Annotated in this window: 45 protein-coding genes, 1 tRNA gene and 11 pseudogenes; 31 read left to right on the forward strand and 26 right to left on the reverse strand. The window is 61.5% G+C overall.

Annotation, left to right across the window (positions count from 1 at the left end; all coding sequences use genetic code 11):
- Window position 1 precedes the first annotated feature (1 nt).
- Both GWG65_RS28265 and GWG65_RS28270 read right to left on the reverse strand, forming a co-directional pair.
- Window positions 2-835, reverse strand: coding sequence for an RMD1 family protein (locus GWG65_RS28265; RefSeq protein ID WP_275198853.1), 834 nt, complete (start codon window positions 833-835; stop codon window positions 2-4).
- Window positions 836-1,065: 230 nt separating this feature from the next.
- The gene (locus tag GWG65_RS28270) at window positions 1,066-1,350 is read right to left on the reverse strand and encodes a hypothetical protein (RefSeq protein ID WP_275198816.1); all 285 of its coding nucleotides are present in this window, start codon (window positions 1,348-1,350) and stop codon (window positions 1,066-1,068) included.
- A 229-nt stretch (window positions 1,351-1,579) separates the two neighbouring features.
- Here GWG65_RS28270 and GWG65_RS28275 point away from each other — a divergent pair, with 229 nt between their 5' ends.
- The 4 genes and pseudogenes from GWG65_RS28275 to GWG65_RS28290 form a co-directional block, all read left to right on the forward strand.
- On the forward strand, window positions 1,580-2,323 hold the full coding sequence (locus tag GWG65_RS28275; protein WP_275198817.1) for an energy-coupling factor ABC transporter permease: 744 nt from the start codon (window positions 1,580-1,582) through the stop codon (window positions 2,321-2,323).
- 71 nt (window positions 2,324-2,394) lie between these two features.
- Complete coding sequence (locus GWG65_RS28280) at window positions 2,395-2,793, forward strand: hypothetical protein (RefSeq protein WP_275198818.1); 399 nt, start codon at window positions 2,395-2,397, stop codon at window positions 2,791-2,793.
- Entirely contained in the window at window positions 2,781-3,302 is a 522-nt protein-coding gene (locus GWG65_RS28285) for a thermonuclease family protein (protein ID WP_275198819.1), read from the forward strand. Before GWG65_RS28280 ends, GWG65_RS28285 begins: the two co-directional genes overlap by 13 nt.
- Window positions 3,303-4,868: 1,566 nt before the next feature.
- Window positions 4,869-5,150 (forward strand): annotated as a pseudogene (locus GWG65_RS28290) (inorganic phosphate transporter); the annotation flags it as partial.
- Window positions 5,151-5,174: 24 nt separating this feature from the next.
- Here GWG65_RS28290 and sugE read toward each other — a convergent pair.
- Both sugE and GWG65_RS28300 read right to left on the reverse strand, forming a co-directional pair.
- The gene (sugE, locus tag GWG65_RS28295) at window positions 5,175-5,489 is read right to left on the reverse strand and encodes a quaternary ammonium compound efflux SMR transporter SugE (protein WP_275198820.1); all 315 of its coding nucleotides are present in this window, start codon (window positions 5,487-5,489) and stop codon (window positions 5,175-5,177) included.
- Window positions 5,490-5,609: 120 nt separating this feature from the next.
- Entirely contained in the window at window positions 5,610-6,473 is an 864-nt protein-coding gene (locus GWG65_RS28300) for a radical SAM/SPASM domain-containing protein (RefSeq protein ID WP_275198821.1), read from the reverse strand.
- A 2,180-nt stretch (window positions 6,474-8,653) separates the two neighbouring features.
- Here GWG65_RS28300 and GWG65_RS28305 point away from each other — a divergent pair.
- Window positions 8,654-10,114: a pitrilysin family protein gene (locus GWG65_RS28305; RefSeq protein WP_342760675.1), complete on the forward strand. Its 1,461-nt coding sequence runs from the start codon at window positions 8,654-8,656 to the stop codon at window positions 10,112-10,114.
- 50 nt (window positions 10,115-10,164) lie between these two features.
- The gene (locus GWG65_RS28310) at window positions 10,165-11,487 is read left to right on the forward strand and encodes a pitrilysin family protein (protein ID WP_235940423.1); all 1,323 of its coding nucleotides are present in this window, start codon (window positions 10,165-10,167) and stop codon (window positions 11,485-11,487) included.
- Window positions 11,488-11,549: 62 nt separating this feature from the next.
- Here the strand turns inward: GWG65_RS28310 and GWG65_RS28315 are convergent.
- Together GWG65_RS28315 and GWG65_RS28320 are read right to left on the reverse strand one after the other, a co-directional pair.
- Window positions 11,550-13,212 (reverse strand): annotated as a pseudogene (locus tag GWG65_RS28315) (DUF4158 domain-containing protein); the annotation flags it as partial.
- Entirely contained in the window at window positions 13,209-13,802 is a 594-nt protein-coding gene (locus tag GWG65_RS28320) for a recombinase family protein (RefSeq protein WP_275198822.1), read from the reverse strand. The gene GWG65_RS28320 and the pseudogene GWG65_RS28315, both read right to left, overlap by 4 nt.
- A 273-nt stretch (window positions 13,803-14,075) precedes the next feature.
- Between GWG65_RS28320 and GWG65_RS28325 the strand changes: the two genes are divergently transcribed.
- The 10 genes and pseudogenes from GWG65_RS28325 to GWG65_RS28365 form a co-directional block, all read left to right on the forward strand.
- Window positions 14,076-15,278, forward strand: coding sequence for a cytochrome P450 (locus GWG65_RS28325; RefSeq protein WP_275198823.1), 1,203 nt, complete (start codon window positions 14,076-14,078; stop codon window positions 15,276-15,278).
- A 92-nt stretch (window positions 15,279-15,370) separates the two neighbouring features.
- A complete protein-coding gene (locus tag GWG65_RS28330; protein ID WP_275198824.1) occupies window positions 15,371-16,657 on the forward strand; it encodes a cytochrome P450 in 1,287 nt (428 codons plus the stop codon).
- A 1-nt stretch (window position 16,658) separates the two neighbouring features.
- Window positions 16,659-16,784 (forward strand): annotated as a pseudogene (locus GWG65_RS40490) (ferredoxin); the annotation flags it as partial.
- A gap of 168 nt (window positions 16,785-16,952) precedes the next feature.
- Window positions 16,953-17,798, forward strand: coding sequence for an SDR family oxidoreductase (locus GWG65_RS28335; protein ID WP_342760676.1), 846 nt, complete (start codon window positions 16,953-16,955; stop codon window positions 17,796-17,798).
- Window positions 17,798-19,141 carry a cytochrome P450 gene (locus GWG65_RS28340; protein WP_275198826.1) on the forward strand — a complete coding sequence of 448 codons (1,344 nt, stop codon included), beginning with the start codon at window positions 17,798-17,800 and terminating at the stop codon, window positions 19,139-19,141. Before GWG65_RS28335 ends, GWG65_RS28340 begins: the two co-directional genes overlap by 1 nt.
- A gap of 145 nt (window positions 19,142-19,286) precedes the next feature.
- Window positions 19,287-20,294 (forward strand): polyprenyl synthetase family protein, encoded by a 1,008-nt coding sequence (locus GWG65_RS28345; RefSeq protein WP_275198827.1) that lies wholly within the window; start codon window positions 19,287-19,289, stop codon window positions 20,292-20,294.
- A 308-nt stretch (window positions 20,295-20,602) separates the two neighbouring features.
- Window positions 20,603-22,153, forward strand: coding sequence for a hypothetical protein (locus GWG65_RS28350; protein ID WP_275198828.1), 1,551 nt, complete (start codon window positions 20,603-20,605; stop codon window positions 22,151-22,153).
- Window positions 22,150-23,051, forward strand: a pseudogene (locus GWG65_RS28355) (hypothetical protein). The gene GWG65_RS28350 and the pseudogene GWG65_RS28355 overlap by 4 nt, the downstream one beginning before the upstream one ends.
- Before the next feature lie 81 nt (window positions 23,052-23,132).
- The gene (gene fni, locus GWG65_RS28360) at window positions 23,133-24,182 is read left to right on the forward strand and encodes a type 2 isopentenyl-diphosphate Delta-isomerase (protein WP_148744164.1); all 1,050 of its coding nucleotides are present in this window, start codon (window positions 23,133-23,135) and stop codon (window positions 24,180-24,182) included.
- Between the two features lie 97 nt (window positions 24,183-24,279).
- Window positions 24,280-24,654: pseudogene (locus tag GWG65_RS28365) on the forward strand (transposase); the annotation flags it as partial.
- A gap of 1,352 nt (window positions 24,655-26,006) precedes the next feature.
- Here the strand turns inward: GWG65_RS28365 and GWG65_RS28375 are convergent.
- The 3 genes and pseudogenes from GWG65_RS28375 to GWG65_RS28385 all read right to left on the reverse strand — a co-directional run.
- Complete coding sequence (locus tag GWG65_RS28375) at window positions 26,007-26,378, reverse strand: hypothetical protein (RefSeq protein ID WP_275198829.1); 372 nt, start codon at window positions 26,376-26,378, stop codon at window positions 26,007-26,009.
- An 8-nt stretch (window positions 26,379-26,386) separates the two neighbouring features.
- The gene (locus GWG65_RS28380; RefSeq protein ID WP_275198830.1) at window positions 26,387-26,560 is read right to left on the reverse strand and encodes a hypothetical protein; all 174 of its coding nucleotides are present in this window, start codon (window positions 26,558-26,560) and stop codon (window positions 26,387-26,389) included.
- Between the two features lie 225 nt (window positions 26,561-26,785).
- Window positions 26,786-27,044: pseudogene (locus GWG65_RS28385) on the reverse strand (SOS response-associated peptidase); the annotation flags it as partial.
- A gap of 34 nt (window positions 27,045-27,078) precedes the next feature.
- On the opposite strand from GWG65_RS28385, the pseudogene GWG65_RS28390 reads away from it, so the two are divergent.
- Together GWG65_RS28390 and GWG65_RS28395 are read left to right on the forward strand one after the other, a co-directional pair.
- Window positions 27,079-27,174 (forward strand): annotated as a pseudogene (locus GWG65_RS28390) (SOS response-associated peptidase); the annotation flags it as partial.
- Window positions 27,175-28,915: 1,741 nt separating this feature from the next.
- Window positions 28,916-29,131, forward strand: coding sequence for a hypothetical protein (locus GWG65_RS28395; RefSeq protein WP_148744166.1), 216 nt, complete (start codon window positions 28,916-28,918; stop codon window positions 29,129-29,131).
- A 1,060-nt stretch (window positions 29,132-30,191) separates the two neighbouring features.
- Here GWG65_RS28395 and GWG65_RS28400 read toward each other — a convergent pair.
- Window positions 30,192-31,280: pseudogene (locus GWG65_RS28400) on the reverse strand (IS5 family transposase).
- Between the two features lie 747 nt (window positions 31,281-32,027).
- On the opposite strand from GWG65_RS28400, the gene GWG65_RS28405 reads away from it, so the two are divergent.
- A complete protein-coding gene (locus tag GWG65_RS28405) occupies window positions 32,028-32,630 on the forward strand; it encodes a reverse transcriptase domain-containing protein (protein WP_275198831.1) in 603 nt (200 codons plus the stop codon).
- A complete protein-coding gene (locus GWG65_RS28410; protein ID WP_275198832.1) occupies window positions 32,525-32,875 on the forward strand; it encodes a group II intron maturase-specific domain-containing protein in 351 nt (116 codons plus the stop codon). Before GWG65_RS28405 ends, GWG65_RS28410 begins: the two co-directional genes overlap by 106 nt.
- Window positions 32,876-32,968: 93 nt before the next feature.
- Here the strand turns inward: GWG65_RS28410 and GWG65_RS28415 are convergent.
- The 5 genes and pseudogenes from GWG65_RS28415 to GWG65_RS28435 all read right to left on the reverse strand — a co-directional run.
- Window positions 32,969-33,118 (reverse strand): annotated as a pseudogene (locus tag GWG65_RS28415) (DNA-binding protein); the annotation flags it as partial.
- Window positions 33,119-33,697: 579 nt separating this feature from the next.
- Window positions 33,698-34,300: a plasmid pRiA4b ORF-3 family protein gene (locus tag GWG65_RS28420; RefSeq protein ID WP_275198833.1), complete on the reverse strand. Its 603-nt coding sequence runs from the start codon at window positions 34,298-34,300 to the stop codon at window positions 33,698-33,700.
- Window positions 34,297-35,862, reverse strand: coding sequence for an IS66 family transposase (locus GWG65_RS28425; RefSeq protein ID WP_275198834.1), 1,566 nt, complete (start codon window positions 35,860-35,862; stop codon window positions 34,297-34,299). Before GWG65_RS28425 ends, GWG65_RS28420 begins: the two co-directional genes overlap by 4 nt.
- A 51-nt stretch (window positions 35,863-35,913) precedes the next feature.
- Window positions 35,914-36,267, reverse strand: coding sequence for an IS66 family insertion sequence element accessory protein TnpB (tnpB, locus tag GWG65_RS28430; protein ID WP_275198835.1), 354 nt, complete (start codon window positions 36,265-36,267; stop codon window positions 35,914-35,916).
- A complete protein-coding gene (locus tag GWG65_RS28435) occupies window positions 36,261-36,680 on the reverse strand; it encodes a transposase (RefSeq protein WP_275198836.1) in 420 nt (139 codons plus the stop codon). Before GWG65_RS28435 ends, tnpB begins: the two co-directional genes overlap by 7 nt.
- 141 nt (window positions 36,681-36,821) lie before the next feature.
- Here GWG65_RS28435 and GWG65_RS28440 point away from each other — a divergent pair, with 141 nt between their 5' ends.
- The 4 genes from GWG65_RS28440 to GWG65_RS28455 all read left to right on the forward strand — a co-directional run bounded on the left by GWG65_RS28440 (window position 36,822) and on the right by GWG65_RS28455 (window position 38,769).
- Window positions 36,822-37,244 (forward strand): hypothetical protein, encoded by a 423-nt coding sequence (locus tag GWG65_RS28440; RefSeq protein ID WP_275198837.1) that lies wholly within the window; start codon window positions 36,822-36,824, stop codon window positions 37,242-37,244.
- Window positions 37,245-37,361: 117 nt separating this feature from the next.
- Window positions 37,362-37,676: a helix-turn-helix domain-containing protein gene (locus GWG65_RS28445; RefSeq protein WP_275198838.1), complete on the forward strand. Its 315-nt coding sequence runs from the start codon at window positions 37,362-37,364 to the stop codon at window positions 37,674-37,676.
- A 189-nt stretch (window positions 37,677-37,865) separates the two neighbouring features.
- A complete protein-coding gene (locus GWG65_RS28450; protein WP_148736724.1) occupies window positions 37,866-38,387 on the forward strand; it encodes a hypothetical protein in 522 nt (173 codons plus the stop codon).
- Window positions 38,350-38,769 (forward strand): transposase, encoded by a 420-nt coding sequence (locus GWG65_RS28455; RefSeq protein ID WP_342760673.1) that lies wholly within the window; start codon window positions 38,350-38,352, stop codon window positions 38,767-38,769. Before GWG65_RS28450 ends, GWG65_RS28455 begins: the two co-directional genes overlap by 38 nt.
- A 500-nt stretch (window positions 38,770-39,269) precedes the next feature.
- Here the strand turns inward: GWG65_RS28455 and groL are convergent, their stop codons facing one another.
- The 6 genes and pseudogenes from groL to GWG65_RS28485 form a co-directional block, all read right to left on the reverse strand.
- Complete coding sequence (groL, locus tag GWG65_RS28460) at window positions 39,270-40,910, reverse strand: chaperonin GroEL (protein ID WP_275198839.1); 1,641 nt, start codon at window positions 40,908-40,910, stop codon at window positions 39,270-39,272.
- 85 nt (window positions 40,911-40,995) lie between these two features.
- Entirely contained in the window at window positions 40,996-41,310 is a 315-nt protein-coding gene (gene groES / locus GWG65_RS28465) for a co-chaperone GroES (protein WP_148736721.1), read from the reverse strand.
- A gap of 169 nt (window positions 41,311-41,479) precedes the next feature.
- On the reverse strand, window positions 41,480-42,595 hold the full coding sequence (locus GWG65_RS28470) for a hypothetical protein (protein ID WP_275198840.1): 1,116 nt from the start codon (window positions 42,593-42,595) through the stop codon (window positions 41,480-41,482).
- 171 nt (window positions 42,596-42,766) lie between these two features.
- Window positions 42,767-43,343: pseudogene (locus GWG65_RS28475) on the reverse strand (recombinase family protein); the annotation flags it as partial.
- Window positions 43,344-43,494: 151 nt separating this feature from the next.
- Window positions 43,495-44,163: an RES family NAD+ phosphorylase gene (locus tag GWG65_RS28480; protein WP_148736716.1), complete on the reverse strand. Its 669-nt coding sequence runs from the start codon at window positions 44,161-44,163 to the stop codon at window positions 43,495-43,497.
- Window positions 44,160-44,687, reverse strand: a complete 528-nt coding sequence (locus GWG65_RS28485) for an MbcA/ParS/Xre antitoxin family protein (RefSeq protein ID WP_275198841.1) — start codon at window positions 44,685-44,687, stop codon at window positions 44,160-44,162. Before GWG65_RS28485 ends, GWG65_RS28480 begins: the two co-directional genes overlap by 4 nt.
- Before the next feature lie 192 nt (window positions 44,688-44,879).
- Here GWG65_RS28485 and GWG65_RS28490 point away from each other — a divergent pair, with 192 nt between their 5' ends.
- From GWG65_RS28490 to GWG65_RS28510, 5 genes and pseudogenes are all read left to right on the forward strand, one after another.
- Window positions 44,880-45,254 (forward strand): DUF2235 domain-containing protein, encoded by a 375-nt coding sequence (locus tag GWG65_RS28490; RefSeq protein ID WP_275198854.1) that lies wholly within the window; start codon window positions 44,880-44,882, stop codon window positions 45,252-45,254.
- A gap of 236 nt (window positions 45,255-45,490) precedes the next feature.
- Window positions 45,491-46,561, forward strand: coding sequence for an MBL fold metallo-hydrolase (locus tag GWG65_RS28495; protein WP_275198842.1), 1,071 nt, complete (start codon window positions 45,491-45,493; stop codon window positions 46,559-46,561).
- Between the two features lie 138 nt (window positions 46,562-46,699).
- The gene (locus GWG65_RS28500; protein WP_148736706.1) at window positions 46,700-47,341 is read left to right on the forward strand and encodes a hypothetical protein; all 642 of its coding nucleotides are present in this window, start codon (window positions 46,700-46,702) and stop codon (window positions 47,339-47,341) included.
- A 254-nt stretch (window positions 47,342-47,595) separates the two neighbouring features.
- Window positions 47,596-47,808, forward strand: coding sequence for a hypothetical protein (locus GWG65_RS28505; protein ID WP_235939265.1), 213 nt, complete (start codon window positions 47,596-47,598; stop codon window positions 47,806-47,808).
- Window positions 47,809-48,548: 740 nt separating this feature from the next.
- Window positions 48,549-48,847 (forward strand): annotated as a pseudogene (locus GWG65_RS28510) (transposase); the annotation flags it as partial.
- Window positions 48,848-48,866: 19 nt separating this feature from the next.
- On the opposite strand, the gene GWG65_RS28515 reads toward GWG65_RS28510, so the two are convergent.
- The 4 genes from GWG65_RS28515 to GWG65_RS28530 all read right to left on the reverse strand — a co-directional run bounded on the left by GWG65_RS28515 (window position 48,867) and on the right by GWG65_RS28530 (window position 52,532).
- Complete coding sequence (locus tag GWG65_RS28515; RefSeq protein WP_148736702.1) at window positions 48,867-49,259, reverse strand: avidin/streptavidin family protein; 393 nt, start codon at window positions 49,257-49,259, stop codon at window positions 48,867-48,869.
- Between the two features lie 1,018 nt (window positions 49,260-50,277).
- A tRNA-Val gene (locus GWG65_RS28520) sits at window positions 50,278-50,352 on the reverse strand.
- Between the two features lie 156 nt (window positions 50,353-50,508).
- Window positions 50,509-51,807 (reverse strand): hypothetical protein, encoded by a 1,299-nt coding sequence (locus GWG65_RS28525; protein WP_275198843.1) that lies wholly within the window; start codon window positions 51,805-51,807, stop codon window positions 50,509-50,511.
- Between the two features lie 119 nt (window positions 51,808-51,926).
- Window positions 51,927-52,532: a DUF1134 domain-containing protein gene (locus GWG65_RS28530; RefSeq protein WP_275198844.1), complete on the reverse strand. Its 606-nt coding sequence runs from the start codon at window positions 52,530-52,532 to the stop codon at window positions 51,927-51,929.
- 141 nt (window positions 52,533-52,673) lie between these two features.
- Between GWG65_RS28530 and GWG65_RS28535 the strand changes: the two genes are divergently transcribed.
- Complete coding sequence (locus GWG65_RS28535) at window positions 52,674-53,159, forward strand: YHS domain-containing (seleno)protein (RefSeq protein ID WP_275198845.1); 486 nt, start codon at window positions 52,674-52,676, stop codon at window positions 53,157-53,159.
- A 30-nt stretch (window positions 53,160-53,189) separates the two neighbouring features.
- On the opposite strand, the gene GWG65_RS28540 is transcribed toward GWG65_RS28535, so the two are convergent.
- Window positions 53,190-53,975 carry a 3'(2'),5'-bisphosphate nucleotidase CysQ gene (locus tag GWG65_RS28540; protein WP_275198855.1) on the reverse strand — a complete coding sequence of 262 codons (786 nt, stop codon included), beginning with the start codon at window positions 53,973-53,975 and terminating at the stop codon, window positions 53,190-53,192.
- A gap of 243 nt (window positions 53,976-54,218) precedes the next feature.
- Between GWG65_RS28540 and GWG65_RS28545 the strand changes: the two genes are divergently transcribed.
- Complete coding sequence (locus GWG65_RS28545) at window positions 54,219-54,872, forward strand: histidine phosphotransferase family protein (protein ID WP_148736692.1); 654 nt, start codon at window positions 54,219-54,221, stop codon at window positions 54,870-54,872.
- Window positions 54,873-55,193: the final 321 nt, after the last annotated feature.

A 55,193-nucleotide genomic window follows, 5' to 3' on the forward strand; every position in this document is an offset into this window, starting at 1 on the left:
TTCAATGAGCTGCTGTTATAATCTGAAAGCATCCGATCGCAACTTCCATCGCGATCAGCAGGACTATAACCCACTCAAGACGCAGCGAGCGCCGTGTGTCCATGATGTCCGTCAGCGCGTTGGCCGTTCCGGAGATGGCCGACAGCTTGCGCTCGAGCATCTCAAGACGCTCCTTTAGTTCGTAATCGTCTTTCAGACGCGAATAGAGCCGCTCGAGCTCCGGCTTGTCCCAGAGTGCGTCGGGCTTTTCGGCAATGGCGACGCGGCCCGCTACGCGCTGCTGGACCAGGAGCGCATTGCCGATCAATTGGAGAATGCTCTTGCGGCCCCGCGGCGTCCGGCCGCGCTCGGCGAGTTCGCGTGCAAACGGTTCGATTACGTCGAACACCGCGGCGACACGGCGCTCGTCTCGCTCCAGCGCCGTGCTCTTGGCGAGCGTATCGGCGATCAGCAGCAGCCGGTCGTTGGTAAACTTGCTGAGACAAATCCGCCCGCCCGGCAGAATGATGTCGGCACCCTGGTCGTTGCAGAGCTGCGCTTGCGCGCTCTCCTCCTCGTAGGAGTTGAATTCACCGATGACCCGAGATTTCAAGGTTTCGATCAGAGCGGTTTCCTCCGAGGGCGACAACCCGATGAGCACCACAACGCCATAGCGGAAGATCACGACAAGGCCCTCATGAATGCGGAAAGCGACCGGCGTCGAGGACACCAGCGTTCCGATTTCGAGAGCCGGCGGGTTGATACGATCGCCTAGCATGACTGCGCGAATGCGCAGCATCGAGCCGGCCGCCGTCTTTCCGGACACGGCAGGCTTACCGGGCGTAAGTTGATCCATGTTCACTTTAGCATCCGGTTTGGCGCCACTCAGACGCGAGAGGCGTTCTCGCGGGACCATCAAACACGTCCAGAACTTCGTCGCAGACGGTTCAGCGGAATTTGCCCGGCACGTCGCTGAGAGATGATGCTGTAATCCGGCAAATGCCGGCTCCACAGTTCGGATGGGTCGTCGCCATTTCCATGCTCGTGCGTGCTTGGCCGCAAGGTCAATTGAACAACCCCGCAAGCTCATGAAGAGAACGAGAGGTTTTCCAATTCGACGATCCCGTCGCCAAACATTTGGCTGCGCGGCATGCGCCGTCCTCGAACAAGGTCGAGCAAGATTGATGCCGAACCGGTGTCTTTCGCGCCAGCGGCCTCAGGATTTCCGATTGAATGGGGGGCGAGAATGATTGTTCGAAACGGCACAGGTTGAGCAAAGACGGCGGCGCCATGTGTGTTCGATTTCATCCCGAGCATGTCAGCTACAGAACACGGCGAATGTTGCGCGCCGCGGAATTTTTCAAAGCGCAATCAGAGCCTTAATCGCGGTAGCGGCGCTGGCATAGCTGTTGCTATCGAAATGTCGCAAAGGCCGAGCGGAGGTGCTGAGTACACACCCAGCCCGAATGGCGAAAACAGGACGGTGATCGGTGGACCGACGGTGGTGAAGGTGAAGGGCCGTTTCCAACTGTTAGCCACAAGACGGCCCGGCATTCTTGAGCTAAGACCCCGAGTAGAACGACAGGCAGGACTTGCGGCCATGCATATTGAACCGGGAACAGTAGCAGGCGCCAAGCTCGTATTGAGCTACGCGACAGGCCTTGCGGCGGGCTGCGTCGCCGCCAACCTTGTGGTCGAGACCATGCGCGAGCGGGGCGTCCTGTCATTCGCCATGCAAGCCATCGCCGCGACTGCGCTTGTGTTCACGTTCCTCGAGATCCTGCCGCACTTTGCGGTCGGGGTCTCCGAGGTGCGCTTCGTCCCCGGCTCCACGCTGTTCCTGTTGTTCGGGCCGGGGCCAGCTGCCTTTGCTCTTGCGGTCGGCCTCTTGCTGCCAAGCATCCTCTTTGTTTCGGCCGACCTGCCGCAATATGGTATGAATGTCACGACGCTTCTGGTGCCGCTGTTTGCGATCCAGGCGCTCGCCAAGCGGCTCATTCCATCCAACACCGCCTATCGCAATCTGCAGTACAGCAAGGCGCTTGCCCTCTCGACTGCGTATCAGTCTGGTATCGTTGCCTGCGTCGCGTTTTGGGCGCTCTATGGTGCGGGCTTCGGCGCCGCCAACCTCTATCACATCGGATGGTTCGCCGTTTCCTACGCACTTGTGGCCCTGGTCCAACTGGAGGGTGATCTGGCTGTGCTGGCGCTCGCGAAACAAATTGGGCGGCGTGATTGCGGGCGGAGTTGTCGCCAACCGCATGTAGAAGGCATGTTGCCGTTGATAACAACGATGGCCGTCGGGCCTCCCGTTTTGCTCAAGCGATGCATACGCTTTCCCTGATAGCAACCGGCTGCAGCGATCCCGGGCGGCGCGCGCGCGCTGCTATCGGTGGCAGCAAGGCGACCGAGCTTATGCTTCTTCCGCACAAGGCGACCAGGAAATCATATCTCGCCGACTTGCGGCCGGCCGTCTGCTCCGGCTTGCTCGCTAAACAGTGGACGCGCACTACGGAGTTCGACCTGCTGGTGCGCGATGCAGCCGAGGCGGACTGCCGCAATGATGTGGCGCAATGGCCGGATGCGGTCAGCGCAGCAGCCTGGTCGCAGAGCATCGCGGGCGAGGTGGGACGCGAGCGGCGTCTTGCGCTGCTGATCCAGGGGGATTCATCCGTCGAACGAGCTTACCATTGGAACATTAGAACCCTCCTAAGCACAGCTGCGATGGAGCGCTGTTCGGCGGTTTCCCATGCTCTGCTGCACTTGGCCGGAATGTTCGCAGTTCGACAAAGAAGATCGCCATGCCTGGATTGATCGTGATGTTGACCATGCTCGCACTGTGCAGCATCGTGCTGGCCGGCGAGTTGACAGGGCGAGCACAGGTCATCAACACCGACACCCTTGAAGTTCACGGGACTCGCGTTCGGCTCTGGGGCATCGAGGCGCCGGACAACAGTCAAATGTGCCGAGATATCAAGAGCAATCTATATCGATGTGGCCTCAATGCCGCGAGCGATCTTGAAGGCTTCATTGCAGAGCGCGAGGTCAGGTGCCTGTCAGTGCTGCAGGATGAGTGTGGACGGACGGTGGCGACCTGTTCAGCCGATGGCATAGATCTCGGAGAGTGGTTGGTGCGCAACGGTCTCGCGCTCGATTGGACGCAATCTTCCACGGGACCATACCACGCGGCGCAACGCGCGGCCGATCGTGCCGGACTGGGCTTATGGGCGGGCAGCTTTGCCGTACCTTGGTTGTATCGAGCGTGCATTCGGCTAGGCGGTCAACCAGCAAGCTGTTCGGACGACGCGAATGCACATCCTTGACGGGTGTTGCCCACAGCAGAACATGCGGTAATCGGCTCCGCGTGAGGTGACAGTCACGGGCGAGCTGGCGTCGATCGGAGTGAGGCAAGCTTACCACTGCCGCGGATCTTGAACTCTCGTAAGCGCGAACGTCGCAAGAACAGAGAATCGCGAGCTCCGCAGAGCCCGATCATTCTTGGCGCGGTTTTTTGGAAACCATGGACTCGCGGTCCTGCCAAGGCGCCGCCTGTTGAGTTCGAGAGAGGCCGCATTCGCCTCAGAAGAATGACGGGCTCTGCGAGGCCTAAGCAAGACGAGGGCGTGGCACTGAACAACAATCAGATTCCGCCGGGTAGAGGTTGAGCGAAAAGAAAGAAGGCCAGTGACGTTCAAGGCACCGCAGGGCAAGGTAGGCAACACCAATGCGGGTTGGGATGCAGCTCACCTCCACTCCATGCGACGCTAGCTTTCAGGTTTTGACATGCCAGAGCTCGCAGCTTGATTCCCAGATGCCGTCCTGCCAAAACTCATATACTCGCACTCAAATCCGACGGACCAAGCAGGTGTGAGCGCTTGCTCAACGACGGCTGCGAGGCTCCCATCGAAACGACGGTAGTCGAATTGCGGCCTTTGCCGCGGGAAGGCCGCATAAGCTCCTTCCCGGACTTCGCTGCTATTGGCGATATCGGCCGCGATTGCCTTTCAAGCCACGGCTGCTCCGACATAGGCCAGCGTTTGGCCGGGCGGGTAAGAAGCCTAACACCACACGTGCGGTTTCGGTGACCAAGACGTGTGGACCTGCCTTGCAGGCGCCGATCACAACAATGCCACAGAAGGCAATGCAGCTGTTCGTGCGGTTGCTCGCTGACCACTGGCTCGAGATCCGCCGAATAAGCAACACCGCACACGCGATGAGCGCAACTGCTGCGGCGGACCGAACAAGCGAACAAGAACGTCAATCGCATATTACCTCCCGAACACCACGTGCGCGGCTTCCACAATGAATCGTGATCTGCTGAAGTCGCAGCGTCGCTCCCACGCTCTCGTGGTGTGCGGACTCTGTGCCGACGAGCGCGACGCAAGCTCCCGGCGTGTTTCGATGGCCGGTGTCCTCTATGCGACAAGAGCGGTGATCGTTCAAACAAGCCGCGGGTCTGAGGTCGAACACGAATGTCATGATGCGCCGACACGGCTGGTTGATCACTTCTGTGAACTCCTGCGAAAGAGATTTGGTGCTCCAGCTTCTTTACAACCACACAAACAAGTTCGCACCGGGAACTCGAGGCGCGGAGCTGAGTCAGAGACCGCAAGATCACCTGACTGATCCGAGTCCAAAGAGTTGAACTGGTCGGCAGTCCCTGATCGTGCCGACGCGGGATAGCCGGAAGCAGTGCGGCGCAAACGAACACGATCTGCCGATCATATCGCTCTGTTATGCATCTTCTCCCCTGCTGCTCCGGAGATCAGGCATCGTATGACTCCGGCAAGCGACCTTCCTTGCCCGCTGCCCAGAGCACCAGCGGCATAGCTGACGTCCATTACTGTTCTATTCGCATTGGCGAACTCGGCAGAGAATTGCTCGCGTCGTTCTGGGTGGTGCTATCGTGCCAGACACGATCGCCGTGGGAACGCCGATGGGCGGCGGGCGTATCGCCCGCAGCATGGGCTTTCGCATTGCGACACTGAGGGTCGCGGCCAACAGCTCACGGCCTAGAGGGCCTGCATTGGAGGCGACTTTCCTCGGCCACACTATCACGATTGTCGACGCCGCGCCCGTCGGCGGCGCGCTGGAACGCGGCCAGCTCAATTGTCTATGGCTGGACAATCACGGCGCCGGTCTCGGCGATCGTTGCGGCGCTGACCTGGTGGGGGTCAACGCCTTGGATGTTTTCGTCAGGACACGAGCTTCAGCCCGACAATGCCGGCGAGGATCAGTCCGATACTGGCAAAGCGAAACGCTGCGGCCGGCTCTCCGAACAGGATGATGCCGAGTGCTGCGGTGCCGACCGCACCGATGCCGGTCCAGACCGCATAGGCAGTTCCAATGGGCAGCGTCTTCAGAGCAAGGCCGAGCAGGATCACGCTGCCGGCCATGGCCGCGAGCGTGAGCACGGACGGAACGAGCTTGGTAAAGCCCTCGGTGTATTTGAGGCCGATTGCCCAGGCGACTTCCAGGAGGCCGGCGACCAACAAAATGCTCCAGGCCATGGCGACCCTCCGTTCATGGCAGGGTCGTCCCCGCGGCTGATGTGATGATGAGCTGCAAGGCCGTCCTCGCCGGGGCTCGCGATTCGCTTCGATCAGTCAATGGTCAACTGCTCCCAAACATCAGCATTCCGACATCAGTGGTTCGGCGAATTCACACGATCGACAAAGCAGAAAGCCGTCCGCTCCGTTCATGCGACTGGCAATCTTGCAAAAAGTCGCCCCTTCGAAGAGATCCTTGTACCTGTCGCGGAGAAGGTTGCCCAAAACATGTCGTCGCTCAAAATCCATGCAGCAGAAAGTAACATCGCCGTTTGGGAGAAGAACATTGCGATATTGCCGTTCGTCAGGACATGTCAGTGCTCCAACGATTGGCTGTCGCGCTTCAACCATCTTAAGCTCGCCGCTGCCAGCCCTGCTGCGCGGCGGACGCGAGCGGACCAGCGCTTCCTCAGGAATTATGTCGACAAGTTCGGGATGAACGTCACCCATGACTATGAAGAGCAGTGATGAAATGTCGGCATCGACGAGCTGGCGCATCAAATCGACATAGTTGCGCCTGACGAGACCACTATCCATGTGCGTGCCGTCATCAAAAACGTGCACCAGGAAAACGCGGAACTGCAACGCACGCAAGCGTCTTAGATCCTGCCCGTTCATTCCTACGAGGGTTGTGAAAATCCGGATTCCATGGCCACACGCGTAGGCATGCTCAACCATTTCTGTGCAAGCCGGATTGAGGCAAGGCTCCGAGTACCCCGAAAAGCTGATGTCGACAGCTGCGGGTACGCGCGCCAGACATCGCTTAAAGTCTTGGAGAGAAAGATGCTTCACGTCGGATATCGCGCTTTGCCGTTTGGCAAACTTGTCCTGCGGGCAATAAGAACATCCGACGACACAGCCCGTTGTCGTAGTTATCTCCAAGACGCTGCCGCCAGTGATTGCAGAGCGCAGCTCCCGTAGAGTCATCGATTTTATATTATCCACTTCCGCGCTCCGCGTTTCGAAGAAAGAGCTCTTGAGGGGGACCGTCGATTTGCATCCCTCATGCCAGTCCGCTCTTGCATCATTCTCGATCCATCCATCAGCGCGACACGGCACGCTCGCAAGCGCGGCCGCGACAGATGAAGAAAGCACCACGGCTCTTGCCTTTAGCGCCCAATCCAGCAGAAACGGGCAGCTGCCGAGTGGACATGCATCGATGAGGTTGGTCTGACGTCTCGTTTATTCCAACAAGCATCACTCATGCCAATCGCGGTACTGTCCATAAGTCGGCACGCCGGCGATAAAATGTTGTCGTAATTGCGCAGCCGAGGCGCAACTCTACGCAATCGAAAGCGTACAATATGACGCTGCGTACGATTCAAGCTCTCTCGAAAATGAGTTCAATGGCAGCTTTCTTATGAAACGTGGCGGCGTTGCCGCCGTCCGAAGCGCCATGTCACCATGATCGACGTGTGTCGGCATCGGTCCCGAAGTTCCGATTGCGAGCGCCGTTGACCGCAGTCGAGAATGCAAATCTTCATCGCGCCTTCATGCAGCAGATCGTGAATTCAACAGCTGAAAACGCTATTCGGTGACGAACTCCTGAAGGTGGATTCGATTGACGAGATCGCCAAAGTCTATGCTCGGGCTATTGTTTCCGTGCTGCCGGAAATGGCTTGTACGCTCGCCGGATGGTCTTTTGGCGGTGTGCTCGTTCACGCCGTTGCTGGGATACTGATCTCTGCAAACGTGAGGATCGATTAGTGGCAATGATCGATAGTGCCCATCCGTCGGAGCTAGGGACGCTTCCACCTTGCACCAGGAATCGGCTAAATTCCTTGCATTCCTTGTCGACGAGGGAGGGTTGTTGCCTGAACACGGTGCAACCACGGAAATTCAGCTGGGAGACTTCGCTACGCTCGCGAGCGCTGCTTTCAGTGCATGGAAGATCGCTGTACCGGCGCTTCAGAAAATCTTCCAAGTGTTCATTCGCCATATTCACGCTGGCAAACTATACGTACCTAATAGGGGTTTCGGCGCTCTGCGTCCATTACACTCGGGAATCCACTAGCGAACCAAGTTCATGGCGCGCTGCTTTCGAGAGCGTCGTTGAAGGGCCTCCTTTTCCCGGCAGGGCTATCGCACATGATAGTTCGAGGTCGCCGGATGAGCTCCGCCTGCATGGTTCGAGGCGCGCTCTATGATTCAAAGGCGCCGTCGCCCACCTCGAGGGCTATGCCGCCGGTGGGTCGCGGGCACTGCGTGCATATAGCCAGGCCAGACGTGAATGGTTCGCATCTCGAATGAAAAATACAACTGGCGACTCCAACCGCGACTCGAAATGTCAATCGAGGAGGAGCAACGGCCGCCTCGTCAATGCTCTCCCGAGGGTTCGAGGGCCGTCTAGCATGTCCCTTCTGTTGCACTTCCAGGACGACGCCCGGATCAACACTTTGCGCTCCGGCCCACGACAGCAGTCCTTCTAACGCATGTGATCAAGAGCGATAGCAATGATCCTGGCGACCTCTGATGCGGATCGCCGTTGGACAGGGCCGCTCCCCCGTCTAAAGCACGCCCGGCTGGCGCGGCTTGGACCCGAAGAGAATTCATCGAAACCTCCGATTATTAAGCTGGTGCGCACGCTCCAATTCTCTTGTGGTGTCGCCGCCGAGCTGCTCGATGATCCCCTCAGCTAGGTCGTCAGTTTCTCGACCTGCTGGGGCTCGTGTCCTGACGCGCGAGAAAGCCATGCACGTAAAGAGGCATGGCAGTCCTTTCCTAGTAGCGTTGGTGCGGCTCCCCTCGACGAGCCGTTCCAGCCCTTCGGAAACGAAGTCGTGTAGGGGTGCTCAGAAAAGTGAGACAACCGCCCTCGATGCGGCATGTGGCTCCGCAGGATTTAGGCCAGCGCGAGGCGGCGAATTGTCGTGCGGGTTCGTGTGCAATGTCGTGTTCGCAACATGTTGGCGGACAACAAACAAGTGCGGGTCGGCTTTCGGGAGGAAAGAGACACGCCTTGCGCGTCGCTTGCGTCCAGTTGGCCGCGCAGCGGCCCGTGCGCAGAAGCGTCAGGCGATTGGCCCGACTATTGCTCCGCTGTTTGCCCAACGGCGTGCGGCTCACCTGCTTTGTCGGGATGTCCGGCGCAGAACGTGGATCTCTATGTGACCAAAGGCCATGACATGAAGAATTCCAGGTCCCTGACAATCAAGGTGCTAGGCACAGCTACTTTTGCCCTGGCCTTGATGACGCGTACCGCGGCGGTCGAATACAAAACGGAAAATAGCCAGGATCCTAGCTCCCGGGGCGTTACTGTGAACAGGAGCTTTCTTGCCCAAATCACCCCCACCTGGGAACGACCAGCGAGCTTCATGCTTCAGAACGGCCTGCAAGTCGTGGTGATTGTCGATCACCGCACGCCGGTGGTGACGGAGATGATCTGGTACAAGGTCGGCTCCGCCGACGAGAAGCCGGGCAAATCGGGACTTGCGCATTTCCTCGAACACCTGATGTTCAAGGGAACGGCCAACCATCCGGCCGGCGAATTCTCGCAGACCGTGCGGCGGATCGGCGGCGACGAAAACGCCTTCACCTCCCTCGATTACACCGCCTATTTCCAGCGCGTGCCGCGCGAGCAGCTCGCGCGGATGATGGAGTTCGAAGCCGACCGCATGACCGGCCTGATCCTGAAGGACGACAACGTGCTGCCCGAGCGCGACGTCGTGCTGGAAGAATTCAACATGCGGGTCGCCAACAATCCGGATGCACGGTTGACCGAGCAGATCATGGCCGCGCTCTACCTCAACCACCCCTACGGCCGGCCCGTGATCGGCTGGCGCCAGGAGATCGCGAAACTCGATCGCGAGGATGCGCTCGCCTTCTACAAGCGCTTCTACGCGCCAAACAACGCGATCCTGGTCATCGCCGGTGACGTTGACGCCAATGAAGTCCGTCTTCTGGTCGAGAAGAATTTCGCTGATATCCCTGCGCAGCCGGCGATCCCCGCCAAACGCATGCGTCCGCAAGAACCGATCCCGGCGGCGCCGCGCACCGTGACGCTGTCGGATCCGCGGGTCGAGCAGCCCGGGTTGCGCCGTTATTATCTCGTGCCTTCCGCAGCCACAGCGATCGCCGGCGAAAGCCCGGCGCTCGACGTCCTCGCGCGACTGATGGGTGGCGGCTCCAAATCCTATCTGTATCGGGCATTGGTGATCGACCGCCCGCTCGCGATCTCTGCCCGCGCCGGCTACACCGGCATCGCGCTCGATGCTTCGCAGTTCTCCATCTCAGTGACGCCGAAACCCGGCGTGGAATTCTCGCAGATCGAACCCGTAATCGATGGCGTGATCGCCGAAATCGCGCAAAAGCCGGCCCGCGGCGAAGACCTCGAACGCGTCAAGACGCAGTTGATCGCGCAAGCGATCTACGCCCAGGACAACCAGCAAAGGCTGGCGGGCCGGTATGGCGGCGCGCTCACCACGGGGCTGAGCATCGACGATATCAGAAGCTGGCCGGACCGCATTCGCGCGGTCACCGCCGCGCAGGTCAGCGAAGCCGCACAAAAATGGCTCGACAAGAAACGCTCGGTGACCGGCTACCTGATCAAGGATGCCGCGCCGAAAGGCGAGGAGAAGCGCTCGTGATCTACCGCTTAACGTGCCGCGCGGCGCTGATCGGCAGCGTCTGCGTCGCGATGATGATGTTATCTTCGGCGCCGTCTCAGGCCGCCGCCAAGATCCAGCGGCTGGTCTCCACCGGCGGCATCGAGGCCTGGTTCGTTCAGGACGCCACCGTTCCCCTGATCGCGATGGAATATGCCTTCGGTGGCGGCGCGGCTCAAGACCCGGCCGACAAGCCCGGCGTGGGCAATCTGGTCGCCGATCTACTCGACGAAGGCTCCGCCGACCTCGATTCCAAAACCTTTCACGAGCGTCTCGATCGCCGCGCCATCGAACTCAGCTTCTCCTCGAACCGGAATTATTTCCGCGGCTCGCTGCGCATGCTGAAAGGCAACAAGGAGGAGGCCTACGACCTCCTGCGCATGGCGCTGACCGCGCCGCATTTCGAGGCCAGCGACGTCGAGCGGATTCGTGCCCAGGTGCTCTCGGGGCTGCGCCGCGAAAGGACCAACCCGAGCGCGCTCGCCGAACGAAAGTTCCTCGAAATCGCGTTCGGCAGCCATCCCTATGGCCGGCAATCGAGGGGGACGCTGGATAGCGTGCCAAGAATCGATGTCGCCGACCTGAGGGACTATGTCGGCCACGTGATCGCCAAGGATACGCTGCGGATTGCGGTCGTCGGCGATATTGACGCCGATACGCTCGGCAAACTGCTCGACAAGACGTTTGGAGGCTTGCCCGCCAAAGCTAACCTTAGGCCCGTTCCTGATGTGCTAGCGGCAAAGCCGCCGCAGCGCGCCTTCATTCCACTCGATGTGCCGCAGACCATCCTGTGGTTCGGCGGTCCCGGCATCCGCCGCAATGATCCGGATTTCATGGCGGGGTACGTCGTCAACCATATCCTCGGCGGCGGGCTGTGGTCGCGACTTTTCCACGAGGTCCGGGAGAAACGCGGGCTGGCCTATTCGGTCCATGAATCGCTGCTCTGGATGGAGCACTCCGCGGTGTTTGTCGGTGGTAGCGGCACCCGCACCGACCGTGCCGGCCAAACGCTCGATGTGATCGAAAAGGAAATCCGCCGCATCGCCGAGGAGGGCCCGACCCAGAAAGAGCTGGATGAGGCCAAGTCGTATCTGAAGGGGTCGCAGATGCTGACGCTCGATACGTCGTCAAAGCTCGCCCTCGCGTTGTTGCAATATCAGTTAGACGAGCTGCCGATCGACTATATCGAGAAGCTCAACGTCCTTGTCGATGCCGTGACGCTGGGGGACGCCGAGAAGGCCGCGCAGCGGCTGTGGGGGCAGGGCTTGCTCAGTGTCATGGTGGGCCGCTCTCCACCGGCAGCAGCCGAGTCGACCACCGCGCCATCGGCCGCGAAGCCGGCGCCCCCCAATTAACTTTTCAAGTAGCTCGGGGCGGCGTAGCCGCGAGCCTGGCTCTGCCGTGTCCCCCGCTTGGCTAGGTGTATCAGCTTGCCCTGTTTCAGCTCACGGTTGAAGACCGGCCATTGCGCTTGCAGCTCGGCCGCCAGCGCATCGAGCTGGGCATCGACCGGCTGCCGCAGCAAGGGGGTGTCCATCTGTGCCAGCGCGTCGGCCTTCTCGTCCACCGAAACCAGCTCGTCGGAGAAATGACGGTATTGCAGGCTGTCGTCGAGGTAGAGTTCACCGGACTGGAAGCGCTTCCTGACTTGGTGGTACAGCCAGAACTCGTAGCGGTCGGCATGCAGGCCCGTTGGCTTGCCATCAGCGTCGAAGGTCAGCAGGTACGGCCGCAAGCGTTTCGGCACCGTGGCTGCTGGACATTCGGCGAGTGGCCGTTGCGATAGGCGCTGCTGTTTGGTGAACACACCTTTGGCCCAGGCCAGCGCCACGAGCTGTCCGGATCGGTGCCGGCGAAATCGAGCGCGACGTACAGCGGTCGAAGATACCGACGGATACGCTCGGCCAGGCCGTCCACCGCCTGCCAATGCAAAGCCAGTTTGCTCACCGGCTTCACGCTCATACGCAGTGCCGTGGTTTGCGTGTCGCGGGGCATGATCTTGTAGGCGCGCTGGCGTACATCGCCGAACGGCATGGGATTGGGCACGCTGTCGTCGATGCAAAGCGACAGCAGGCGATCGACCTGTGGCGTGTCTTGCTGACGGCGCACCTGCTCCGCGACAAAGGATTGCTTTGCACCCGCACTGCTCTCGTCTTCCAAGTGCTTCATATGATAGGCCATCGCATCGACCAGATTGTCAGAGAGCTGCCGATAGCGCACCCAGGCATAGCACAGCAGATAGAGGTGGGTCTGATCGGCCTTCAGATTGCGCAGGTCGTGGATGGTGTAGAAGTTCGCCAGGCTCGCGTAGTACAGAAGGTTTTGCTGCGAGACGCCGAGCTTGGGCAGCAACGCCTTGGCGATCCCGTGCAGCGGCTCCAGCGTGGCGCGCTTCTGGCGCTCGCGAGCCATCTGCCGCCAGCCAAAATCCTTGGCGTCCTGCCTGAGTGCCGCCAGTTGAGACAGGGTGTCGTCGCGCACCAAGAGGTGACTCAGCGCGGCCTTGGCCTGTTCGTCCAGCATTTCCCAGCAGGCCGCCCAGCCGCCGACGCTCGGCGGACAAGGCTTCGCTGACCAGCTCTTGCAGGGTGGTGTAGCCGGGCCGGATGGTTTTGTGCTCATTGAGCCAGCCAATCAACTCGGTGGCGACGAATCCTGGCGTCACGTCGCGCCGAACGATTTGCGCGGCTTGCTGCGCGAGCTGCGGCAGGAAGTCGGCCGCCCACGGCCGGTAGCAGAACAGCGCAGCGATACGCTCGCGCTCGGTGTAGTGTTCGTGGTTGGTGATCAGCTCGCGCTTGAACGCATCGCCGTGGAAATAGCGGCTCAGCACGAAGGCGCAATCGTCGTCGACCTCGTTCCAGTCAAAGCGAAAGAAGGCATGCTTGGCCTTGAAATAGCCGATCTGCAAGATGCAGTAAACCGAGCGGTGAGGCTGGGGCGGCGGCTGGCAAGCGCCGGTTCGGTTTCGGTCAAGGCCAGGTATTCCAGCCGCTGGGTGTCGTCGAAATCCGGCAGGCCGTACAGGCTTCCTGCTCGGCGCCCGATAGGACGGTCAAGCGTTCGCTCTTGGTCGTCATCGCGATGACGCTCCACGGGAGCGCATCCAGCCAACCCGTGCCAGGGTCTCGATCAGCGTGGTTCGCTTGCCACCGAAGTTGCGACATACCGCCGCTTTGGACATGCCGCCGTCCAGCGCGGCGATGATGGCGTCCATCTTCTCGCCGGTGATCGCCTGCGGCCGGCCGCCGATCCGGCCGCGTTTCCGTGCGGCGGCCAGGCCGGCGACGACACGCTCCTGGATCAAAGCGCGCTCATGCTGCGCGAGCGTGCCGAACACCTGGAACAGGAATTCGCCGGAGGGCGTCGTGGTGTCCAGGTTCTCGGTCAGCGAGCGGAACGCCACCCGATTGTCCTTGAGCGAGGTCACGATGGCGAGCAGGTGCGACAGCGAGCGGCCGAGCCGGTCGAGTTTCCACACGACCAGCACGTCGCCGGGCCGGACGAATTCGAGCGCTTGCGCCAAGCCGGAGCGGTCATCCTTCGCGCCCGAGGCGTGATCCTCGAACAGGTGAGGCGGATCAACGCTGGCGGCGAGCAGCGCATCGCGCTGCAAGTCCGTGCTCTGGCGGTCGGAGTCCGACGACACGCGCATGTAGCCAACCAACATAGGCGGATACCCATCGGAAATAGGTTTCCGTATGGCAGCGCGTGGCGACAGAGTTTGTTGCATATTTTTTGCGTCATCAGGCGTTTAGCTTAGGGGGGCTACTACAAGATTCGGTAGCTGACTAAAGCCAACTTGAGGCCCTAGGGTCCGGCCGCCTTCTCCGCCGATCATCATCGACGAACAGAAATGAACGCAAGCGCACGTGAAGCCGCTGCCCGCGGCGCCTGCCGGTCACCTTCCGCCCTTCCATCGCTTAGAGAGTGAAGTGCCACCATGTCCGAACAACCCTTGCCGACGCTGCCGATGTGGCGCGTCGATCACATCGAGCCCTCGCCCGAGATGTTGGCGCTACGCGCCAACGGTCCGATCCACCGCGTGCGCTTCCCATCCGGGCACGAAGGCTGGTGGGTGACAGGCTACGACGAGGCCAAGGCGGTGCTGTCCGACGCGGCGTTCCGGCCCGCGGGAATGCCGCCAGCGGCATTCACCCCGGATTCGGTGATGCTCGGTTCGCCGGGGTGGCTGGTCTCGCACGAGGGGGGCGAGCATGTCCGGTTACGCACGATCGTGGCGCCTGCCTTCAGCGACCGCAGGGTGAAGCTGCTCGCGCAGCAGGTCGAGGCGATCGCCGCGCAGTTGTTCGAGACGCTGGCGGCCCAGCCCCAGCCCGCCGACCTGCGGCGCCACCTCTCCTTTCCACTTCCGGCCATGGTCATCAGCGCGCTAATGGGCGTGCTCTACGAGGATCACGCCTTTTTCGCCGGGTTGTCCGACGAGGTGATGACGCACCAGCATGAAAGCGGCCCACGCAGCGCGTCGCGCCTGGCCTGGGAAGAACTGCGCGCCTACATTCGCGGCAAGATGCGGGACAAGCGCCAGGATCCGGGCGACAACCTGCTGACGGATCTGCTCGCGGCGGTCGACCAGGGCAAGGCAACCGAGGAACAGGCGATCGGCCTGGCGGCGGGCATGCTGGTGGCGGGGCACGAGAGCACCGTCGCGCAGATCGAATTCGGCCTGCTGGCCATGTTCCGCCATCCGCAACAGCGCGAACGCCTGGTCGGCGATCCATCCTTGGTGGACAAGGCGGTGGAGGAAATTCTGCGCATGTACCCGCCGGGCGCGGGCTGGGACGGCATCATGCGCTATCCGAGGACCGACGTGACCATCGCGGGCGTGCATATTCCCGCGGAGAGCAAGGTGCTGGTCGGCCTGCCGGCGACGTCGTTCGATCCGCGCCATTTCAAAGACCCGGAAATCTTCGACATCGGACGCGATGAAAAGCCGCACCTGGCGTTCTCCTACGGGCCGCACTACTGCATCGGCTTGGCGCTGGCCAGGCTGGAACTCAAGGTGGTGTTCGGTTCGATCTTCCAGCGCTTTCCCGCGCTGCGCCTGGCCGTGGCGCCCGAAGAACTGAAGCTGCGCAAGGAGATCATCACTGGCGGGTTCGAGGAGTTCCCGGTGCTCTGGTGATGCGCGGACGTCGCCGGGAATCGCGATCTTCTCCGCAATTTGCTGGCGCCTGGCGCGCGCCGGTCAGATCAGCCAGCCAATAGGTAGCCAAGATGGACGTGCAAGAAACCACGGCAGGCCGGGACGCCTTCGCCGAACTGGCGTCGCCAGCGTGTATCCACGACCCGTATCCGTTCATGCGGTGGTTGCGCGAGCACGATCCGGTGCATCGCGCGGCCTCGGGCCTCTTTCTGTTGAGCCGCCACGCCGACATCTACTGGGCGCTCAAGGCCACGGGCGATGCGTTTCGGGGACCTGCGCCGGGCGAACTGGCGCGCTATTTCCCGCGTGCGGCGACCAGCCTGTCGCTCAATCTGATGGCGTCCACGATAGCGATGAAGGACCCACCGACGCATACGCGTCTGCGCCGGCTGATCTCTCGCGATTTCACCATGCGCCAGATTGACAACCTGCAGCCGAGCATCGCGCGCATCGTCGCAGCGCGCCTGGACGGCATGGCGCCCGCGCTGGAGCGCGGGGAGGCGGTGGACCTGCATCGGGAATTCGCGCTGGCCTTGCCCATGCTGGTCTTCGCCGAACTGTTCGGCCTGCCCCCGGACGACATGTTCGGGCTCGCCGCCGGCATCGGCGCCATTGTGGAAGGCCTGAGCCCGCACGCCAGCGATTCCCAGCTCGCCGCGGCGGACGCGGGCAGCGCCAGGGTGCAGGCCTACTTCGGCGACCTCATACAGCGCAAGCGCACCGATCCCCGCCACGACATCGTGTCGATGCTGGTCGGCGCACACGACGACGATGCCGACACGCTGTCGGATGCGGAGTTGACCAGCATGCTGTGGGGCATGCTGCTGGGCGGCTTCACCACCACTGCTGCGACCATCGACCATGCGGTCCTGGCGATGCTGGCGTATCCCGAACAGCGGCACTGGCTGCAGGGAGACGCTGCGGGGGTGAAGGCATTCGTCGAAGAAGTCCTGCGCTGCGACGCGCCCGTCCTGTTCAGCGCCACTCCGCGTATCACCCAGCGCGACATCGAACTGGGCGGCGTGGTGATCCCGAAGAACGCGGACGTGCGCGTGCTGATCGCGGCCGGCAATCGCGACCCGGATGCCTTCGCCGATCCCGACCGCTTCGATCCTGCGCGGTTCTACGGCACCAATCCTGGCATGTCGACCGACGGGAAGATCATGCTGAGTTTCGGCCACGGCATCCACTTCTGCCCCGGTGCGCAACTGGCCCGGATCCAGTTGGCCGAGAGCCTGCCGCGGATCCAGGCGCGCTTCCCCACGCTGGCATTGGCCGAGCAGCCGAGCCGGGAGCCCTCCGCGTTCCTTAGGACGTTCCGCGCGCTGCCGGTGCGGCTGCATGCGCAGGGGGGCTGAGATGCGCGTCGTGGTCGACCAGGATCTGTGCGGAACCACCGGGCAGTGCGTGCTGACGCTGCCGGGCACCTTTCGCCAGCGCGAACCGGACGGCGTGGCCGAAGTGTGCGTGGCGACGGTCCCGCAGGCGCTGCACGCCGCCGTGCGGCTCGCGGCCAGCCAGTGCCCGGTCGCCGCCATTCGGGTCATCGAAAGCGACGCTGGCGATGACGAGCGCGCCAGCGCCGACCCTGCGCCTTCTCCGGCGGAGGCCGAGCGGCATGCCGCGAAAGACCAACGCAAACACGAGGACACGATGGGACGGTTTGAAGGCAAGGTGGCCGTGGTGACCGGCGCCGGCGCCGGCATCGGCAAGGCATGCGCCCTCGCCATCGCGCGCGAGGGCGGCAGAGTGGTGGTGGCCGACATTGATCGCTCGGCGGCCATCGCCTGTACCGCGCAGATCGCGGCCGAAGCGGGCCAGGCGCTGGCCCTGGCCATGGACATCGCCGATGCGCAGGCGGTGGCAGCGCTGTTCGAGACGGCGGAGCGGCACTTCGGTGGGGTCGACCTGCTGGTGAACAACGCGAGCGCCATGCATCTGACCCCGCGCGACCGCGCGATCCTCGACCTGGACCTGGCGGTCTGGGATCAGACCATGGCAACCAATCTGCGCGGCACGCTGCTCTGCTGCCGGCAGGCCATCCCACGGATGATCGCCCGCGGCGGTGGCGCGATCGTCAACATGTCGTCGTGCCAGGGGCTCAGCGGTGATACCTCGCAGACGTCCTACGCCGCGTCGAAGGCGGCGATGAACATGCTGTCGGCCTCGCTCGCCACCCAGTACGGTCATGCGCAGATCCGCTGCAACGCGGTGGCGCCGGGTCTCGTCATGACCGAGCGTCTCCTCGCCAAGCTGGACGAGTGCATGCAACGGCATCTGCGCCGGCACCAGCTCCTGCCGCGCGTCGGCCGCCCCGAGGACGTGGCCGCGCTGGTGGCGTTTCTGCTCTCCGACGATGCTGCGTTCATCACCGGCCAAGTCGTGTGCATCGACGGCGGCATGCTGGCGCATGTGCCGACGTACGCCGACGGTGGCAACAGCCGCGCCGCGCGGCCTGCCGGCGACACCGCCGAAGCGGCCGCGGCGCCGCGCTGCTGATGGACATGCTGCTCAACCCGCTGGACCGTCGGCACCGGCTGCGGCACGACATCCCGGTCGTGCCCGGCGCTTTCCCCCTGGTCGGGCATCTTCCCGCCATCGTCTGCGACCTGCCGCGCCTGCTGCGGCGCGCGGAACGGACGCTGGGCAGCCACTTCTGGCTGGATTTCGGCCCTGCCGGACACCTGATGACCTGCGTGGATCCGGATGCGTTCGCACTGCTCCGGCACAAGGACGTGTCCTCGGCGCTGATGGAAGAGATGGCGCCCGAGTTGCTTGGCGGAACGTTGGTCGCCCAGGACGGCGGCGCGCACCGGCAGGCGCGCGATGCGATCAAGGCGGCGTTCCTGCCCAAGGGGCTGACCCAGGCCGGCATCGGCGACCTGTTCGCGCCCGTCATCCGGGCGCGGGTGCAGGCGTGGCGCGACCGCGGCGACGTAACCATCCTGCGCGAAACCGGCGACCTGATGCTCAAGCTCATCTTCAGCCTCATGGGAATCCCCGCGCAGGACCTGCCGGGATGGCATCGCAAGTACCGGCAACTGCTGCAGTTGATCGTGGCGCCCCGGGTCGACCTGCCCGGACTGCCCTTTCGGCGCGGCCGTGCCGCCCGCGACTGGATCGACGCGCAGTTGCGCCAGTTCGTCCGCGACGCGCGCGCGCATGCCGCGCGCACCGGGTTGATCAAGGACATGGTGAGCGCCTTCGATCGCAGTGACGATGCGCACTCCGATGACGTCCTGGTCGCCAATATCCGCTTGCTGCTGCTTGGCGGTCACGACACCACCGCCTCGACGATGGCCTGGATGGTGATCGAGCTGGCGCGGCAGCCTGTGCTGTGGGACGCCCTGGTCGAGGAGGCGCAACGCGTGGGCGCGGTGCCGACCCGGCACGCGGACTTGGCGCAGTGTCCCGTCGCCGAGGCGCTGTTCCGCGAGACGCTGCGCGTGCATCCAGCGACCACGCTCCTGCCGCGTCGCGCGCTGCAGGAATTGCAACTCGGCCAACGGCGCATTCCCGCGGGCACCCATCTGTGCATCCCGCTGCTGCATTTCTCGACCTCGGCGCTGCTGCACGAGGCGCCTGATCAGTTCCGCCTGGCGCGGTGGCTGCAACGTACGGAGCCAATCCGGCCGGTGGACATGCTGCAGTTTGGTACGGGCCCACACGTCTGCATCGGCTACCACCTGGTATGGCTGGAACTGGTGCAGTTCTGCATCGCCTTGGCGCTGACCATGCACAAGGCCGGGGTGCGGCCGCGTTTGCTGAGCGGCGTCGAAAAAGGCCGGCGCTATTACCCGACCGCACATCCGTCCATGACAGTCCGCATCGGATTCTCATGAGCTGGCATCGCATGCCCCGTGTGGCGAGGCAGCGGCGCCTGCGACGCTCGGCATTGCTGCACTCGGCACGCGCGCTCGGTGCGACGCCGGCACCACCGCGGCGGCTCGCCACTCGCCGTGGCCGTCTCCTGTCAGGTACAAGGACATGAACAACATGCAGACCGGTTCCACGCTACACGACGGCCGAACTGGCGTTTCCGCGCTCGGCGGATTGGGCGCGCAGGCGCGCGGCGCATCCGGCGGGCTGCTGCCGGAGATCTGGATGCAGGACGGCGCAAAGCGGGTCGAACAGGCGCTGGCGCGTCTTCTCTGCGCCGAAGACGACGGTGAGACCGAGCTGATGGCGGCGATGCGCTACGCCACCTTGCATGGCGGGAAGCGCACCCGCGCCTTGCTCTGTCTGGCTGCCGGCGCACTGGCCGACACGCCGGCGCACATGCTCGACGACGTCGGCGCCGCCATCGAGATGATGCACGCCTGTACCCTGGTCCACGACGACCTGCCCGCGATGGACGACGACGTGCTTCGCCGCGGCCTTCCGAGCGTGCACGTCAAGTTCGGCGAAGCGACTGCGATCCTGGTCGGCGATGCGCTGCAGGCGCACGCCTTCCTGACCCTGGCGAGCCTGGATGCGCCGGGCGACAACCGCATCGCGCTCGTGCGCGAACTGGCGCAGGCGGTGTCCGCCGAGGGTGCCGCAGGCGGGCAGGCCATGGATCTGTCGCTGGTTGGAAAGCACGTCGAGCTGGACAGGATCGTGGCGATGCACCGGATGAAGAGCGGAGCGCTAGTGCGCGCGTCCGTTCGCATGGGCGCGCTATGCGCCATCGCGGAGGATGCCGCGCACGCTGCGCTGTACTGTGCGCTCGATCGCTACAGCGCCTATTTCGGCCTGGCGTTGCAGGTGGTCGACGACATTCTCGACGCGACAGCGGATAGCGCGACGCTGGGCAAGACCCCCGGCAAGGACGCGGCGGCGCAGAAGCCGACCTGCGCGTCGATCATGGGGCTGCAGGCAGCGCGCCAGTTCGCGTTGGGTCTGTTGCGCGACGCCGGGGAGGCCATCGCCCCGCTGGGGCCGCGTGCGGAACGGTTGGCGCAGATGCTGCAGCGGGCCAACGCGTATCTGTTCAAGCACGCGCCATGCGCATGAGCGCGCCCGTCCGCATGGAGTCGCCCCTGTGCCGCTGCGATCGGCCGGCGGCAGCGGTGCATGCCTGCACTGTGTCCGAGTCCGCGGCGCCGATCGCAGCGGTTGCCCAGCACGGGCGCGGCGCACGCGGCGCGCTGCGCGCAACCCTATGCGGCGGACCGGCGCCAGCATGGGGGCGCGTCGCCGCGCCGGAGCAGGGCGGCCGTCCGGCGCTGCCCATGCGCCGGGCCGCGACGGGCCTGCGGCGACGTGCGCGGCGTCTGCCCGATCCTGGTTCTCGTCAACGGTCTGCAGAAGGAACATCCCGCGTGAACGCGCTGTCCGAACAGATCCTTTCCGAATTGCGCCACCTGCTGAGCGTGGTGAGCGACGGCGGCAGCGTCGGTCCGTCCGTCTACGACACGGCGCGAGCTCTGCAGTTCCACGGCAACGTCACCGGTCGGCAGGACGCATACGCGTGGCTCATCGCGCAGCAACAGGCTGATGGCGGATGGGGAAGCGCGGACTTCCCGCTGTTCCGCCATGCGCCCACGTGGGCGGCGTTGCTGGCATTGCAGCGTGCCGATTCTCTTCCCGGCGCTGCCGACGCAATCCAGGCTGCAATCCGGTTCCTCGAGCGCCAGCCCGATCCCTACGCGCATGCGGTGCCGGAAGACGCGCCGATCGGCGCGGAGCTGATCCTGCCGCAGTTTTGCGGCGAGGCCGCATCCTTGCTGGGCGGCGTGGCGTTTCCGCGGCACCCGGCGCTGTTGCCGTTGCGGCAAGCGTGCCTGGTCAAGCTGGGGGCGGTGGCGACGTTGCCGAGCGGCCATCCGTTGCTGCACTCCTGGGAAGCCTGGGGGACGTCGCCGACCACCGCATGCCCGGATGACGACGGCAGCATCGGCATTAGTCCGGCGGCCACCGCCGCGTGGCGTGCGCACGCCGTGACACAGGGGAGCACGCCGCAGGTCGGGCGCGCCGACGCGTATCTGCAGGCGGCATCGCGTGCGACGCGCAGCGGCATCGAAGGTGTCGTTCCCAACGTCTGGCCGATCAATGTGTTCGAGCCATGCTGGTCGCTGTACACCCTGCATCTGGCCGGGCTGTTCGCGCATCCCGCGCTCGCCGAGGCGGTGCGCGTGATCGTCGCGCAGCTCGACGCCCGCCTGGGCGTGCGCGGTCTGGGCCCGGCCTTGCACTTCGCGGCCGATGCGGACGACACCGCCGTTGCGTTGTGCGTCCTGCGCCTTGCAGGACGCGACCCGGCGGTCGATGCGTTGCGCCATTTCGAAATCGGCGAGCTGTTCGTCACCTTCCCCGGCGAGCGCAATGCCTCGGTGTCGACCAACATCCATGTCCTGCATGCGTTGCGACTGTTGGGAAAGCCCGCCGCCGGCACCAGCGCCTACGTCGAGGCCAATCGCAACCCGCACGGTCTATGGGACAACGAAAAATGGCACGTTTCATGGCTGTATCCCACCGCGCATGCGGTCGCTGCGCTGGCGCAAGGCAAGCCCCAGTGGCGCGACGAGCGCACGCTGGCGGCGCTGCTGCAGGCGCAGCGCGACGACGGCGGCTGGGGCGCCGGTCGCGCGTCCACATTCGAGGAAACCGCCTATGCGCTGTTCGCGTTGCACGTGATGGACGGGAGCGAAGAGCCGACAGGGCGCCGGCGCATCACGCAGGCGGTGGCGCGTGCGCTGGAGTGGATGCTCGCCCGCCATGCGGCGCATGCATTGCCGCAGACGCCGCTGTGGATCGGCAAGGAACTGTATTGCCCCACGCGGGTCGTGCGCGTGGCGGAACTCGCGGGGTTGTGGCTGGCGCTTCGTTGGGGGCGGCGCGTCCTGGCCGCGGGAGCAGGAGCGGCGCCATGATCCAGACCGAACGCGCGCTGCAGCAGGTGCTGGAGTGGGGGCGTACCCTGACCGGGTTCGCCGACGAGCATGCGGTGGAAGCGGTCAGGGGTGGCCAGTACATCCTGCAGCGCATCCACCCGAGCCTGCGCGACACCAGCGCCCGCACCGGCCGCGATCCGCAGGAAGAAACGCTGATCGTGGCGTTCTATCGCGAACTGGCGCTGCTGTTCTGGCTCGACGATTGCAACGACCTTGGCCTGATCGCGCCGGAGCAGCTCGCCGCGGTGGAGCAGGCGCTAGGGCAGGGCGTGCCGTGCGCGCTCCCCGGATTCGAGGGCTGCGCTGTGCTGCGCGCTTCGCTGGCCGCGCTCGCCTACGATCGTCGAGACTATGCTCAGCTTCTCCACGATACCCGGTGCTACTGCGCGGCGCTGCGCGCCGGGCACGCGCAGGCGGCAGGAGCGGAACGCTGGTCCTACGCCGAGTACCTGCACAACGGCATCGATTCGATCGCCTACGCGAACGTGTTCTGTTGCCTGTCGTTGCTGTGGGGGCTGGACATGGCGACCTTGCGCGCGCGTCCGGCGTTTCGCCAAGTCCTGCGGCTCATCTCCGCGATCGGGCGCCTGCAGAACGATCTGCATGGACGCGACAAAGACAGGTCGGCCGACGAGGCCGACAACGCGGCGATCCTGCTGCTGCAGCGCTATCCGGCTATGCCTGTGATGGAGTTCCTCAACGACGAGCTGGCTGGCCATACGCGCATGCTGCACCGGGTGATGGCGGAAGAACGCTTTCCCGCGCCGTGGGGACCGTTGATCGAGGCCATGGCGGCCATCCGCGCGCAGTACTACCAGACCTCGACCAGCCGCTACCGCAGCGACGCTGCGGGGGAGGCCAGCGTGCGCCAGCCTGAACGCGCGGGAGGCGGCGGCGTGCGCGCGCTGCCGTCGATCCGAACGCAACGCCGTCGCCCGATGCGACGGATGGAGCGAGCATGAGCGACACCGCCGTGAGCCGGCGCAAGGACGACCATCTGGACATCGTGCTGGATCGGCGAACGGCGCCGACCAAGGTCGCCGCCGGCTGGGAGTACATCCGTTTCGAACACTGCGCATTGCCCGAGTTGGACCTGACGCAGATCGACCTGCGCGCCTCGCTGCTGGGCAAGACCATGCGCGCGCCGCTGCTGATCAGCTCCATGACCGGCGGCATGCCACGCGCCGAGGCCATCAACCGGCATCTGAGCGAGGCGGCGCAAGCCTTGGGGATCGCCATGTGCGTCGGTTCGCAGCGCGTGAGCCTGCAATCCCGCAACTCCCAGGGGCTGACGCGCGCGCTGCGCCGCCTGGCCCCAGACATTCCCTTGCTGGCTAATATCGGCGCCGCGCAACTGCGCGAGGCCGACGGCCTGGACCTGGCGCGCCGGGCGGTGGACGCGCTGGAGGCCGATGGACTCATCGTCCATCTCAATCCGCTGCAGGAAGCGGTACAGCCGGAGGGCGACCGCGACTGGCGCGGCGTCCTGGCGCAGATCGCTCGCGCCGCGCGCAGCGTGGGCGTGCCGATCGTGGCCAAGGAAGTGGGGTCGGGCCTCTCCGCCTCGGTGGCCTATGCGCTCGTCGAGGCGGGCGTGGCGGTGATCGATGTCGCCGGCGCCGGCGGCACCAGTTGGGCCGCGGTGGAGGGCGAGCGCGCCCGCGATGCCGCCGACCGTGCAGTGGCGATGGCGTTCGCCGATTGGGGGATTCCGACCCCGGCCAGCGTGCAGGCGGTACGTCGGGCGCTGCCAACGGTGAAGCTGATCGCGTCGGGCGGGATCCGCGACGGCGTCGACGTGGCCAAGGCCATCCGCCTGGGCGCGGACATCGCCGGGCAGGCGGCCGGCGTGCTGCGCGCGGCGACGGTGTCGACCGAGGCGGTTGTCGCGCATTTCGAGATCGTCATCCGCCAGTTGGCCGTCGCCTGCTTCTGCACCGGCTCGGCTGATCTGGCGGCGTTGCGTCAGGTGCGCTTGTTGCCCTCGGCGCATCTGCCCGCCGGCTGATGCCGGCGTCGCCCGCACGTGGCGGCGGGCGCCTAGCAGGCTGCTGAAATACCTACGGCAAAGATAGACTACTGATCCACCTTGGTGAGGCGGTTCGATGCGCGGGAGCGATGTTTTCATGGAGCAGCTGTTCACGATGAAGCGCTTGGAGGATTTCGTTCCAGCCGATCATCCACTGCGTCCGATCCGGCTGATGGTCAATGAAGCGCTGGTGCGGCTAGACGGCTTGTTTTCCGCCATGCACGCCTGCAGTGCCAAAGGCGGTCGCCCCAGCATTGCGCCGGAGAAATTGCTGCGGGCCATGTTGTTGCAGGTGTTCTACAGCGTCCGTTCGGAGCGGCCATTGATGGAGCAGGTGCAGTACAACCTGCTGTATCGCTGGTTCATCGGTCTGTCGACGGACGATGCGGTGTGGGTGCCGACGGTGTTCAGCAAGAACCGCGAGCGATTGATCGAACGCGATGCGGTGATCGCGTGTTCAACGAAGTGGTAAAGGCTCGACGAACTCCTTCCGTGGAATTGGCGCCACCGAAACAAGCAAGTCGATCAGGCAGCCTGAGTGACCGCTGTGCGGTCTTCACCGGCCTTCACCGGTCTCTTCACCGGATGCTTACCGAGAAGGCGCCCAAGGAGAGTGAAAACACCGGCCAGCCCGTCGACCGACGAGCCCGGCAAGGTGCTGGACGTGTCGAAGACGCCGGCATCCTGGCGAAGCATACCCACGCGCAGCTTGCCGCGACGGGCATGCGTGGGCTTGGCCCTCCGGGCAGGCGTGCAGGAAGGCCAGGTCTTTCACCTCCGCGACGTGGTCGTTCCGCAACAGCAAGGCAGGCCGTCGACCTCCGTCACGTAGGCCAAGGCCGATTCCAGGAGATGGGCGCCATATCGTACGAGCCCTGCGCGCGCTCGGTGATAGCGATACTCTCAAAACCAGCGCGCGCCGCGTGCATGCATTCGTCGAGCGCATCCCGCCGGTCATGAAGTATGCCAGTTTTTAAACTGGCGGGGCCGTCACGTAATCTGCCCAGCGTTCAAGCGCCTCGCGCATCCGGGCTGCATAGCGAGCGCGGTTATAGACCAGCCCGATGGCCGCTGACGTGATTTAAAATCGCCTCTATAATGTGAGGCAATACGCCAAGCTGATCGGCCATCATCGTGGACGCCGATCTCCGAAGGTCGTGAACTGTCCAATTGGGTAGCGGTTGACCTAGGACCTCGGCGATGCGCGGCATCAAGAGCCGCCTTCGACTTCGGCTTGGATCCACTCGCTCGGCACGCCTCCTACTTGGAGTGGACATATCGCTCGCTGGCGTCCTCCCGGATCATGCGGAAGAGGCGCTGAGCTCGCGAGGCGAAACGCTCTACCGCGCGCGCTGCGCATCGTGCCATGAGGGCGGCGTGGCGCGCGCCTGACACCAACGCGCTGCGGCAGTTCAGGTCTGAGCGGATGAGCTTTGCTCATATTAGGGAAACAACTAGGCCGCCTCCGCGTCGGTTTGCTGGAGGGCACGGCTCATGCCAGAGCGCTAGTTTGTCGAGCAAGAAGTTCAAATCGCTCGGTACCGCCTTTTGGAGCGAGAAGTTACTGATTCGCTTGCCGCATGTCTGAGTCACGCTATTGTCGAAGAACTTGAAGCTGATCTGAGAAGGGATCGCGAGATCGGCCAGAGCAGTTCTGACTGTGGTTCGCGCTTTAAGCTCGACTGACAAGCTGACGCGGCAGCACCATCACGATATCATCAAAGCGCACGCGCGCGAACAGACGTCGAACGCCCTTGCGCCGACGATGAGCGCGATGCGAGATCGCTTAGTCACGAGTATCGGTCAGATGCATGCCTTGCAAATAGAGATCCTAGCGCGCCATCGCGCTTCAAAGGTGTCAAATTCTTTCAGCGCCAACGCTTGTGCGTCTAGTGGATTGCTAGGCTGCGCTATGATAACGCCCCCAGCTTCTCCGCTAGAACCCGGTTCGAGGGATATCTCCGTAGGCCACTCCAGTAATGATTTCGAAAGCATGGGCTTGCCCGCGTACCAGCATTTTCGCCCGTTGATGAGACGATAGGACCACCACTGCCCTTGTGGATTTGAGGGCATTGCACCGCTGCATTGTTGCTTTGCTTGTACGTTTGTCATTTCGAGTGACGACAGGGCAGCAATGCAAACGGTCAAAGCAAATGATTGAAGCGGTTTGCTCATGGGCGGACTCAATTGCCTCGTTGCTGCAATCGGCTTACGGCGACGATCAAGGCGGGGCGTTCGAGAACTTCCACCAACTTCTCAAGGATATGCGCATTATCCTTGGGCCAGGGCTGAAGGTATTCTTCCAGCATGAGTTGCGCTTCGCCAATTGCTTGCAGAGCTAATTGTTGATCAGTCATCGCTATTTACCCATCAAACAAATCCGCTGACGAGATTTAGCGGAATGAGAAATCAAGTCGGTTCTGGGGTATATCCTCCGCTCATTTGCGACTGCTTGATCAATTTTTGTTTCATGCCCGCGACGCGACAGCAGATCTTTTTGCAAGCCACGGACGGCTGTGTCGCTAGCCGCGATGGTGTATGGCCGAGAGCGGGGACAGCGGCGACCGAGGACGGAGTAATTCTTAGGCCGCCGTCCGATCTTCCTTCTCCGCCCCACGCATTACGATCTTGAGCACATCATCCGGCAATGGCCGCTGCAACGCCTTGGCCTCATCCCACGGCGCGCGCATCCATACGTCACGCTCCTCGTCGGTGGTCAGGATCACCGGCATCGCTTTCGCATGGATCGGTTCAACCACGGCATTCGGCGTAGTCGTCAGGAAGCCATAGACAAGGTTAGGTTCGGGGGATCGGCTTGAACTTCGTGCCGCGATCACCGTTGGTGGCGGCGGCATGCCCAGCGCATCATCGGACGAACCCGGAGACGAAGAAAACGGACGTGGTGTGGTTCACGCTGAACGATGACCGGCCGCTGTTCGCGTTCGCTGGTATCTGGACCACATTCATCGGCCTCGGGCATTCCAACTGTGCGTCGGCTCAAGTTGAGTCCTCATGGTACGAACGGATAAATGTGGGTGTGGGAGGCCGCGACGGTGATAGCGCGGCGGAGTAAGGGAAGAGAGTAAGTGCAATGGCAGCATCGATGCAGTTGCCGCGCGAAAGCACTGACGCTGCAAAAGGTGCTCTTCTCCACACACGTCGCGTAGCACCGATCTCCACGTTTTGCTCATGTTGAAAATGAGGATCAGCCAGCATTTGCGGCATCCCTGTGTCATGCAGTCGTCATATTGGAGCCGGTGAGTTTTAGGGACTACGCGTTGCGCGACGGCCTTCTGTGTCAACAATGACCATGTAGCGACGACGAGCGCCGCCAACTTTGAAAGGGATAGACATTAAGCGTGAACTTCCGAGCCCAAATTTCCGTGGTTTCCCTTTGCATCAATGGAGTAACCTGTTTTCGTCTTGGGGGCGTGGGGATGACGCACTACCGAGCTTACCTTTTGGATCAGCAGCACCACGTTATAAGCGTGGCCAATTTGCAGTGTGCCGACGAGCAGGAAGCACGAGAACGTGCTCAGCAGCTAGTTGATGTCAACGACATCGAGCTATGGCAACTTGATCGCCGTATTGCGGTGTTTGAGGCCGCCATAACCCGAACCTCGCAGGCGGCGGTACAGGGAAGCGTTCAGCGGCCGCAGCCCCCTACAATGAAGCCTAAGTGAAGGCTGCGACGCAAAGAGGCGCACGACTCAGTTGAGCGCGAGGATGGCGGCCCCCAATGAAAACGCAGAAGCCAAAGCAATGGGGCGACCGCGAGGTCCAGCAATTGTCCAAGCTGGCCCGGGCAGGAGCTGCCGTATCGAAGATAGCAGCCGAGCTGGGCCGTCACGCCGGATCAGTGAGGCGAATGGCGCGAACGATGGGCATACTGTTGAAAAAGTCGCATCGCTGAGCATCGAGCCTGCACTCGCGCATCTTGCCCATGAGCGACATCATCTTGTCGAAGAACTCGAGCGCAAGCTGGTTTCGTCCCTTGCGCGATTTCGCCTGTTGCGAGAGACTTAGCGGCAGGCTGAGCGATCTATGGTTTCTTAGACAATCGATTTTTCTTCGAGCTTTTTCATGGGCGCTGAGTTAATTCTGGCCACGGCTTCAATGGTCGTTGTATCCGGCGTTTACGCAAGTCGGCGTCGGATTCCTCAGAACGCAATCGAGAATCGCCCACCCCGCGGTGTTTATGACGCACGGCGGCGGCTCGGCACACAGCCCCGCCGAAACAATGTGCCGAGCCTAGCCGGTCTCGACTGACCGGATGAAGGCCATCATGAAGGCAGAAGGTGCTGTTTGCTAGACTGCAACACATGCTTGATTTTAGACAGGCCACAGGCGCCATGCATCGGCCTCCATTTAGGATCGAGATCGGTTTTCAGGTTCCCGCTTTTGCTGAATTTTCCGACAGTCTTTTTCATCATCGCAGGCGTGGTGCTGCTTTGGATGAATCTGCGAGCATCGCGGCGAAACAGAATCAACCTCACACTTGAGCAGCCCGGTGAGCAGACTAAGCCTGACCAGTTCCAGAATTAACCCGCAGTGCGGACATCAATCTTAATATGACGCTTTGATTGCGGCGGCGCATTGCAGCGTTAGGTTTGCGGACCGGACATTGCCCCGTCCGGGTCCACCCCAGCGAGCCTTCGCGCCATCATACTCGGCGCGTCGGCTTCGTTCGCTGGCCGCGCGCGAGTATCATTTTGAAGAGGGCGTCGAAACACGAAACGCTCGATCTCGGCGAGATGCGCCGGCAGATCACGGCACTGCGCCACTCGGAAAATCTACGCATTACGTTTCTGTTGAATAGGCTGCTGATCAAGATTGCATATCTCAATGAACCGCAGAGCGCAGCTCACGCGGAGCAGCTGCGCGAAGCGTTCGCCAGAACGATGGCTGATATCGAGAAGCGCGCATGAACAAGCCTCTTGGTAAGGCTAATAAGTAGATCACATTGCGCAAGGCCATCGCCGGGTCGAGGCTATCTGTAGCCGCGGAGCTGCCGATGTATTGCGTAAACGGCGCTTTCACGGCTAGGGGCCGCCGCTTCCACTAGCGGCGGCCCCGCCATGAGAGGCCTAGTAGGCGCGCCGCACTACTCGGGCAGCGAGGGCAGTCTCCAAAACCGGTGGGCATCTGACGAGAAGGGCCGCACGCAACTGCGACTCTGGTAAGTAATTTTGGCGGTCGGTGCCCGCCGATCGCCAACATCATCAGTCAAAAACTCCCGCCGGCCCCTACAGGTCGGCGGGTTTCTTTTGGCCGGGGCGGGACCTCTTGCAGCCGCGAAGGAACTCTAACCACGATCCGTTTGGATACAGCTTCGGGCTTCGTTTCGCATATAGGCCCGAGGCATCAGAGAAGGTAATCTTCGGCCTCAGGTTCTTCCTGAGGCCGCTTTTCCAGGTCGTCGCCGGTTCACGCTGGCCGATCGGCCTACACAAGGTCAGAAAGACGAAACGACCTCAGCTCCGGGGCAATGCGGAGAAGCGGAGGTCGTTTGTGTCTTCTTTTGACGTTGGGGAAACGTCGCTGGGAAACCCGGCAATTGTTCCCAGAGCCGTGAGTGGACCACCTGCGTGAGTGGACCACGTGGAAGGGTTCGCGCTAATGGCCTTGGCGACTCGATTCCGCCCACGTGTATGATTCTCCTGGGCGGGGGCTTGATTCGTCATGCTGGAAAGCATCCTCGTGCTGCTGGGAATTAGGAACGCGGCCGTCCTGGTGATAGCGCTGTGGGGTACGCGGCGCCGGCCTCGACTGCACCCGCTGGCCGCTTCTGGTGACCTCGAATGCAGCTCTATCCAGTGACAGCCCGACTTTGAGCGGGTCGACAACGCTGTTCAAGACTGGCAGGCTGCTGAAAAATGGGTCTTGAAGGGCGATTTTCCTGATGTGCGGGCGAGGATGAGCCAATCGATGGGTGGTAAAGAGCGCTGTACGCGCAGTTTTCGCTCATGTTTGACGCTCCAGACAGACTCACCCCGTTGCTGCCAGCATCTTCGGAATACGAACGAGATTGTAGGCTGCGGCGGTGAGCACGAAGAACCACTCGACTAGGCCTCTGCCACGATGCCGGGTCTAGACCGCCGACCGTCTTGATCCACCCGAATGGTTCTTCGATCCGCTTGCGCTTGATCGTGCTGATGCGATAGCCGGGATACCGGGTCGTGCGCGCGTCGATCGCCGAGCGGCGGTTGGTGTGGTTCTGCGAGACATGCGGCGTGCAGCCGCGCTCGCGGCAACCGGCGACAAAGTCGGCGGTGTCATAGTTCTTGTCGGCGCCCACGGTGCTGCCCGGCTTGGCGTTGTCCTCGATCATGTCGAGAGCGGTCGTTCGCTCCGCCGTACCGTTGGCCTCGGTGAGGCGCGCATCGACGATCAGCCCGTTGCGGTTCTCCATCATCAGATGCCCACATGTGGCAGAGCTTGGCCTCCTTGCCAGCGCCCTTGTGAAACAAGCGGGCGTCGGGGTCGGTCGAAGAATGCGTGTCGTTCTTGCGCTTCTCGCCATGGAAATCGCGCTCGACATTGCGTCCCTGACCGCTGCCCGATTGCTTGCCAGATGGTGGATCGCCGCCATCCTTCGGCACGAAGCTCTTCATGCTGGCCCAGGCTTCGATCAGCGTGCCATCGACGGAGAAGTGCTCACTGGATAACAGCCCACGCCTGCGGCAGGTTCAGCACGGTGACAAAGAACTTGGCCGCGATGTCGCCGCCGAGCAGCCGATCCCGGTTCTTGCAGAACACGGTCGCATCCCACAGCTGATCGTCCATCGACAGACCGACGAACCAGCGGAACAACAGATTGTAGTCGAGCTGCTCCATCAACTGCCATTCCGATCGCACCGTGTAGAACGCCTGCAGCAGCAGCGCCCGCAACAGCCGCTCCGGCGGAATCGACGGTCGGCCATGGCGGGCGTACAGCCTGGCAAAGTCGCGCGACAGATCCTTCAGCGCCGCGTCGGCCAAGTCGCGGATCGCACGCAGCGGATGATCCGCTGGAACGCGCTGCTCCAACCGCACGTAACTGAATATGCCTTCCGACCGCTGATCTGCCCCGCGCATCGCATCCCCCAGCCCAAAGTAATCAGACACATGCACGGAATCACACTCCAACCAACTCGCAAAACGACTTTTTCAGCAGCCTGTTAGGTCAGGCTGTCGGCAAAGCTATTGAGGCACTCCAAGGCCGAAAGGTGGAGAAAACAGATAGGCGGAGCCGGAAACGATGGCTGAAGGCCCGAACGATTGAGAGAGCAAGTGGGGTTAATATCTCGTGAATAGAAAGCGGCAGAACAACCAGCAAGTGCTGGCCTTGGAACCGAAGGACCGGGGGTGAAGCTCCGGCGCACGGTGACGAGGAGACCGAACCACTCATGGCGAAATCAGCCACCGAAAACTCGGCTTTCACAGAATAACTAATGGAGGAGGTGTGCGACCGAGAGAACCTCGAAAGAGCGTGGAAGCGCGTTAAAAGGAACAAAGGAAGCCCTGGCGTTGATGGGATGACCATCGACGACGCGAAGGCATTCCTGCGTCAGCACTGGCCAAACATTCGGTCTCAACTGCTCGACGGGAACTATCGGCCGCAGCCGGTTAAGCGGGTCGAAATCCCGAAGCCGGATGGCGGGGTCAGGAAACGCGGCGTCCCCTGTGTCGTCGACCGCCTGATTCAACAAGCCGTGTTGCAAGTTCTCCAAGAGCCGATGCGATCTGACGTTTTCGGAGCACAGTTTCGGATTTCGGCCGGGGCGGTCCGCTCACCAGGCTGTAGCCTAGGCACAGCGTTACGTCGCCGATGGCTACAACGTAGTGGTTGATCTCGACTTGGAAAAATTTTTCGACCGAGTTAACCACGACATCCTGATGTCGCGCGTCGCCGCACGGATACCCGATAAACGCGTGCTCAAGCTTATCCGGGCATTCCTGAATGCCGGGGTATTGGAAGACGGTTTGGTCCGACCGGTGGACGAAGGGACCCCGCAAGGCGGTCCGCTCTCGCCCTTCCTCAGCAATATCGTGCTCGACGATCTCGACAAGGAATTGGCTCGACGTGGTCACCGGTTCTGCCGTTACGCGGATGACTGCAACATTTATGTTCGCAGCCACCACGCCGGCGAACGGGTGAGGGCCTCGATAAGCCGGTTCCTGACCGACAAGCTCCGCTTGAAAGTCAACGAGGCCAAAAGCGCGGTGGCGCGACCCGAGGAACGTAAATTTCTCGGATTCAGCATTGCGAATGACGGGAGCGAGCGACGCATTGCGCCGAAAGCTCTCGACAAGTTCAAAGACCGAATCCGGGAAATCACATGCCGGACGCGAGGGATCAGTGCGCAGCAGATGATCGCAGACCTCACGCCATACTCATCGGATGGCGCGGGTACTTCGGCTTCTGTCAGACCCCGCGCGTGCTAACGAACCTGGAAGCCTGGATCCGCCGGAGACTGCGTTTGTATCTCTGGCGGCAATGGCGGAACGGGCATGACCGATTCACAGAGCTTCGCCGCCTCGGCATCGCGAAGTTCGCCGCATCGGTCGCTGCCGGTTCACCGACGGGACTCTGGCGCATGTCCGGACACCCAGCGGTTCAACACGCCCTACGAAATCATGTGTTCGACTCTCTTGGTCTCCCCCGAATCTTCAAGCCTGTGCCGGCTTAAGCCAGTCGAACCGCCGTGGTACGGACCCGTATGCCCGGTGGTGTGGGAGGGGTGGCGTCGCGAGACGTCCCCCTATCCCGATCAATCAGCTCCCTCCTCAAGTGGGTATAGGACTGCCTTGCCTATTTTGATGAACGATGGGCCGATCCTATGGGATCGCCAGTTGCGTAGCGTGCCCTCGCTGACTTGGTTGCGGTAGCACCGAACGACTTCTTCCAGAGTAAGATAGACAGGGGTGGACACAGCTTCTCCCGAGGTAAAGGAAATTGTGCAGCGGCCTGTTGCACAAAGTCGGTGCCCACGTGAATAGATCAGTAGATCGGCTGGCGCTGGGGTGTCGCCATCTCGTCGCTCCGGCGTAAAGCTAAGTCGCTATAGCTGGCAGCAACTCGAAAATCTGAGCATCGAATGGATCATCGTGGCTCGAGTTTTCACGCGCGAAGAATTTTATGAGCTCGTCTGGTCCAAGCCGCTGACACATTTGGCCAAGTAGTTCGCGATCTCCCGCTTGGCTGGTGGGCAAAGAAGGCAGCTAGGAAGAAGGTGAAGCAGGCGGCATTGCCGAAAGCCAAAGCCGGGGCAGCCGACAGGATCACGATCGCCAATGCGGACCTCAGCCGTGAATCCGCTACGCTCGCGAACGTCCGTGAACAGGCGCCTAGACGCGAGGCAGAGCAGCGGAGAACCTCAAGAATTTGCCCGTCCTTCACGACATCTTTGCCCAATGCCTGCGCTGGAAGGATCGCCTTACCTGACGACGAGCGAATACTCGGTATCTGCTGTAAGCGTAGCGCTGCGGCCCTTTCGATTGGCGCTTGACGCCTATTTTGATCGCAGCTTGTGCCGTCGTGGCTTCCAAATTCCGGACAATGCGTTGACGGCGGCCTCGAGCGCCTTCCGGTCGACGACGTCGGGATCGAACTGTTCGGGCCCCCAGAGGCGCATACGTTCGTGCTCTGGATGTGCGGGGTCGCTGATGGCATCGAGGTATTCGGCATAGCCGGGCGCACCGCCGACGTCCTCCGGAGGACAACGACCGGCGGCCTCGAGCAGGAGGGGAAGTCCCTCTGTCGTCGTGTTGTCGAACCATTTTTCAAGCTTGATCACATGATCCCAGCTGTCGCCGAAGTCATAGAGATAACGGATCGTCTTGGCGCCGGTCTCCTGAACGATATTGGAGAGCCGCGTCTTGCGGGCATCGATAGGCTGGGGGCCAAAATCACCGTCGGGATCAGGGATGCCCCAACGCTCTTCGCCAGCATGGAACTCGAAGAGGTGGCTATTTGTCCAGCCAAATGCCGCCTGAAGCGTCAAATGCAGCCGATCAAGGCGCAGGGTGACAGGTACGACAAGGCGACGCATCACTTCCGGTTTCACGTCCTTGAGGGTCACTCTGATCCGGACAGCGGTCGTGTTGAGGCTCATGCTGCCAACCTTGGATCGTGAGCATGCATCATGTAAGTCGATGCCCAGGGAAGCAGCTCATCCAGTTGTGACGCAGGCCAACCATTGACAAGCTTCGCGAGCACGTCGGAGAGCCAGCGCTCTGCACTGACGCCATTAAGCTTACAGGTCTCGATTAACGAAGCTAGTACTCCCCAATTTTCGGCCCCCTCGTCACAGCCGGCAAACAGGGAGTTCTTGGCGTTGAGCTTGATCGGCCGCATCGCACGCTCGACCGCATTCGTGTCCATCTCGATGCGCCCGTCATCAAGGTAGAGCGTCAGGCCGTCCCAATGACGCAGCGCATAACGCAAAGCCTTCGCCGTGTCGCTCTTCTGTGCAAGGTGATCAAGCTTTGCCTCAAACCACTGCTTCAAGGCTGCGGCTAAAGGCCGGGCATGCGCTTGTCGGCCTGCGCGGCGCTCAGCATCAGATCGGCCACGGAGTGCTTTCTCGACCGCGTAGAGTTGGGCGATGCGCTCGAGGGCCTCGCGGGCAACCGGAGCCGGTGCCGGAGAGGCCTCGCGCTCGATCTTCACAAACTGGCGTCGCAGATGCGACCAGCAGAAGGCGAGCGTGCCCGACAGCGCGTCCGCACGCGTCTCTCGGGTCATGGTCTTGTAAGCCTCATAGCCATCGCAGTGGATGATGCCGCGATAGCCCTCAAGCAGCCGCAAGCCATGAATGGCGCCGCGGCCCGGAGCATAAGCGTAAACCACGCCAGGTGGGTCAGGTCCGGCCCAAGGCCTGTCATCGCGCGAGAGTGCCCAGAAGTAGCCGGTTTTGGTCCTGCCGCGCCCCGGATCCAGCACCGGCGCCGGGGTCTCATCGACACAGAGCTTCGAAGAGGCGAGCAACATCTCCCGCAGACGATGCCACAAGGGCTTCAATTCCTGGGCGGCATAGCCGACCCAGAAGGCGAGCGTGGAACGGTCGATGGCGATACCGTGCGTCGCCAGCATCTGCGCCTGGCGATAGAGCGGCAAATGCCAATGATACTTGGCGTCGATCACTTGCGCGACCAGCCGCTCGGTGGGCAATCCACCCTTGATCAAGCGCTCGGGAGCGGCGTGCTGGAGGACGACACCGTGACAGGCGCGGCAGGCCAGTTTGGGCCGGCGGGTCACAATCACCCGGTATTGCACCGGAACGACGTCGAGCCTCTGACTCTCATCGCGACCAATCTCAACGAGATCGCCTTTGCAGGAGGGGCAGCAGGTTTCAGCCGGCATCAGGGTTTCGACGATGCGCGGCAAATGCTCCGGCAGCTTGCCACGGTTGGCCCTGCGCTCGGCAGCTCTCTTCTCGCAGGTTCTGGGATTGGCGCGATCTTCGGCTGCTTCGAGAGCCGCGATGGCCTCTTCGATGTCCTCCAGAACAAGCTGAAGCTGATCAGCGTCCAGCTTTTCCGACGATCGACCGAACTGCGCATCTTTCGCAAGCTTGAGCAACCGCTCGAGCCTGGCGCAGCGATCCAGCAGAGCCGCGGCAAAGACACGCAGCTCGGCTGGATCGCTCGGCAGCTCATCAGGCAAATCACTCATTGGCCCGAGTCTGCCATGCTTCGCGCCTCGATGCAGCGAAGATTTTATCTCCTACACAAGCGCTTTCGGCTGCGGGATTCGAGGCGCATGCATGCGTGTCCAATCCATGCCGGCCAGAAGCGCCGACAACTGCGCGGCGTTCATTCGCATGACGCCGTCAACAATCGGCGGCCACTTGAAGGCGCTGCCCTCAAGCCGCTTCCAATACAGCACAAGGCCACTGCCATCCCAGACGACGATCTTCACCCGATCAGCGCGCTTTGCACGGAAGACCACCGCCACGCCCTTCATCGGATCGTGGCCCAGCGTCTCCTTCGCCAACAGCGCCAGGCCATCCGCGCCCTTCCTAAAGTCTACAGGTCGGGTTGCAACGTAAATCATGAGGCCAGCGGGAGCCGTCAGCATGAACGTGTCCGGCGCAACGCCACAAACACATCACTCAGCACGGCAAGCCCAGGCGTTCCCCGCACCTCCACCCGGGCCCCCAGGAACTCAACCGTAACAGCGGCAGCTTCCGACGATCCGGACGGCGCGGCAGCCGCCGATGGCGACGTTTCCGACACCAAAGGCACGAATGTTACTGTATCCGCCGAAGCCGGCAGCACCAGTTGACCTGAACGCGCCCGGCGCCGCCAGTCATGCACCTGCTGGGGCCGGCAGCCATGGCGACGCGCGATATCTGTGACAATCGCGCCTGCCTCGAAGCTTTCCGCGGCAATCTGTGCCTTCAAATCGTCCGGCCAGCGCTTTCGACCTGCACCAGTATACACTTCGATACGCGGCGACGGTCGTCTTATGTCGTCCGAATGGTCGTCCATTGTGAGCACCCTTGCAGAAGATGACTCTTCTAACGGTGCTCCCAAGACCGCGCACAAACAATCTGAACGGCCGCGGCGCTACGCTTACTATCCGCCGGTAGTGACCAATCATCAACTGCGGCCTGAATCACGTCACCGCCAGTGCTCGTCCTGGCCATCGGCGAGAAGTATGTCATCACCGCGACCTCCGTCGCGAAGCACATTGCATACATTGAAGAGGTGCGACCGGTCACGACTGGTCTCGACGAGCCGCGACAGGTCGCGACAACAGTCGCCACAGAACTAGAAGTTGATCCTCCGAAGGCTAGTCGCGCAACCACCGACGACCAGTCGCGACAGGTCGCGACTAGCCCCGACGAGTCGCGCTACGTCGCACGCCTTGAAGGTGAATTTGAGTTTTTGCGTGGACAGGTCGTGGTCAAGGATAAGCAGATAGGGGAGTTGACCGAACGTGCTCGAGAGACAAATCACCTGATCGCGGGGCTTCAGAAAATGCTCACGCCGTTGTTGGGCGCGCCGAGCGCAGACTTCATTCGCGACATCCGAACCGGAACGGGAGAGTAGGGGATAAACAGCCACGCAGCCCGCACATAGCGTATAATTTCAGGCATGGATCCGCGCCCGATCGGCGACATACTCAAATAGCGCAACATCATCCTGAATGGCGCGGATTTGGCGTCGATGATGGGCTTCACGCAGGTACCGAACTTCCTTCTCAAATCTAAGAAGCTCAGCTCCGACGACAAGATGACATCCGCCATGCTGCTTTCATACGCTTGGCAGAACGACTACTGCTTTCCCGGACAACGCCGTCTTGCCGATAGGCTTGAGGAGCGAAGTGTCCGTCGAAACCTCAAGGCCCTAGAAGCAAATGGGCTGCTCACGATCCAGAGACGAGGCCTCGGCAAAACGAACATCTATGAACTGAATCTCACGGTGACTTCCGATGTCCGGTCCAGACTGGACAAAAATGTCCGGTCCAGAATGGTACGATAGGTCCGCTCTGGCGCAGACAAAAATGTCCGCTCCTCTATTAATGAGACCCAATGAATGAGACCCATATTAAGAATACGCAGTAGGGGAATGCATTTTTAAAATAAAGGCGAAGCTCCAGGGGGGCGGCGCGCATAGCTCTATGCTAGGTTTGATCGACTCTCCCAAACTCCAAATTCGGGGAAAGCGCGCATGACGCCGGAACAGTTCCAAGCACTATACCCTCACGTAATCGGTTGGATTCATCAAACACTACAAGCACATTCGAACGAAGTAAGGGTCGTAAGTTCGCTTGGATTCCCGAGACTGTCGCAATACTTCAGCGGAAATCTCTTATCGTCGACCAAGGTCGCCGTCGTCGAACGGGTTCCGATGCCGCCACTATCATCTTTAGGACTCAGCCAGTTCGCCGAATTCGAAAACGGCGATTACGACGGTATTACGTACCTGGACACATTCTTCGTAAAGCGTCGCTCTGCGTCGAGTGAGCGGCTCCACTTTCATGAATTAGTCCATGTTGTGCAGTGGCGATTGCTTGGTCCTGAAAGGTTTCTCGCGACGTACGCCGATGGATTGCAGAAACATGGGTATCGCCAAAGTCCGCTAGAGGCCATGGCTCACACCGCCGAGGACGTATTTTGTCAGTCCAACGAGAACTTTAATGCGGAGAAGCTAGTTGCGGACGAGCTGGATCGAATGTCAAGGGGCGTTTAGCGAAACGCGTGCACGATCGGGGACATCGCCGCAATGGCACCGTCAATCTCTTCGTCTGCCTCGATGTGAACAGGCCCTGGCGCAAGGTCAAGGTCACCGAGCGGCCGAAGACTACGCCCAACGCATGCGCGAACTCGTCGATGTCCATTATCCCGATGCCGCGTGCATCCGCGTCGTGCAGGACAACCTGTCGACCCACTCGGCCGGCGCCCTCTATGAGGCATTCCCGCCCGCCGAGGCCAAACGCATTCTGCGCCGCCTCGAGTTCCACTACACCCCCAAACACGCCAGCTGGCTCAACATGGTAGATATCGAGATCGGCGTCCTGCGCGGCCAATGCCTGGACCGCCGTATCGATGATTCCGGCCGCCTCATCAGCTAAATTGCCGCTTGGGAGCAGCAACGCAACGGCGCCGGTGCACGCATCAAATGGATGTTCACAACCGAAAAAGCCCGCGCCAAAATGAGCCACGCCTATCCCATCACGCCCAAAGAGTCATAATCACTGTGCCGAGGTACTAGCCGCGCATCCGTTTACAGCGATGGATAAGCGCGGGAACCGATGCTATTTAAGTCAGTAGCGCCAATGGTTGGGCTACCGCGACCGCCCGTTCTCAGGTTTTCGCTTTGACCAGCCGCCGATGTTGAGGCAGCAGGGAAAGACTGTGCTAAACAGCGACCACCCGCTCGTCCTCCCGGTGACATGCCTACCCAGCAGACTCGCAAAATCTCAAGCAGAACGTCTACATGGCTTGAGCAACTGCTGATCGTCATTTCCGCAGAGCGCATTGCACGAGATTAGAATAACGAACTTGAAAAAGGGCAAGCAAAAAAAGACCCCGGCTTTTTTCTGCCGGGGATCTCACTTCAGACAAAGTTGGATCAGAAGTCCATGCCGCCCATGCCGCCGCCCGGAGGCATCGCCGGGCCGGCGCCGCCCTTCTTGGGCAGCTCGGCGACCATGGCTTCCGTGGTGATCAAGAGAGCCGCAACCGAGGCTGCGTTCTGGATCGCGGTACGGACCACCTTGGTCGGATCGATGATGCCCTTCTTGACGAGGTCGCCATATTCGCCGGTCTGCGAGTCGAAGCCGTAGGCGTATTGATCCTTCTCGAGGATCTTGCCGACGATGACGGAGCCGTCTTCACCGGCGTTGATCGCGATCTGGCGGGCCGGCGCGGAGAGCGCCTTGCGCACGATCTCGACGCCGGTCTTCTGGTCGTCGTTCTTGGTGCGCAGGCCCTTGAGCTGCTCGGAGGCACGGAGCAGGGCGACGCCGCCGCCCGGGACGATGCCTTCCTCGACAGCCGCACGGGTCGCATGCATCGCGTCGTCTACGCGATCCTTGCGCTCCTTGACCTCAACCTCAGTCGCGCCGCCGACGCGGATCACCGCGACGCCGCCCGCGAGCTTGGCGAGACGCTCCTGCAGCTTCTCCCGATCGTAGTCCGAGGTGGTCTCCTCGATCTGCGCCTTGATTTGGGCCACGCGTGCCTCGATGTCAGCCTTCTTGCCGGCGCCGCTGACGATCGTGGTGTTTTCCTTGTCGATCATCACCTTCTTGGCGCGACCGAGCATTGCAAGCGTCACGTTCTCCATCTTGATACCGAGATCTTCCGAGATCGCCTGGCCGCCGGTCAGGATCGCGATGTCCTGCAGCATGGCCTTGCGGCGATCGCCGAAGCCCGGCGCCTTGACCGCCGCGACTTTCAACCCGCCACGCAGGCGGTTGACGACGAGGGTGGCAAGCGCCTCGCCTTCCACATCCTCGGCGATGATAACCAATGGCTTGCCGCTCTGAACAACTGCTTCGAGCAGCGGAAGCAGCTCGTTGAGCTGAGACAGCTTCTTTTCGTTGATGAGGACGTAAGCATCATCCATTTCAACGCGCATCTTGTCGGCGTTGGTGATGAAGTAGGGCGAGATGTAGCCGCGATCGAACTGCATGCCCTCGACCACCTCAAGTTCGGTCTCCAGCGACTTGGCTTCTTCGACGGTGATGACACCCTCGTTGCCGACCTTCTTCATGGCATCGGCCAGGAACTTGCCGATCTCGGCGTCGCCGTTGGCCGAGATGGTGCCGACCTGGGCGATCTCGTCGTTCGAGGTGACCTTCTTGGAGTTCTTCTGCAGGTCCGCAACGACGGCTTCGACCGCGAGGTCGATACCGCGCTTGAGGTCCATCGGGTTCATGCCCGCGGCAACCGACTTGGCGCCCTCGCGGACAATCGCAGCCGCCAGAACAGTCGCGGTGGTGGTGCCGTCGCCGGCCGCGTCAGCGGACTTGGAGGCGACTTCGCGTACCATCTGCGCGCCCATGTTCTCGAACTTGTCCTCGAGCTCGATCTCCTTGGCGACGGTGACGCCGTCCTTGGTGATGCGGGGCGCGCCGAACGACTTGTCGAGAACCACGTTGCGGCCCTTGGGGCCAAGGGTCACCCTGACGGCGTTTGCAAGAATGTCGACACCGCGAAGCATGCGGTCGCGCGCGTCTACGCCGAACTTGACTTCTTTGGCTGACATGTGGGTTTTCCTGAATATTTTACTTGGTCTCACCCATGGCGACGCCCAGCAGGCGCTCCTCAGGATGAGCGGTGCGAGCGATGGTTTAAGCGGCCTTCTTTTTGGCGGACGCGTCCGTGAGAACGCCCAGGATGTCGCTCTCCTTCATGATCAACAGCTCCTGGCCGTCGATCTTGACCTCGGTGCCGGACCACTTGCCGAACAGCACGCGGTCGCCGACCTTCAGGTCGATCGGGATCAGCTTGCCGGCCTCGTCACGGCCACCGGGCCCGACGGCGATGACTTCGCCCTGGGACGGCTTTTCCTTGGCAGTGTCGGGAATGATAATGCCGCCAGCGGTCTTTTCTTCTGCGTCGATGCGCTTGACCACGACGCGGTCGTGAAGCGGACGGAATTCCATGCAGATCTCCTAAGCATTTACACTAGCTGATGATTTGACGATTGCTAGCAATCATTGCCCGCGAGTGCCAACGCGGGCGCAACTGAAATAGGACTGACTTCTGAGGGAACAAGGGTTTGTAGCCGGAAAATCGGCTGGTCGCGCGGGATCTCTGTGGGGCTTACCCAGATCACCTCTTCGAGTTTGCCGCCGAGGACCCGACCTTCTTCTGAGTGAGTTTGTACGTCTCTCGACCTGATGTCGCCGACCAGTTCAATTCCCCTGCCGCGTTGACCTTAAATTCGAGATGGGCGATCGATTCCATGAAACCTGCGATGCTGGAGCAGGCTGAATGGGTGGAACGGACGGGTAGTTGGCGGATTCCTCGTTTGCGGTCGGCGAAACGAGGAGCTGTATCATGGCTGGATGGCGGCGAGCGGTCGAGTTGGCGATGACCGACGAAGAGATAGCAACATTGGCGGCGCTTTCGCGGTCGAGAACTGAACTGGCGAGCCGGGTGTCGCGGGCGCAGATGCTGCTGGCGTATCGCGAGAATCCTTCGTTTTGCGCAGTGGGCCAAAGACTTGGAGTCCATCATCAGACCGTGCAGCGCTGTGTCGAGCGAGCGCTGGCCGATGGCCCGCTGGCCGCCCTCGACGATCGCCCGCGACCCGGCAGGGAACCAACCATCACGCCTGAGGCCAAAGCCTGGTTGGTGTCGTTGGCGTGTGACAAGGCGAAGGACCACGGCTATCCACATGAGTTGTGGACGACGCGGTTGTTGGCGCGCCATGCGCGCGAACACGGGGCGGCGGCAGGGCATGCATGCTTGGCCAATTTGGTCCAGGGAACGGTGTGCAAGATCCTCGGCAAGGAGGAAATCAAGCCGCACAAGGTGCGCTACTAACTTGAAAATCGCGATGCTGAGTTCGAACGGAAGATGGCCGAGGTCCTGTGCGTCTATCGTGATAGTCGCAGTTCTGAAAAAAGCCCCTGCCAAGTCGAAGAGACGGGGAAAGCCGATGGCGATCGTGTCGTGCGACGAGAAAAGCCGGGAATCCAGGCCATCGCAACGACGGCGCCGGATTTCGCCCGAACCCGGCATCCACGCCAGCTTTGCGCGCGACCACGAATATAAACGGCACGGCACGAGCTCAGCCTGTTGGCTGGGATTGATCTGCTCACCGGCAAGGTCCACGCTCTCGTCAGAGACTGCCACCGCAGCCGCGAGTTCATCAAACTCCTCAGACTTCTTGACGCCGTTTATCCGAGGAGCACCACGATCAAGTTGATCCTCGACAATCATTCCGCGCACATCTCGAGAGAAACCAGAGCCTGGCTCGCTACCCGACCAAACGGGCGCTTCGAGTTCACCTTCCCAAGCACGGATCGTGGCTCAACCTCATCGAGGGCTTCTTCTCCAACTTCGCTCGTTCGGTCCTGCGCCACATCCGGGTCGCCTCAAAACATGAGCTCGGCCGATATACATCTCGTTGTTCAAGATCCCGTTGCAACGCTTGGTGTTGCCACTGATGGTACTGAAGCCCCAATTGCCGCCGCCGGGCGCCGCGATGCCGTCCCTATTTAGCTCAACAGAGATCCGCTTCGCCGACTTGCCAACGACATAGTCGCGAAAGATACGGCGAACCACCTCAGCTTCCTCAGAATTAATCATGCGATACGCCACGTATCGGCTCGCCGCTTTCATTGAATCGCTTCACAACACCATAGCCATAGGAGTTGCCACCACCAGATTTGCCAAGCGCAACGCGTCCGGCGCTGGCCTCGGCGCGTTTTGTCGGCGAGGTCCTTGAGGAAGAGGGCGTTCATCCTGCCCTTGAGGCCGACATGCAGTGCGTAACCTCACCCTCGGATAGAGTGACGATCTTTACGTTGGCATAGGCCATGCGCTTGAACACGCCAGCGATGTCTTCCTGATCTCGTGAGAGACGATCCATCGCCTCCGCCAGCACCACTTGAAACCGCCCGCGCAAGGCGTCGGTAATAAGCGCTTGGACGCCGGCACGCAGAAGCGACGCACCGGAAATCGCGTGGATCGGACGGCTTCTGGTCCTCGCGTGCCGAATCGCATTTTCGCGTCTTGCGAAAACTTGCGCGCTTCGGCTTGATTGGAAACTAACTGCGTCATCAGATCATGCCAAATTTACGACATAGGCAGTGCGGCAACTCGGTCGGATTTATTACTCATTTAGATAGTTGTCGCACGTCGATCATGCGTGCTGTTGCTTGGACTGTGATTTCGAAGTGGTCCGTCTGCATGATATCTACGATGTTGCGCGGTCTATGCGCTACGACGTTGATACCGGTGCGACGCCGTAGGCTGTCGTAAAGCAGCCCCGCGCCACCTGACGCGCGAATATCCTCGCCAAGCTTCTGCGAAGCATCATAACGTTCGCTCGCATACACGTCGGGGCGTAGTTGCTGCCCTGTGATGTCGAGATAATCCCCGAGCAGCGTGGCGGTGTATGCCCTGTAAGTCCGGCTCATCGTGGCCACGTTGCGAGCAGCCGCTTCGCGACGCAGGTGATGACCGACCTCGGCAGCCGCCGTGCGAATATCATCGGCCGCATACCAGGCGCCAAGCTCCGGCCCGTTGAACCTCATTCCGCCGGGAGCGACGTGGAGAAAGGCTGCCATGACGATGCTGGAGTTGGGTGCACCATATACCCATTCGCGCGGCGGTAGCCGATCGATACGTTCGGCCACCAGACGGTCGTTCGTCCAACCGACGAGCTCCATCACCGCTGAAAGATCGGCCGCCGTCGCGACCGTATCGAACAGCCCGATGGGAGGAAATTGTGAGGGGATTAGGCGATGGGCGGGCTGCGGCGAGGGTGCGAAAACGTCCGTCACCGGAAGACGATCTCCTTGTCATCGTAAGGCGTGAAGGCCTCGTCTATCGTGTTCGGCTGCATGTAGAGGCCGCCACGTGCGCCGTCGAGGAAACGACGCACCGAGAGCAACCCATCTTGAGAGCCATTGGTGATGAGGTCGAGCGGCGGATGTCCACCGAAGAGGACCTCGTTATGTGGACTCCGCAGCCAGTCAACGCCGAGCCGCTCCTGGGGAAAGAGGATCCCCAGCGCTTGGTGGATACCGAATACCGCTGAAATGCGCGTGAGAACGTCCACATCAAGGGTGAAAGCGCCGTGCTCCCGCGCCTGCTTGCACCAGTTATGGTAAGTAGACCGGGATGGATACCCCAGGACCAGGAGGCGCTGATCTTCCGTCAATCCCCACAGATCCGCGATAGCGAGGAAGGTCCGTAAAGCTGGGGCGCTGAGCCGCCTTCGGTTGGCCGGAGCAAATCGTGTCTTATCAAGACGCTGAGGGCCTTCTACTGCCTCGAGTGGGTTCGGCTTACGTTTGTTTAACATAGGTTGTTCCTTTGTCAAAATTGGACATAGTCCAAATCCGGACAAATTGCAAGCCGTTGGCTTTGGGTTCCAGCTTGGCCATGATTGGTCCATGGTCAGCCTGGGCCTGCCGCAAAACGACGCCGTTCTCGTCCAACAAGTTGTCAGTTCGCTTGAAAACTACTTTTAATTGAGTCGAGTACTGAGTGGTTCATCGAGAACAACAACGATGGCGATGAAATTTTCATTTTCGGCTTCAGCCGCGGCGTATTTACAGCGAGAGCGCTAGCTGGATTGATCGCCATCGATGGCATCCTGAAAGCAGGCTCACCTATCGGCGTCTCCGAACTGGTTGACCGCTACAAGAAGGGAAACGAGCAAAGCATCTGGAAGCTGAAGGGGATCGAGGCGTCGGGAGACACCAGCAAGCTGACTGACCAGGAAAAGTGGCTGCTTAAATATTCCAAGGCAGCAACCCGGCCTGCTGCGCAGAATCAACACACCAGCGGGAAGTCGTTCTCCATGATTCGTGCAGGGAAAATGCATTCTCGAAAACCTAACGAAGATAAGCTGCGCTCCAACGAATGAAAAGGCACGCACTGCAGCAGGGCTGTGATGCAGGATGCGCCTCAGCGTCTGCCGGGTCGCCGTAGGTCCTTGATGTGAGTTGTGGGGCTGCGGGAGGGCGGACCGTCGCTGCCCTTGTCAAAAGGCTATTCTGGTTGCGGAAGCAGAAGCGCTGGCGCCACTGCTCCTGTCCGGCACCACCGGGTACTCAAGTCGAATTCTGGCGCCTGTCGCGCCAAGCCGTTGGAGAAAGAAGATTGACAGACTTTTTTGAGATTGATTTTTTAGATGTTGAAGCGAAGAGCAGCGGTGATGCCATTTGCATCCGCTATGAGTTGAACAGTCAGACGTTCATTCACGTGGTCGATGGAGGTTACCAGTCGACTGGCGAGAAGGTCATCAATTTCCTGAACAAGTACTATGGGAGTCCGAAACGGATCGACCATGTTGTTGCGACCCACAATGACGGCGACCACGCCGGAGGTCTCCAGCGAGTCCTGGAAGACTGTGAGGTCGGCGTGCTCTGGATGCTGCGACCTTGGGTCTTTGCCGCTGAGCTTCTTCCTCGATTCAAGCGCTTCACAACAGCCGATGGACTGGAGAAGGCGCTAAGGGAAGCTTACTCGAATCTAGCCGCTCTCGAAGAGATCGCCTTACGAAAGAATATCCCTATCTATGCGCCATTTCAGGGTAGCACGATTGGCGCTTTCCGGGTGATGGCTCCGACACGTTCGCGCTTTCTGGATCTGATTGTCTCCTCGGATAAGACCCCCCAGGAGAAAGGGCTGCTCGAAATGGCACGCGACGCGGTTGTTCGTGTGGCCAAAGAGGCGGCCGCGCTTGCCAAAGCCGCTTGGGGCGACGAATATTTTCCGGCGGGCGAGACGAGCAACGAAAATGAGATGAGCGTCGTTCAGTATGCCTATCTCAATGGATGCAAAATCCTGCTCACCGCCGATACCGGACGCACCGGGCTCAAAGAAGTCATCGATTATGCGCCGTTGGCCGGACTGACCTTGCCTGGCATCGATCGATTTCAGGTTCCTCACCACGGTGGACGCCACAACGTTTCGACCGACTTGCTGGTTCAACTATTGGGTGAAAAGAAGGCGGCACAGGGCGGGAAGACGACCTTCACCGCCGTGATAAGCGCGGCCGAGGCCGATGAGGATCATCCCCGCAAATCCGTTGTCCGCGCTATGCACCATCGTGGTGCACATGTCATCTCAACCGAAGGATCCAACAAGCGGACCTCCAAGAATGCTCCGCAGCGCGATGACTACAGCGCCGCAGATTGTCTGCCGTATCCGGACGAACAGGAAGACTGAGACCTTGTTGCGTTCACCTGAGAGAGCGGCGGAGCCAGCCCGGTCGCGCTGGTGTTCGTTTCTGTCGAAGACAGCGAGCACGTCCCTCGCTTGTTCTGCGCCGTTTCCAGAACAAGTCGACCCAAATGAGCACAAACGATGATTAAAAAAGAGTCGAAGGAGAAATTGAAGGAGCAAAACACTTCCCCATTGATGACGATCCTCGTTGTCAATTTTGCAATCTTCGCCCTTGCGCTCAAGACGGACCAGTTCCTAGCGGCCGAATACGAGGAACTGCTCAAGCATTGGCAGGCGCTCATACCTGCTGGACTGGGAGCCGTGCTTATCAGCGTGATCAACGGTGTGCTCGATGTTCAAACCAAGGCCAGACTGGTGTTTTGGCGTTGGCACGATCCTTTGCCGGGATGTCGGGCGTTCTCTTACTATCTTCATCGCGATCCGCGGATCGACGTTACGACGCTGAAGACAAAAGTCGGACCGTTTCCAGCAACTCCGACCGAGCAGAATGCTCTTTGGTACAGGCTTTACAAGTCGGTAGAGGAGGATCCGCGCGTCCTACACGTTCATCGCCTTTTTCTGCTGACGCGCGACTATGCCGGCATCGCTTTCATGCTTCTGATCGTCTTTGGCGGAACCGGTGTTGTTGCGATGCAGACTTACAAGACAGCGCTACTCTATCTGACAGTTCTCCTGGCCCAGTTTGTAGCGAGCGGAATGGCTGCAAGGAATTATGGCATTCGCTTTATAGATACCGTGCTTGCTCTAAAGGCGGCAAGCTGAATCTCAGAAGTGATTGCACCGACAACATCCGCCGACCTCCGAAAGCGCTTCTTGAAGCGATTGGTCGACGAGGTTGCCCGAGCCGCAATGCGTGCTTCATCATATAGAGCCGCGTCTGCCGTCGGGAACGGATTGGCATCCAGCGCGTCCGCGTGACTTCCCCATGAATATGCCTGCAGGTCCACAAGAGAGTCGTCCCACATGCTGTGAAATGTTGATGGCCTGCTGTGTGCCGTCCCATTGGAGCCTTTGGCGTGAAGCACGACATACAATTTGTTGCCGCCTTCATCGCCGCTCCGCTCGCTCACATGCAGCGGCTGCTCCAGATCTCCGGCAAGATGGACAACGAGATTTTTAGCGCCCGCAACCTGTTGTCTTTGGAGCTCGACTTGTCTTTCAGGGCTGCGATGGCTGCCGGGAAGCCTTTAACGATGCAGGAGCCTTGTCTGCCCACGTGCTTGCAATAGATTCCGGCGTCATAAGTCGAACGCTCGACATCGATATCAACGAAATGCCACCGAACCTGTTCTTTCCTTCTGCTGTGAATTTGTAGTCATGTCGAGATCGCGGCCAGAGAGCTGTCCCCGATCAGCACTTGAGCTGGGCTTGTGCGCCAGGACTCAGGTGCCGCTGCGCCAGTTCCGCGATAACGGAATGACCCAGTTGCCTCCAGGCTGGCGCCGAGGAGTTGCTGGCCACGGTACAGATCGGAACGTCAGCCTGAGCAGCATCACGAGCCATTCGCAAGATCCTGGATTGGATGACGTTGCTTACAGCAGACAGCATGACGCTAGGGCACATTGACCAGCGGCATGGGCGCGGTCGGGCGCGGGATGAAAGCACTTTGGTGCTGGCCGCGAGCCGCCAACATAATCACGAAAGCCGTGAGAACGATCAGGAGTCCACGCATATCGATAGATCACTCGCAGAGCTGTAACGCAACTATGAAAGGGCTCATATCAGGTGTGTCGGATCAACAAATTGCAAAGCGCCAAAATCATAGCATTTGCTCTTGGGGCAAGACGGAAAAACCAGGTCCTTTATGCCGAAAACGTGCGTCCGGTCCTCGTTAGCGACAGAAATACCGCGGCGGATTTCAATCGTAGGATCAATCGCTGGATGCCTTCGTTCTTGGCCTTCCGTTGGCTTGCGTCACTTATCACGAGTTCACCGAAAGGGCCGCGCGTGTAGACGTCCAAGAGTTCTCAACGCCCGCCTGCGCGACGAACTTCTCAATGAGACGCTATTCACCTCGCTCGCGCAGGCTCGAGCCGTGCTGGCAAGCTGGAAAGACGACTACAACAACTCCCGGCAGCACAGTGCGCTGGGCAACCTCACACCGACCGAATACGCCAACCGCAGCGATCCTGGGCCGCAACGGGGGGGGAGACGCTACGCTATGCAGAGGGCTCCGCGCCCCGCCCCGTTGCTCCACCAGGCCGATGGGCTCAAATGTCACCGGGACGCTCCCCATTGCTGGATGAAGCGAGGGGCTCAGACCATTAGCTCACGATCCCAAGGGAAACTACCATACGCGCGTGAATATATCTGCGCCCTTCAACTTGCTAGGCTTACCGTTCTTATCAACGTAGAACAGCATCCATGACGCAGGCATTTGAGAACCGTTGGTTTTTCCGACCCAGCGAGTAAAGGAATTGCATTGGGCAAAAGTAACAACAAAATACAAGCCAGTTGGACCAATAGCTCCGGATGCAGGATATGGAATGCCCTGGCAGGCAAATCCTTGAGCATGATTTGTGAAGGTCCCTTGTATTGCCCCGTTATTGGCGGACCAGATAAACAGTTCCGAACCCCGTTCGTTCTTCCAGTATGAAGGAGCAGAGAGCTCCTGCGCCATAACCTCGCCGGAACGAAAGAAAAATTGAGCGATAAGCAAAAGTCCCAGAAATCTCTTCATATTGAAACCCCAAAGAGGTCGCTTAAACGGTGCAACGTAGATCGTGTGCTCGGCTGATACAGCGGCTTAGGCAGTTTTTTCTCTTTCCAAAAATCCTTCGACCAAACCGTACGTCAGCTCGATCGCGCCCGTCGTTCCATTCACTTGCAGCAGACTTTTGGTGAAGCTCAAGGCGAGTCGCCTCATCCTTACCTTACGTTCGGCGTCGGGATGCGGCCTATATGCGCCAAATCGCGCCGGATCGCGGCGAAGTCGGGCTATTGTCGCGCGCCCGTGCCGCCTGTCATCCAAGCAGATGCTCGGCTATTTTGAAGTGCGGCGCGTCCAAAGTTGCATGGAGTGGGGCACCCCGTTTTAGGAGCACCGAGTCCACTCATCGCGAATAGGCGCACAGCGGGCACCTACGTCGCTGTGCCAAAGACGGCTAAGAGACGCCGACTCAATTCTTTCGGAGGTACGACGTTGTTCCCGCACCGGCAATTGCAGCAATCGCGGCGACACACACTCGATACGTCGCCGACTTGAATTGAGGTTCGCAAGAGCTGCGTTAGGTTTCCAAGACCGTAAAACTAGGAAATGAGGAGTTTTCAATTTAGGATCGCTGTCACCGGGGCTGGACTGCATTCATTCACGATTCGCATTTTGAACCCGGAGGGCCGCCCGCGGTATTGTCGGCGGCCTTTTTCGGCCGGTTCGCCGGTGGCAGCGCCAGCGCGCGCTCCGCCGGTCCCATTTGTCGTACATGGGCCCGTTTATGAATGTTCTTGCAGCACAGCATCGCGTCGATCGGCTTGCCGCCCCAATGACGAGACAGCCGGACTGCGCTGCACGTGCAGCTATGCTTTCAGTTCTTAGAGTGGGGCGCTTTGTTGGTCGCACAATCGCGGCCGCTTCATGGCGGTTGCGTTTTGTCGCGATCACCTGGCGGGCATGGCGCAGTGCCCACACTGTGCCCCGACTTTTTTCGGGCACACGGAAAGGGAATGTAAGCCATAAGTAACTGAGATCAAAGGGCGAATGGTGGGCGCACAAGGGATCGAACCTTGGACCTCTCCCGTGTGAAGGGAACGCTCTCCCGCTGAGCTATGCGCCCGGGACCATCATGCAGACGGCCGGACTTGGGCCGGCCGGCACTCGGAGCCCGCGATTTAGAAGTGCGGGCCACTTGTGTCAAGTTTTGCGGCGTCCCGAGGCTGCAAAACCTTGCGCAGATCGCACGATTCGCAAGGGAAACCGGATTTAGGTCTGCTTACGCGCCCTGCTGGCGGGCGCGGGAGGCGTGGGCCTGGAGCGCGCGGATGCGCTCGGCCAGCGTTCCGCCGCCCTCGGGCAGGGTGCCTGCGGCCGCGCCATTCGCCGTGGTGCCATTGGCCGGGCGCGAGACCTGCTTCGGAGGCTGACCCGCCTCGGCCGCAAGCAGCGCCTCGATCGGCGAGTTCGGGCCTTCGAGCTGCATCGCGAGTTTTGCCACCTCGGCGGCGATGTCGTTGATGCGCTCGCGCAGCAATGCGTTCTCCATGCGCTCGGTGGCCCAGGAGCTTTCCGCCTGCTGCTGGATCGCATTGATGTCGCGCTGCAGCTTGGCGCGCTCGTCGCGTGCGCTCTTGAGCTGCTCCTCCAGCGCGGTCTTCTCCGCGCGGAGCGCTTCGAGGGCGGCCGACGACTTGCCGCCGCTCAGCGCGGCGATCTCGACGCGCAATTCCTTGATGGTGCGCTCATTGCCGTCATTGGCCTGGCGGAGCTGGTTGTTCTCATAGTCGCGCTCGGCGAGCAGCTTGCCCTGCGTGGCGAGGCGCCCTTCGAGGTCGGCGACGCGGCCGGACAGCATCTCGGCCTCCTTGACCTGCACGATGAGCTGGCGATCGAGCTCGGTGACACGCTGGCTCAGATTCTCGACACGGCCGCGCGCATCGGCAAGTTCGCGCGAGGCGGTTTCGGATTCGGTGCGCTCCTGCGCCAGCCGTGCTTGCGTGGCGGCAAACTCCTTCTCGGCATCGCCGACGCGGTTCTTCAATTCTTCGATCTGCGCGCGCACCGCGACGAGCTCGATCTGTCGGGTCTCCGCCATCATCGAACGGTCGGACAGCTCGGAATTGATTTTTGCCAGGTCGCCCTGCTTGGCGCTCAGGGCCTGTTCGGCGCCGCGCAACGCCTCGGTCTTGGCGTTGAACTCCTCTTCGGTGGCGCGCAGTTGCTCCTTCACCGCTTTCTCGCGCGCCTCGAGTGCGAAGATCGTGGCGTTCTTCTCCCCGAGCTCGATCTTCATGCGGTTGATGGCGTCGCTCTTCTTGCCGAGCTCGGCGAGCTGGCTCGTGGTCTTGTTCTTGAGCTGGTCGACGCTCATCTCGAGCCGCCGCGCCGACATGGCGAATTCGGCGCGGAGCTGGTCCTTGTCGGCCTGGATCTCCGCCATCGACAACGGCGTCGCAGCCTCCAGCCGGCGCGTGGTCAGGCGTACCGCGCGGTTATGCACCAGCGGCACGATCGCAAGCCCGCACAGCATCGAAAGCAGGAAACCGATCGCCAAGTACATGATCGGTTCGACCATCGGCCAGAACTCCCAGAGCTAAGGAAAAATTTACCAACGACCATGCCATGGCGGGCCGGCAAAAAGCCAGCCCCGCTCTGTCGTTAACCTTGATCCGCAACCTGACGGAGGGGGAAGCCCTAGAACGGGTTCCAGGTCGCGCGCGGGGTATATTTGAGATAGCCGATATTGGCTCCCAGCCGCAGGCCGATGCCCGAGCGGATCGGCACCAGCACGATGTTGTTGGCGGTGAGCGCCGTCATGCCGAAGCCGCCGATGATATAGGCCGAGCCGTCGAGGCCGGCGAAGCGCTGGTAGATCGCGTTGGTGGCGGGCAGGTTATAGACCAGCGTCATGGTCCGCGCGCCGTCGCCGCCCCAGTCGAAGCCGAGCGAGGGGCCCTGCCAGTAGACGCGCAGATCGCCGGCGTTCTTGGTGTAGAGCGTGCCTTCGCCATAGCGCAGGCCGGCGACGAAGGCCCCGGAGCCTTCCTCGCCCAGGATATAGCCGTTCGGCAGACCCCACTGGCTGACCGCCTTCTCGATGATCGAGGCGAGCCCGCGCGAGACGTTGCCGAAGAAGCGGTGGCCGGCGTTGACGAGCTCGTCCGGTCCATAGGTGCTCGGCGTCGGGGTCCGCTGTGGCGGCGGCAGGTCGGGCGGCGGCGCCTGCTGGGCGGAGACCGGGACGATCCAGCCAACCAGCGCGGCAAGCGCGACCGCAGCAAGGCGTGATGCGAAAGTCATAAAAGAACCCCTGGTATCGAATCCGGTCGCTTCCTTAACCTGACGCCAACAGGCACGGCCCTAGGTTTGCGCCGAAATGTCCCCTCGACTCGGATGTTATCCGCAGCAACTATGACGGCACAACGGCAGGAAGATAGCCCTTTGCGCCCCGGAATCGCCTTGATCAGCCGTCTGGTCTGCCTGCTAACGGGCATTTGGATCGCCTTCGCCGTGATGTCGGCACAAGCGGCCACCACTGAGCGGATCGTCGTCAACCGCTTCAGCGGCGTGGCCATCGAGGGCTTCGACCCCGTGGCCTATTTCGTCGATGGCGGTGCCAAGCCGGGCACGGCGGAGTTCGAGGCCAACCTCTGGGGGGCGGTCTGGCGCTTTCGGAACGAGGGCAACCGGGCGTCCTTCCTGGCCCACCCCGAGATCTACGGCCCGCAATTCGGCGGCTATGATCCGGCCGATATCGCCCGCGGCGTGGCCAACGCCGGCAATCCCCGCTTCTTCGTGATCGCGGCGCAGCGGCTTTACCTGTTCAGCCGGGAAGCCAATCGCGATGCCTTCGCCGCCAACCCGGAGCGATTCCTCTACGAGGTGGGCAAGCGCTGGCCGGCGATGCAGGACAAGCTCAGTCAGTAGGCCTTGCGACCTCAGAGTCTTGCTGCCGCCTCAGAATCTTGCCGCCTGCGGGTCGCCCCACGCGATGAACTCCGGGATGACGAAATCGGTATCGTCGCGTTCGCCGAATCTGAGCTCGCCACCCATGCCGTCGGTCACCCTGCCGCCGGCCGCGGTCACGACCGCGCAGCCCGCTCCGACGTCCCATTCCGACGTCGGTCCGAAGCGGGGATAGATGTCGGCGCTGCCCTCCGCGATGCGGCCGAACTTCACGGCAGAGCCGACCGTCTTTCGTACCGCATTGGGCCGCGCGTCGATGAACGCTTCGCTCCTCGGATCGCCGTGCGAGCGGCTCACCGCGGCGATCCAGGGCTCGCCCGGTTTCGGCAGCGCGCGGGTATGGATCGGTTCGGCGGCGCCCATGGTAGCGCCGTCAAATGCCACACGCTCGGCGCCATGGCCGACGATGCCGCGCCAGAGCAGCCCGAGTGCGGGCGCGGCGACGATGCCGAGCAGCGGCACGCCGCGGGTCACCAGGGCGAGATTGACGGTGAACTCGTCGCGGCCGGCGACGAACTCCTTGGTGCCGTCGAGGGGATCGATCAGGAAGAAGCTGTCGCGAAACGGCGGGCAGGCGAGCTGGGTCCGCTCCTCGGAGAGCGTCGGCACGTCGCCTGCAAGCCGGGCCAGGCCATCCGCGATGATGCGGTCGGCGGCGAGGTCGGCCTCGGTGACCGGCGAGCCGTCCTGCTTGCCGTCGACCCGCATCGCCCCCCGGTTGACCGCGAGGATTGCTTCGCCCGCCTCCACCACCAGCGCCGTCAGCGGCTCCATCATTTGGGAGGCGGCTTTGCCGTCGATGATCCTCACCTGCGTGCCTCATTCATTGGCAAGTCTCGCCTCTCTCGGTTGATTCGCCGCCGGATCGCCATTGATGCGCCCTGGGCTTATTGCCGCTTCGAACCTATCGCAAGCTAGCTGCGACCGGCTTGCGAATGTTAGAACCGCGGCCATTCGTCAAGCATGCGTGATTCGCCGCGTCCGCACCGTGCAATTCCAGGAACCCTCCAGGACCCCTTTATGTCTGACGCTTCGTCACCCGCTACTGTTACCGCTCCCGATATGCTCGAACTCGCGGCGCTGCTGTGCTCGCGGGTCTGCCATGATCTCATCAGCCCTGTCGGCGCCATCGTCAACGGGCTCGAGGTGCTCGACGACGATCCCAAGCCCGAGGACCGCGAGTTCGCGCTCGACCTGATTCGCAAGAGCGCCAAGACGGCCTCCGCCCGCCTCCAGTTCTGCCGTCTCGCCTTCGGCGCAGCCGGCTCCTCCGGTGCGCAGATCGACCTCGGCGATGCCCAGACCATGGCGCGCGGCCACATCGAGGACGGCAAGTGCACGATCACCTGGAATTTGCCGCGGCTGCTGCTGCCGAAGAATCGCGTCAAGCTGCTCCTCAATATGCTGGTCGTCGCCCAGCACACGATTCCGCGCGGCGGCATGCTAACGATCGATCCGATCGGCGAGGGTGAAACCATGAGCTTTCGCATCACAGCGAAAGGCCACAATGCGCGCCTGCCGCAGAACATCGCCGAGCTCCTGAGCGGCGAGCGCGGACCTGCCGCCGACGCGCACGCGATCCAGCCTTATTATACGAGGCTCCTGGCGCAAGCCTGCGGACTCACCGTTCGGCTCGCGCCAGAAGGCGAAGCCATCACCGTTACCGCTTCGTAAACGCGCGGCCGTTCTTAAGACGTTAATCGAATCTTTACGAGGCGCTTCGGCTTGTCCGGAGCGCCTTATCTCTTTGTTGGTTCCGTTCTTTTGCACATACTCAACCAATATTAAACGCTTTGCGGTGAAGCTGGCCCCATTCTGAAAGGCGCATCGCGCGGCGTGCGCGCCCTCCCTGTATGAAGGCCTGTTTTCATGGATGATCTGTTGCGGGAGTTTCTGACGGAGACCAGCGAGAGCCTGGACACCGTGGACAATCAGCTGGTGAAGTTCGAGCAGGAGCCGAACAACGCCAAGATCCTGGACAACATCTTCCGCCTG

This window comes from Bradyrhizobium sp. CSA207, assembly GCF_029051685.1.
In the GTDB taxonomy this organism is placed as follows: domain Bacteria; phylum Pseudomonadota; class Alphaproteobacteria; order Rhizobiales; family Xanthobacteraceae; genus Bradyrhizobium.

Coding starts and splice junctions, on each gene's coding strand:
- GWG65_RS28265 (WP_275198853.1), bottom strand. CDS start 835: ATGGATCAACTTACGCCCGGTAAGCCTGCCGTGTCCGGAAAGACGGCG.
- GWG65_RS28275 (WP_275198817.1), top strand. CDS start 1,580: ATGCATATTGAACCGGGAACAGTAGCAGGCGCCAAGCTCGTATTGAGC.
- GWG65_RS28280 (WP_275198818.1), top strand. CDS start 2,395: ATGCTTCTTCCGCACAAGGCGACCAGGAAATCATATCTCGCCGACTTG.
- GWG65_RS28285 (WP_275198819.1), top strand. CDS start 2,781: ATGCCTGGATTGATCGTGATGTTGACCATGCTCGCACTGTGCAGCATC.
- sugE (WP_275198820.1), bottom strand. CDS start 5,489: ATGGCCTGGAGCATTTTGTTGGTCGCCGGCCTCCTGGAAGTCGCCTGG.
- GWG65_RS28305 (WP_342760675.1), top strand. CDS start 8,654: ATGAAGAATTCCAGGTCCCTGACAATCAAGGTGCTAGGCACAGCTACT.
- GWG65_RS28310 (WP_235940423.1), top strand. CDS start 10,165: ATGATGATGTTATCTTCGGCGCCGTCTCAGGCCGCCGCCAAGATCCAG.
- GWG65_RS28320 (WP_275198822.1), bottom strand. CDS start 13,802: ATGTTGGTTGGCTACATGCGCGTGTCGTCGGACTCCGACCGCCAGAGC.
- GWG65_RS28325 (WP_275198823.1), top strand. CDS start 14,076: ATGTCCGAACAACCCTTGCCGACGCTGCCGATGTGGCGCGTCGATCAC.
- GWG65_RS28330 (WP_275198824.1), top strand. CDS start 15,371: ATGGACGTGCAAGAAACCACGGCAGGCCGGGACGCCTTCGCCGAACTG.
- GWG65_RS28335 (WP_342760676.1), top strand. CDS start 16,953: ATGGGACGGTTTGAAGGCAAGGTGGCCGTGGTGACCGGCGCCGGCGCC.
- GWG65_RS28340 (WP_275198826.1), top strand. CDS start 17,798: ATGGACATGCTGCTCAACCCGCTGGACCGTCGGCACCGGCTGCGGCAC.
- GWG65_RS28345 (WP_275198827.1), top strand. CDS start 19,287: ATGAACAACATGCAGACCGGTTCCACGCTACACGACGGCCGAACTGGC.
- fni (WP_148744164.1), top strand. CDS start 23,133: ATGAGCGACACCGCCGTGAGCCGGCGCAAGGACGACCATCTGGACATC.
- GWG65_RS28375 (WP_275198829.1), bottom strand. CDS start 26,378: ATGAGCAAACCGCTTCAATCATTTGCTTTGACCGTTTGCATTGCTGCC.
- GWG65_RS28380 (WP_275198830.1), bottom strand. CDS start 26,560: ATGACTGATCAACAATTAGCTCTGCAAGCAATTGGCGAAGCGCAACTC.
- GWG65_RS28410 (WP_275198832.1), top strand. CDS start 32,525: ATGCCGGACGCGAGGGATCAGTGCGCAGCAGATGATCGCAGACCTCAC.
- GWG65_RS28420 (WP_275198833.1), bottom strand. CDS start 34,300: ATGAGCCTCAACACGACCGCTGTCCGGATCAGAGTGACCCTCAAGGAC.
- GWG65_RS28425 (WP_275198834.1), bottom strand. CDS start 35,862: ATGAGTGATTTGCCTGATGAGCTGCCGAGCGATCCAGCCGAGCTGCGT.
- tnpB (WP_275198835.1), bottom strand. CDS start 36,267: ATGCTGACGGCTCCCGCTGGCCTCATGATTTACGTTGCAACCCGACCT.
- GWG65_RS28435 (WP_275198836.1), bottom strand. CDS start 36,680: ATGGACGACCATTCGGACGACATAAGACGACCGTCGCCGCGTATCGAA.
- GWG65_RS28445 (WP_275198838.1), top strand. CDS start 37,362: ATGATGGGCTTCACGCAGGTACCGAACTTCCTTCTCAAATCTAAGAAG.
- GWG65_RS28450 (WP_148736724.1), top strand. CDS start 37,866: ATGACGCCGGAACAGTTCCAAGCACTATACCCTCACGTAATCGGTTGG.
- groL (WP_275198839.1), bottom strand. CDS start 40,910: ATGTCAGCCAAAGAAGTCAAGTTCGGCGTAGACGCGCGCGACCGCATG.
- groES (WP_148736721.1), bottom strand. CDS start 41,310: ATGGAATTCCGTCCGCTTCACGACCGCGTCGTGGTCAAGCGCATCGAC.
- GWG65_RS28470 (WP_275198840.1), bottom strand. CDS start 42,595: ATGATTGTCGAGGATCAACTTGATCGTGGTGCTCCTCGGATAAACGGC.
- GWG65_RS28485 (WP_275198841.1), bottom strand. CDS start 44,687: ATGTTAAACAAACGTAAGCCGAACCCACTCGAGGCAGTAGAAGGCCCT.
- GWG65_RS28500 (WP_148736706.1), top strand. CDS start 46,700: ATGATTAAAAAAGAGTCGAAGGAGAAATTGAAGGAGCAAAACACTTCC.
- GWG65_RS28515 (WP_148736702.1), bottom strand. CDS start 49,259: ATGAAGAGATTTCTGGGACTTTTGCTTATCGCTCAATTTTTCTTTCGT.
- GWG65_RS28525 (WP_275198843.1), bottom strand. CDS start 51,807: ATGGTCGAACCGATCATGTACTTGGCGATCGGTTTCCTGCTTTCGATG.
- GWG65_RS28530 (WP_275198844.1), bottom strand. CDS start 52,532: ATGACTTTCGCATCACGCCTTGCTGCGGTCGCGCTTGCCGCGCTGGTT.
- GWG65_RS28540 (WP_275198855.1), bottom strand. CDS start 53,975: ATGATGGAGCCGCTGACGGCGCTGGTGGTGGAGGCGGGCGAAGCAATC.
- GWG65_RS28545 (WP_148736692.1), top strand. CDS start 54,219: ATGTCTGACGCTTCGTCACCCGCTACTGTTACCGCTCCCGATATGCTC.